The following is a 49,166-nucleotide window of genomic DNA, read 5'->3' on the forward strand; positions in this document are numbered from 1 at the left end:
CATGCCGTCTGCTTCGGTCATTTCCGGCAGCGAGTAGATGCGATCGCGCTCGGCCTTGACCTTCCACAGCTCTTCGTGACCCATGATCACGGTGTCGATCACGGTGAATTCTTCGTAGGCGAACTGGTCCTGGCGCAGTTTACCCAGGCGCACGTTCGGCTCCAGCATGACCTGGCCGCCGGACGGCTCGAGGTCGCCACCGAGGATTTTCATGAAGGTCGACTTGCCGCAACCGTTGGCGCCGATCAGACCGTAACGGTTGCCACCGTTGAACTTGACCGAAACGTTCTCGAACAGTGGCTTGGCGCCGAACTGCATGGTGATGTTAGCTGTGGAGATCAATTACTTACCTACCAATGATTTAGCGCCGGCCTGAATCCACGAAGCGCGATCTGGAGCCTTCCAGGTCGGGCCGGTCTGGGTGTGGAGCTGAGCCAGCGGGCGTACGTCGAGCGCAACATTCCGGCGACGGGGCCGGGTTGCTGAGCAAAGAGTGCGGGGTGCATGTTGGAATTTGTGCGCATTGTCGCATATGTAACCGAGCAGTTGTATGACGCTCGGGTAGGGATTTTTGCCGCAATGGTCGATGTTCAACGGCCGTCGACCGCAACTCGGATCTGTGCCAACTCGTGCATGAACCGCAGCAGGTGCTCGGCGGCCTCAGTCGGTGCGGCCTGGAGCAGGCAGTGGGGGCCGTTGATGGCCACCAGCTGGGCATCGTTGCGCAGTTGCCGGATCAGGGTGGACGCCGAGGCAGGCACCAACCGGTCGTGGCGGGCCTGGAGATACAGCAGTGGTACCTCCGTGGCCACCAGAGCCTGGCTTGCATCCACCGCCATCACTGACTGCAATCGGGTTCGCAGTACCCGGGATTGCACCTGGGCGATGGCTGCGGCCAGTGCGGCGCGTAGCGCGGGCGTGGAAAAACCACCGAGCAACAAGGCATCCATCGGCCAGAACGGCAAGTGTCGCAAGGGCAGAAGCTTGAGCAACGGAGACAGAGGGGCCAGTGCCGAACGCGGATTGCGCACAAAACTGCTGCACAGCACCAGCCCCTTCAACCCGGCTGGACGCCGAGCGGCGATGCTGACGGCCACCGGGCCGGAAAACGACTCGCCCAGCAATACGAAAGGACGGTCCAGTGGCAATTGTTGCCCTACGCGTTCCACCAGGGCGGGGTAGTCCAGCACCTGATCGGCGGGGTAGCGCAGGACCTGCACCGGTACGCTCGGGGGCAGGGCCTGAAGCAGCGGGTCGAACAGCCTGCCGGTGCCATCCATCCCGGGTAGCAGGACCAGGGTCGGAAGTAGGGTGAGGTCGATCAATTCAGCGGTCCTTGCCATGCAGAAAGGAAAAAGGCGCCCGGCAGGATACCTCGGGAACCCGGCCAGCACAGCTCGATTGTGCCGGCTAGAGGGCTGGAGGGCATTCTCTTGAGCTGAATCAAAACCTGGCGCAATACAGGCAAATTTCGACAGAAGTCGCGCAGCTTTTCACAAATTTGAGTTAACCATTGGTTACAAACTGTGGCTAAAATGCCAGCCGACGGCCGGACGCCGAGGGTCGGATCGGCGACGAAGACGTTCGCCGATTGCGCTTTTTTCAACTCAGACGCTGCCATTTGCCTTTGGCCCTTCGGGCTTTCAGGGGCGCAGCATGCTCTCTTCTGAAGTGTGACAATTTCCGTGAAACTCATCATTGCCGCTGTATACGTTTTATCCATTGCGTACGTACACCTGCGGGGGCGCGTGCGCCATAAGCTGGGTCGCCAACTGAGTGATCACTCCACCTTCCTGGCCCCCATCAACTGCTTTCTTTACCTGTTCTCCAGGTTTCCCAACCGGCCCTACCTGGACCCGGCCGACTTTCCCGAGATGAACAAGCTGCAGGAACACTGGGAAGAGATTCGCACCGAGGGCCAGAACCTGTTGCAGGCCGGTGAGATCAAACGCTCGGACCAGTACAACGATGTGGGTTTCAACTCGTTCTTCAAGACCGGCTGGAAACGCTTCTATCTGAAGTGGTACGGCGACAGCCATCCTTCGGCGATGAAGCTGTGCCCGCGCACCACCGAGCTGGTGCAGAGCATCGGCTCGATCAAGGCGGCGATGTTTGCCGAGCTGCCACCGGGCTCCAAGCTGGTGCGCCACCGTGACCCTTATGCCGGTTCCTATCGCTACCATCTGGGGCTGTCCACGCCGAACAATGAAGGTTGCTACATCGAGGTCGATGGCGAGCGCTATCACTGGCGCGACGGCGAAGCGGTGATGTTCGACGAGACCTATATCCACTACGCGGAAAACACCACCGATCAAAACCGCATCATTCTGTTCTGCGATGTCGAGCGGCCGATGAAGTATCGCTGGGCTGCAGCGCTCAATGGCTGGTTCAGCCGCACCGTGATGTCCGCTGCCGGCTCGCCCAATGATGCCGGAGACAAGACCGGTGGCCTGAACCGGGCCTTCAACAAGCTGTACAAGATCCGCCTGCGGGGCAAGGAACTGAAAAAGCGCAACCGCACCCGCTACTACCTGGAAAAGTGGGCGATCTTCGCCGCGCTGCTGTTGCTCTTCATCTATATCTGATCGGCCCATCCTGCCTTTTGGCCTGCTCCAGCGTCTGGATGCGGGCCTGCGACTTGTGTAGGGGCTGGCTTGTGTAGGAGCTGGCTTGCCAGCGAAGGCGTCGGCCCGAGCAATGCACGGCTCAGCGGACTCTTCGCCGACAAGCCGGCTCTTACGCCGCGGCGACTATGGCGCGCCGTGGATACCGGGTGTTACATGTTCTGCAGGATTATTTAATTAACAAAGCCGAACCCTGGGCGTAGCGTGGAATCGAATTCGATACCTTGTCGCTCTTCAGGAGGCTTGTCATGAACAGTCTGGCTCGCGGGTTTGCCGCATTCATCGCGCTGACTTGGGCCAGTGGCGCGATCTGGGCCGCCGTCCCTGAACCGCTCCCGTCCCCGCAGTTGCCCAGTGCTCTGTTGCTGGCGCAGACCCTGCCCAACAGCGGCAACAACGATCCCTACAGCAACCCCATTCGCCGGGCCAATCCCAACAGCATGCAGGGCACCCAGCCCAGCAGTCCGCCTGTTCGTGGCCCCAGCACAGCGCCCAGCGGACGGCCGCCGACCCTGGAGAACGGCGGTATCGGCAACGGTTACCCCCGGGGCGGTGTACAGCGAGCCAATCCCGATCCCCGAGTGCAAAGCCCCCGAGATAACGATCCGAGCAACCGGCGCTGAGGTGCCTGTGCACTGCGTTGTCGACCGTCGCCTGTGCGTGGCGCGCGAGGGATTTTCTTGATCCACAGAAGGAAGCGAGCATGTTGTGTAAAACCTTTTTCGCCACCTTGTGCGCCAGCGTCCTGCTGGGCAGCGTGTTGCCGGCCTCGGCGGCGGGCGAACAGTCGTTTCCCAGCGAGCAGGGCACTCTGAGCCTGACGCCGTTGGTGCAAGGTTTGAACCATCCCTGGGCCCTGGCCTTCCTGCCGGATCGCCAAGGGATGCTGGTCACCGAGCGTCCCGGCAACCTGCGGGTGGTGAGCCCGGATGGCAAGCTTTCGGCCCCCTTGAGCGGCGTGCCCAAGGTCTGGGCCAATGGCCAGGGTGGCTTGCTGGACGTGGTGCTGTCGCCGGACTTCAGGCAGGACCGCATGGTGTATCTGTCCTATGCCGAAGGCGGTGGCGAGAACGGCACAGCCGGCACTGCGGTCGGCCGGGGCCGATTGGCCGACGACCTGAGCGGGCTCAAGGATTTCCGGGTGATCTTCCGCCAGGAGCCGAAGCTGTCCACCGGCAACCACTTCGGCTCCCGCCTGGTGTTTGACCGCGACGGCTACTTGTTCATCACCCTGGGCGAGAACAACAACCGGGTCACCGCCCAGGACCTGGACAAGCTCCAGGGCAAGATAGTGCGCCTGTATCCGGATGGCCGGGTGCCGGACGACAACCCCTTTGTCGGTCAGTCCGGGGTGCGTCCGGAGATCTGGAGCTACGGCCACCGCAATCCACAAGGCGCGACGCTCAACCCCTGGAGCGGCACCTTGTGGGAGAACGAGCATGGACCCAAGGGCGGTGACGAGATCAACATCATCGAACGGGGCAAGAACTACGGCTGGCCCCTGGCAACCCACGGGGTCAACTATTCCGGCCAGCCGATTCCCGAGGCCGGTGGCCAGACAGCGCCAGGCACCGTGGCCCCCCATCATGTCTGGGAGAAGTCCCCCGGCATCAGCGGCATGGCGTTCTATGACGGTGATCGCTTCAAGCCCTGGCAGCACAACCTGTTCATTGGCGCCCTGGCCAGCCGCGAACTGATCCGCCTGCAATTCGACGGCGACCGTGTCACCCATGAAGAGCGCCTGCTGGGCGACCTCAATGCGCGCATCCGTGACGTGCGCCAGGGCCCGGACGGTTATCTGTACATCCTTACCGACGAGGAGCAGGGCGGCCTGTACAAGGTTGGCCTGGAATAATCCGCCCGCCGGACACCATTGCTGTAGGAGCTGGCTTGCCAGCGAAGACGTCAACGAGGACAGCACAAAATCCGAAGGCCTATTCGCCGGCAAGCCGGCTCCTACGGGTTAGCGCCGTGCTGTGTAGGAGCTGGCTTGCCAGCGAAGACGTCGGCGAGGGCAGCACAAAATCCGAAGGCCGCTTCGCCGGCAAGCCGGCTCCTACGCTTGGGCGCGCTGGGAGAGGATGACGGCGGCCCGCAGTTTGCTGCTGCCGAAGCTGCACATCTTGTCGAACTCGCTGTGGCTGACCGGTAGGTGCTGGCAGTCCATCGGCTGGCGGTGCTGGCTATGGTCGACATCCGGGTCGTGCAGGTAGACGAAGTCCTCGTCGCAATCGGTGACTATCACCCAGTGAGGCGCCTTGGAACGGGTCAGGCGATAGCTGCTGATCAGCACCAGGGGCTGGCCGCCCTCACTCAATAACCTCGGCAGGTCCAGAGGGCCGCCCAGTACTTGTTGCACATCGCTGGTATCGAGTTCCTTGCAGAACTCGTCGTGAACCAGGCGCATGACGTCCTTTTTATGCTCGTCGCGCACGCCGCTGAGAAACAGTGGCCCGGCGCTGTTGACTTGCAGGCGCACGCCAAAGCCCCGGCGCCAGGCGGACAGGGCCAGGCCCTGAGGGCTGCAGCCACCATGGCCGGCGGTCATGAATACCGTGGTGGCTTCACGCCAGATCTGCAGTTCCTCACGTCGCTCCAGGGGCCGCGACGGTTGCAGGGCCGCCATGGCCATCAGCAAACAGGCCGGACCGCAGGTGAAGTCGGTGGTCTGCTGGTAATAGGGCACGCGGATGCTGCGGGTCTCACGGTGCTGGAGAATGCGTTTCTCCAGACGCAGCGCGTCGGCGTGGTCTTCGTAGTAATCATGGATGCGGGCAAAACGCCGGTAGCCGTGGCGTTCGTACAAGGCAATCGCTGCCGGGTTGTCGGTGCGCACTTCCAGGCGTAGATAGGCGCAATCATGGGCCAGGGCACAGGCCTCGATCCGCTGCAGCAGGCGCCGACCCAGGCCAAGGCCGCGGGCGTCTTCGGCGATGGCGATGGAATACAGCCGCGCCAGGGAGGTGCCGCGATGAAACAGCACCACGGCATAGCCCAGCAACCGCGCCTGATGCTCGGCCACCAGCAGTTGCCCGTGGGCGCGGTTGATCATCCACTGGAAGCTGCGTGGAGTCAGCCGGTCGCTGGTGAAACATTGCTGTTCCAGGGCCACCAGCGCCGGCAGATCGTCGGGGGTTGCAGTGCGAAAGACAAGATCCATATAACCGCCGTAAAAGTTGCGTAACGAAACGAGACTTCAAAAAAAGTTCGTGCTTAATAGAAAGGGTCAGGTTCTTAAGCGAGAGCGAACTTTATGTCAGCGGTACAAGGTCATTGGCGAGAAGTATCCGAGCAAAGTTTGCCGGCGACAATCACTTCGGCAAGTTATTTTTCCCCTGGGGATAAAGTTTCAAGTCAGGTGATTATCATTGTCGAACGCAAGGAAGACTGGGCCTCCTACTTTCCCAGTGAAGATATTCTCACGGCCCAGGAATACCTTGAGCAGAGCCGGGAACACGCCCCGGGAAAAAGGGTTCAGGTGATCAATCTGTGCCGTAGTTACAAGTACCTGGGACACGGTTACTACTGTTCGCTGCTGGCTGAAGCTCGCGGCCACCGGGTGATTCCATCTGTACGCACCATCAGTGAGCTGACCCGCAAGGCCCTCTATGGATTGGCCCTGGACGACCTGGACAAGACCCTGGAAAAAGCCCTGAGCAATCACCTCTACAGTGATACCGAAGGTTTTACTCTGACGCTGTATTTTGGTCGGACCCATATCGAGCCGTTGCAGGAACTGGCTCGTCAATTATTCGAACTCTTTCCTTGCCCGATCCTGCTAGTTGATTTCAAGCGCGCTAACACTTGGCATATCGAAGGGGTGAAGTCCGGTGCCCTGCACAAGTTGCGAGAAGATCAGGAAGATCAATTTGCCAATTCCCTGGACAGTTTCAGCCGCAAGGTCTGGCGTATTCCACGCTCAAGGCAGTTGGCCCGTTATGACTTGGCGATACTCCACGATCCCCACGAAATCCTGCCGCCTTCCAATGCCCGGGCACTGGAAAGCTTCATTCGGGTCGGCAAGGGGCTGGGCATCGATGTGGAGTTGATCGAGAAGAAGGATTACTCCCGTCTTGCCGAATACGATGCGCTGCTGATCCGCGAAACCACCAGCGTCGACAACCACACCTATCGTTTTGCCAAGAAGGCCGAAAGTGAAGGGTTGGTGGTGATGGATGACCCCACCTCGATCCTGCGTTGTACCAACAAGGTCTATCTCACCGACCTGCTCAAGGGCCATCAGTTGGGGATGCCCGCCACCGAGATTCTCTACAAGGAGCGACCGGAAGACTTCGAACGGGTCGGCGAACGCCTGGGCTTTCCCCTGGTGCTGAAGATTCCCGATGGGTGTTTTTCCCGCGGGGTGATCAAGGTCGAAAGTCAGCAGGCGCTGCTTACGGCCACAGCCGAACTGTTCGAGCACTCGGTGCTGCTGCTGGCCCAGGAGTTCTTCTACACCGAGTACGACTGGCGCATTGGCGTGCTCAACCGCAAGCCGATCTTTGCCTGCCAGTACTTCATGTCCAAGGGCCACTGGCAGATCTACAACCACAAGGCCAAGGGCCAGGACATCAACGGTGAATGCCGCACCCTGGCGGTCCATGAGGCGCCGCGGGCCGTGGTGGAACTGGCCGTGAAGACCGCCAACCTGATCGGCGACGGTCTGTACGGGGTTGACCTCAAGCAGTCCGGCGACAAAGTGGTGGTGATTGAGGTCAACGACAACCCCAATCTCGACGCCGGCATCGAAGATGCCTACCTGCAGGACGACCTGTATTCCCTGGTACTGGAGGAGTTCGTGCGCCGCCTGGAGCTCAAGCGTCGCGGCCAGGCCTGGTGAGGCGGCGATGATCCACAGCTATCGACTGGCCCATGGCGGCCTGCAAGCCGTCCCTGAACTGGATGCCCAGGTCATGCTGTTCAGCAACCCGGACCTGGCGGAGCGCGACTTGCTGCACAGTGCCTTCAAGCTCGATGAGCACGCCCTGGCTTCGGCGCTGGACCCTGACGAGGTGTCGCGCATCGAGTTTCATCCCGATTACCTGTTCCTGATCTGGAAGCGCCCGGAAAACTATTCCGGCGGCGGCAGCCTGTCCTTCGAGGTGTCGTCCTGCGGCCTGCTGTTTTCGCCAGACCGGCTGCTGGTGATCGCCCCCGACGATACGCCGCTCCAGGGGCTGGGGGCGCGGCACAACCTGCACACGCCGCTGGATGTGCTGCTGGACCTGCTGTTCAACAACATCCATCACTATCTGGGCCATCTCAAGGTGATCAAGCTGGTGGCCCGGGAGCTGCAGCACAAGTTCAACAGCTCGATGGAAAACCGCCACCTGATGCAGATGTTCAATCTCAGCGAGAGCCTGATCTATTACCTCAATGCCTTGCACAGCAACGGCGCGCTGCTGACCCGCCTGCGCAACCACGCCGAGAAGGAGCAGTTCGGCAGCCAGGCCATCGGCCTGATCGACGACCTGATCATCGAGAACAACCAGTGCTACAAGCAGGCGGAGATCTACTCCACGGTGTTCGCCGGGCTGATGGATGCCCGGGGCAACCTGATGAACAACAGCACCAACCAGTTGCTGCGCAAGCTGACCCTGATCAACGTGGTGTTCTTGCCGCTGAACCTGATCGCCAGCATCGGTGGCATGTCCGAGTTCAGCATGATGACTGCGGGCACGCCGTGGTGGATCGCCTACGCGCTGTTGCTGCTGGCCATGTTGCTGGCCGCCGGGGCCATGTCCCTGGGGCTGCGAAGGCTCACCGGCCATGGCGACAAGGTCATATGAGCCTTATTGCGCTTGCAGGGTCAGCACTTCGAAGCCGTCACGAGTCACCGCCACCGTGTGTTCCCACTGGGCGGAAAGGCCATTGTCGCGGGTGACCACGGTCCAGCCGTCCTTGAGCCCGCGGACCCGGGCACTGCCCTGGTTGAGCATGGGTTCGATGGTGAAGACCATGCCTTCGCGCAGTTCCAGGCCGGTGCCTGGGCGGCCGAAGTGCAGGACCTGCGGTTCTTCGTGCATCTGCCGGCCAATGCCGTGGCCGCAGTATTCGCGGACCACGCTGTAGCCCCTGGCTTCGGCGTGAGACTGGATGGCATGGCCGATATCGCCGAGGCGCGCCCCCGGGCGCACCACTTCGATTGCCGCCCACATGGCCTCGAAGGTGGTGTTCACCAGGCGCTGAGCCTTGGGACCGACCTGGCCGATCAGGTACATCTTGCTGGCGTCGGCGATGTAGCCGTTCTTCTCCAGGGTGATGTCGATGTTGACGATGTCCCCGTCCTTGAGCACCGCCTTGGGGTGAGGCATGCCGTGGCACACCACCTCGTTGATCGAGGTGTTGATGCAGTAGGGGTAGTTGTACTGGCCCTTGCTCGCCGGGCGCGCCTTGAGCTCATGGCGGATGAAGTGTTCCACCGCGCTGTCCAGCTCCAGGGTGGACAGGCCCGAGGCGACAAAACCGTCGAGAAAGGTGAACACCTGGGCCAGCAGGCGCCCGGATTCGCGCATCAGCGCCAGTTGTTCCGGGGTCTTGATCAGGGCTTGGGTCATGGGCGCCCCCTGAGCAGGTCGGGTTTGTTCAGCAGCAGTTTGTTGATCAGGTCGTTGTAGGCCAGGTGTGGATTGAGCTCGGCCAAGAGGCCGATCTTGATCCAGAATTCAGCCTGGGCATTGATCGAGCGGTCCATGGCGGCACTGGCGACGCGGATCTGCTCGTGCAGCTCATCGGAGATTTTGACGATACCCATGTTGATAGGGTCTCTCTTGAGGGAATATACGAATCATATATGTTTCGTATAAAGCGACTCAAGCGGCACGCCCTGGGGACAAGGGAGAAATTCACTGCTGGTGGCTTGCGGCTTGCCGGCGAATTCGCTAGTTTCCGTCCATGACTTTGCAAACCCTTCGCTCCCAGCCAAGCATTATTACCGCCATTCCTTATTGGCGGGCTTGCTGACGACTGCACCCAACCCGCCCTCGAGGCGGGTTTTTTCTTTCCGTCTCCCGGGCTCCGAACATAGCCAGGAGATCCATCATGCATTGCCCCAGCCGTCTTGCCAGCACGCCCCAGCCCAGCGCCGACATGGCCCTGCTGGAACGCTATGTGAAGATGATTCTTGCGGCGCCGGTCTACGACCTGGCGATCTGCACGCCGCTGCAGGCGGCACCGGCGCTGTCGCAACGGCTGGGCAACCAGATCCTGCTCAAGCGCGAAGACCTGCAGCCGACCTTTTCCTTCAAGATCCGCGGCGCCTACAACCGTCTGGCCCAGCTCAGCGCTGAGCAACGGCAGCGAGGGGTGGTCACCGCGTCCGCCGGCAATCACGCCCAGGGCGTGGCCCTGGCGGCGCGGGAGCTGGGGATCAAGGCCCGTATCGTCATGCCCGCCAGTACTCCAGAACTCAAGGTGCTGGGCGTACGCAGCCGTGGCGCCGAGGCGATTCTCCATGGCGAGAGTTTTCCCTTTGCCCTGGCCCATGCCCTGGACCTGGCGCAGCGCACTGGGGGCACCTTTGTTTCACCTTTCGATGATCCCCACGTGATTGCCGGCCAAGGCACCGTGGCCATGGAGATCCTGCGTCAGCAACAGGGCGCGCTGGATGCCATCTTCGTCCCCGTGGGCGGGGGCGGACTGATCGCCGGGATTGCTGCCTACGTCAAATACCTGCGGCCGGAGATCCGCATCGTTGGCGTCGAATCCGAGCACTCCAATTGTCTGCAACAGGCGCTCGCGGCGGGGGAGCGGGTGGTCTTGCCCCAAGTCGGGACCTTTGCCGACGGTGTTGCGGTGGCGCAGATTGGCGAGCATGGCTTCCAGATCTGCCGGCATCACGTGGATCAGGTGATCAGCGTCAGCAATGACCAACTGTGCGCCGCGATCAAGGACATCTACGACGACACCCGTTCCATCACCGAACCTTCTGGCGCCCTGGCGGTGGCTGGGATCAAGGAGTATGTGGCCCGGAGCGGAGCCAGGGGCCAAACCCTGGTGGCCATCGACTCGGGCGCCAACATCAACTTCGACAGCCTGCGGCACGTAGCCGAACGCGCAGCCGTGCACAGCGCCCCCTTGTAGCAAGCGTCGACCGGGGCGATGCATGTCTTGCGCGCCTCTTCGCCGGCAAGCCGGCTCCTACGGGGAACTGCGCGGTGTATCCGGCTGCTGTAGGAGCTGGCTTGCCAGCGAAAGCGTCGGCTGAGGCGATGCAAGGCTTGAGGGTTTGCTCGTCGGCAAGCCGGCTCCTACGACGGATTGAGGATCAGGACAGGAGAGGGCGCAGGAAACTGCGTTCGTAACTGAGGATGAATTTCTTCTCCATCACCGATGCCACCAGGGCCACGCTCTCGGCGTCGCTCAGGGCGCTCTGGCGATAGGCTTCGTAATCGGCCAGGGACGGGAAGCTGAACAGGCAATAGGCAATGTTGCTGGCGCCTTCGGACGGCAGGAAGTAACCGTGGTGGGTGCCGCCCAAACGCCTGACCACGGCAATCCAGGCCTTGGAATAAGTTTCAAACTCAGGCAACTGGTAGGGATCGATGACATATCTGACGTGACAGGTAATCAAGGCGGTACTCCGGTGAGAGGGGCAGGTCATGCCTCGCGGGCTGGCTCTAGATTGCAGGTCTTGCCCCAGGAGCAGAACCGCCATCCGTCTGGATGCAAGCAAAGGAAAAGCCTCGCCGAGGCATTTCGAAGGGCGTCAAAGCACCCATGCAATCCGGTTGCATGACAGGGCATTTTGCAAGGCGAATCAGTGCCTCTATTGCACTTTGCATGGCTGCGGCCATCACGGCACCGAGCAAGTGGCTGATTTGACGACCCTGTCACGGAGTGCGGCGTGGGCACGTTTCCTGCTCCTTCCAACTGCGCCCGCGAAATCGGCCGAGCCTTGAGACGGGAGGCCTGCGTTCCAAAGGCTGGATCGACCGATTGCTCTGAGAGCTTTGCGCCCTTCAGGCGAAAAAGCCCGGAGCTCAGAGCGAAATCGAATTTAGCGGCGCCCGAAAAGCGGCTTAGTCTGTAACTTGGCCCCGTCTGCAAGGACAACCAAGACTGAGCCGGGAGCGTAGACGAACACGGAAGTCAAAGCTGTGTGCCCATTGATTGGCCGTCTCGAATAAAAGGAGAGAGTCGCCATGTTTTTATCTGCCCTGGAACTGCGCAACATCATTGAAAGCAGTTTTCTGCCCAAACGCTGCCAATGCACCTTGAGTCCCGATCTGTCGATGACGGTCAAGGTGTTCGGTGACCATCAAACCGACCGCGTCGATCTGGTGGTCAGCGGCATTGATGCTTCCCTGCTCAATGGCTGCCGTGAAATCAACGAGCTGATCGCCGAGTTGCGCTACGACCTGGCCCATTCCCCAAGTCAACTGTCCGAGCTCAAACGCAAAGCGCATTAAGCCGGGAACGTTGGCAATACCGATCCTGTCTGGCACAGCCCTGACCCAGCGTGCTGCTTCAGTTCTCGTACATGCAGGCATGGGCATGTTTCTGGTAGGAAATTTCCGCCAACTCCCCGGACTTGTCGATGTAACGCATGTGCGCGGTCACTACCTGGCATTGAGTGGTGTGGGGCTCAGTCATCGACACGACCTTGGCGATGTCCAGGCGCATGCCGTACTGGTAGGGCACGGTTTCGACGTTCGGGGCGTCCGATGCCTGGGCCAGGCCGGCAAAACCCCATACAGCCAGAGTGCCCAGGACCCACTTGATACGGTTATTCATGGTGGTATCTCCGCTACAGATAAAGACGGTTCAGCGTGGTCGCCGAACCTGCTGCACGAAGCGCCAGAAGCATTCCGGGCCAGTGCTGTCCGGAACAGAGTCGATATTGAGGATTAATCTATCGTTAAGAGCTGATCGATAGATTTTGTAAAAAAATCTTTCGAATTTGCCCAAAGAACAGGGCCCGCCTAATCGGTTAACGAGTAGCGGGCCTGGACTGCAGGTGGATTCAGTTCTGGTTGCTGCAGGCATCCGACAGCTTGCTGTAGGTGATTTCCTCGGGCTTGCCGGCCTGGTCGATGTACTTCATATCCGCCGTGATCACCTTGCAATCCTGGGTATCAGGCTCGCTCATGGAAATCACCTTGGCCACGTGCAGCGGCATTCCATAGTGGTAGGGCACGGCGCTGCTGCTGTCCGCCTGGGCCAGGCCGCTGAGGGCACTGAGCAATAGGGCGGCGGTCAATCCGGTACGCAGGTTCATGAGGGTTCTCCAAAACAGACTGAACGTCAGTTCTGTACCTGATCGAGTACAGAACTTACCGCGCAGCGCTTCAGAAAGCTCTGATCCGGCGCGGTCAAGAACACTGTTGAGCCACAGGATTAACGGCTGATTAAATTAAGTAGGGAGCTAATCAATTTTCTGAACAACCCCCTCCTGCCGATAGCGGATTTCACAGCTCGCTGTAGGCAATCCGCTGATGGCTGGGCAAGGTGCGGTTCAACAGTTGCTCCAGGGATTGTCCCGGGGGCAGGTAATCGTCGCCAAAATCTCCGTCGTCCAGCTGCGTCGGGTGAGCCACCACTTCGACCACCCCCGTGGGGAGAAAGCCGTCCAGCAGATCCTTGGGCGTGCACACCGCGTTCACCCGGCGTCCGGTGAGCCAGCCAATGCGTCGGTTCAATGCACTTTTGAACAGGCGCTTGAGGGGGCCGATATTGCCGCCGACATTGCGCGCCAGGCGCACAGGCACTCCTTGGCGGGCGGCGAAGCGGGCAACGATGGCCGCCACCGGCCACAGATTGTGCACGTGCTGGTGGGAGTCGATGTGACTGGGCCGCAGGCCCTGGTCGACACAGCGCTGCCATTGCGCCGCCAGCTCTTGCCAGACGGCATCGGCGGCTGCCGACGGCAGGTGCAGGACGGAGCGCGGCAGGTTCAGGTCGAACTGCCCCTGGGCATTGCAGAACAGCGCTTCGCTGCGGATGCCCTGACTCAGGGGCGCACCGTAGGTGAGGTTGAAATGCAGGCCTATGCGTCCCAGCAGCGCGTGCTCGTGGGTGAGGCGGCAGGCATCCTCAAAGGCCGGCATGTTGGCCATCAGGGTGGCGGAACTGATCACCCCGCGCTTGAAGGCACGCAGGGTCAGTTGGTTGTAGTCCAGGTCGAGGCCGAAGTCGTCGGCGTTGACGATGACCCGGTGCGGTCGGGTGACAGCCAGGGTTTGTTTCATGGGCGAGCCCCTTGTGCGGTGGTGGCCTGGCGGCGTTCGCGCCAGGCCTTGAGACGAGGTTTGAGCTGCTGCCAGAGGCGCTCGGCCATACCGGCCAGCAGGCCCCGAGGGCGCCAGGAGTAGAAGCTCCAGCGCTGGTGCTCCACCACGCCGCTCATGCGTTCATGCAACTGATGGCTGGAGCGGCTGAGGCTGACCCGGGAGGCATCCACCCACTGCCAGCCTTCCTCCAGGCCCCAGCGAATCCATTCGTCCAGCAGCAGGCGGCCACTGCCCAGGTTGGCGTAGTCGGTGAGGAAGGCGATGTTGTAGTCATACAGGCGACCCCGTTCCAGCAGGCCCAGGCGATAGCTGATGCAGCGGCCCTGGTGTTCCAGCATCACCACCCGCACACAACCCTCGGCAGCCAGGCCGTGCAACGCCGTGTGCATCCATTGTTGGCGTTGTGCTCCCGAGAAGATCCCCAGGCCGTCGGCGCCTTTCCAACTGGCCTGTTCCACCTCGCGGAGCATGTCCAATACCGCATCGATACCGTCGGCCTGGGGCGTCACACGGATCACCCGGGCGTCAATCTCCGCACAGCGCTTTTTGGCCCGGCGCAGCTCGTAACGCAGGGTGCCGCTGGCTTCCTCCTGGTCGCTGGGGACGATCAGGTGTTCTGGCGCGCGGCAGCTCAGGGACTGATCGCTGTACCCGCTTGCCCGGCGCCAGGACGCCAGCAGGGGGGCGGCATCCACCAGTTCATGGAGTTGCAGCAGGTCATGGGGCAGTTGTCTGCGGATTTCCCGCAGGACTTCGGGCATGGCGCCTTGTGCTTGTGCGTCCACCAGCAGCGCCAGGCGGTCGCTCAAGGGATGGCCCAGGTGGCGCACCACCTGCAGGTTCAGCCCGGCCCTGGGCTCGCGGCCGCGGATCAGTGGCAGGCACAGCAGCAGGCGCTGTTCCTGCCAGCCCAGCAGAATCTGCAACTGCTGATTCTGCAGTGCCTGTTCGGCGCCCCGCAGCCAGCTCAAACGATTGAACGGCGTGGCCTGTTCGACTGTTTGTCGCAGCTGTTCATAAGCCTCCACGGGGAAGTCCTGGGCACTCAGGCTGGTGCACCATTGCCAACGCAGCTTCACATCCGCTCCTTGTCTGTTTGAGTGGCCGGGACCGCTGATTCGGCCAGGCGGCCCCGGCGCAGGTGATGCAGGCGCGTCTGGTGATAGGGGCGACGTCGGTGGAAATGCAGGCAGCGCAACAGGCAATAGACGTGCAGGGATTCGCCGACTTCCTGGAAACCCAGGCGCATGTGCATCTTCAGCGCCGGCTCGTTGCGCACATTGACCAGGGCCCGGGTGGCTTTGAAGCCCCGCTCGCGGTACTCGTCCCAGAGCATCTTCTGCGCCAGGATCACCACCCCCGAGCCGCGAAACGGCGGCGCGCATTCACCGGCAAACTGGTACAGGCAGCCCGGCGGCATGCGCATCCAGCAGCGGTACAGCTGATCGTCGTAGTAATCGCGCTCACTGACCCAGACCATCATCATCACGTTGCCGTCCGGGTCCAGGTGCGCGCTGCCGCGGTTGCCCTTGTCCAGCAGGCCGCGAATGGCCGGCAGCTGGGCCTTGAAGTACTTGTCGAAGGCCGGCAGCAGCTCCCGGGTGATGCGCACCTGGGGCCAGCGGCCGGGGTTGATGGGGCAGGGCACCGGCAAGCTCAGTGAGCGTTCCAGGGTCAGCAGCTCCCAGTGGTAATAGAAGAAGCGTTCAGAAAAGACCCGCAGGCTGCCCCGCAGGCCCTTGCGGCGGATTTTGGCCAACAGGCCGGTCAAGCGACTCATAGGGTTTTCCAGGTCAAGGCAAACAAGGTTTCACCGGGCAGTTGGAAGCTGGCCCGGCCATCGCTGCAGTGCAGCGTGGTGTGACGGCTGCGGCCTTCGGGGCCCAGCAGTTCGAGGGTGGGGTTCGATTGGCAGAGGGCGCTGGCGTCGCCCAGCTCGACGTCTTGAGTACGGGGCGTCTTGGCCACCCCCAGCAGGCTGTGGCGCTGACCGTCCCGCAGGGCCAGGGCATCCACTTCAAAGGAGGAGTTGTCCAGGGCCTGGACCTCACCCAGCCAATGCTGCTGGATGAACTGCTGAGCCACGGCCACCGGCTTCAGGCTGAAGCGCTGGGCATCCTGCTGGGACAGCATGCCCTTGGGGTATTCGGGTTCGTCGGCGGCCTGGAACCAGTTGAGCATGTCCAGCAGACCATCCTGGGAGGCGTTGATCACCACCGAGGCCCACCACAGGGCGGCGTAGTGCGTGTCCTGCTGATAGGGGCTCAGGTCCGGGCCGCTGGAGATGTTGGTCTGGCTCAGCAACAGCGCCTTGCGTGGCCGGCCCTGCTCATCGAGCCCCACCAGATCGGCGGCGGCACGCACGCTGGTGCGATAGCGACGGGTGGCCAGCAGGTCGCGGACCATCCATTCGTGCCAGGCCAGCGCATCGATGTCGGCACCGTGTTCGGCCAGCAATTGCCGCGCCCAGTCGATGCCCCGACGTTGTCCGGCGCCGATGCGGAAGGGGCCGTCCAGCAGCCGCGAACTCACCGGCATGGCGATGCGCACCCCGGCTGCGCGGGCATCGGGGTTGGCCTTGGTGTGCTCCAGCATCCGCGCAAAATAGTCGGCAAACACCGCGTAGCTGGGGTAGTTGAGGTTGGGTTCGTCGGCAAAGGCCAGGTAATGCAGACCCTGGCTGCCCAACTGCACGCTGTCCGCCAGCCAGGCGTCGAGTCCGGCGAAGCTGGTGCTGTCGGCGTCCAGCACTGCCCGGCGCCCGGTGCCGGCCAGCAAGGTGATGTCGCGGTCGATCTTGAAGTGTTCGCGGTACAGCCGGCGAAAGGTGATTTCCCGCTGGGGTTCTTGCTTGATCACATCGACGAAGCTGTAGAAGTTGGCGGCCCGTGGGCCCAGGGCTCGTAGCAGTTCGAAGGTTGACGACGGTGGCTCGGCATAGGGCAGGGCGATCCCCAGGTGCGGGCTGGGGCCTCGCACTTCAGGCTTGAGGCGCATCTCGACCCGGGCCGGGGTCCATTGCAGCGGGTGCAGCTGGCGCAGGTCCTGGGCGAACAGGTTGGCGGTGCCATCGAGCCAGAACGCCACCTTGCCGGAGCCGCCCAGGGACAGGCGCCAGACTTCGTCCTGCTGGGCCACCGGCAGGGCGGCCTGGTCGAACTGCCCGTATTGCGCGTGCTCCACCAGCTTCAGGCGCACCTGCTGGCCGTCGCCCAGGCGCGTGGCTTGCAGCACGCTGACGCCGCCGTAGTATTTGCCCGCCAGCAGCGCCTGCTCGCCAGCGGCCACGTGAAAGTACAGCTCGACGCCGCTGGGCACATCGGCACTGAAATGCACCTTGGCCGGCTCGAACTGGGCCAGGGTCGAGCTGTCATGGCCGACCTTGAAGTTGCGAAAGCTGTAGCCCGGCACCTGCAGGCGATAGTCGCCGCGGGCGGCGGGCAGTTGGATCTCCCGCTGGCCGTAAGGCTGGTCGGCGCGGATCTCCAGCTGTTGCAGCAACTGCCCGTTCGGTTGCAGCAGGTACAACTGCTCCTGGTTGGCGTCGCTTTGCCAGGCCGGGCTCCAGCGCAGTTGCAGGGTGTCGGCGCTATCGGCTTGCAGATACAGGCTGCCGTCGCGGATATCCCCCCATTGCATGGGGGCTGCGTGCAGGGATGAGGCCGCCGCGATCAGCATCAGGGCGAGCAGGGAACAGGGTTTCATCAGGCCGTTTCCTTAGGGCGCAGCAAATGGCGCACGTAGACAATGTCTCCAGGCAGCAGGATCAGGGTGCGATACCAGGCCACGCCGCTGAGGTGGCAGTACAGGCCGAGCATCACCAGGCTCACCGCCAGGTAGGCAATCGACGAGGCCAGGCCTGCACCGACTATGCCCAGTGGCCCAATCAATACGGCATTGAGGATCAGGTTCAGCAGTGCGCCCCCAGCCAGCAGCAGTGACAGGCTGCCGGGGCGCTGTTTACCCAGCAGGTCCAGGCGCAGGATGCTGGCGTAGCACAGGCCGAACAGGCCCGGCAGCAGGGCCAGCAGAGCGCCGTAGGCCGGGGCGTAGGCGGCGCCGAACAGGGTGACGATCAGCCATTGGCCGATCAGCGCCATGCCCAGGCAGGCCCCCAGCATCACCGTGGCGGTCAGGCGCAGGGCCAGGGCGGTCAGTTGCTCGATGCCGGAGCCCTGTTGCAGCAGGCGTTTCATCAAGGGGGTGGTCACCGCTTCCGGGATGATCAGCAGCAGTTCGGCGGCGGCGCTGGCCATGGCGTACCAGCCCAGGGCGGCCGGGTCCAGCAGGGCGCCGATGAACAGGTAGTCCGAGCGCAGCATCAATTGCTGGGACAGCACCCCGGGATGGCTCTGGGCGCTATAACGCAGCAGTTGGCGTTGCTCCCCGGCCTGCCAGCGCAGGCGCAGGTCATGCCAGCGCCGCATCCAGCACCAGCCCACTATCACCACCAGCAGGGTGCCCCCCAGCCAACTGACCAGCGCCGCCGACAGCGGCTGGTCGCGCCAGATCCACCACAGGCCGACGAACAGCAGCAGCGGCACCAGGGATTCCAGCAGGCGCAAGGCATTGAAGGCCTCGACCCGGCCGTCGGCGTTGTGCAGGGTCAACAGGCCGCTCTTGAGTACGGTGATCGGCACCGCCAGCAGTAACAGCCAGGCCAGGTCCCCCAGTTGCAGACTCAGGTCCCACTGGCTGCCCAGGGTGTTCATCAGGGTCAGGCCCGCCAGGGTCAGCAGGCTTGCCAGCAGGCAGCCATAGACCAGCACTTGGGTCAGCAGCAGGCCCATGGGCCGCTGGCGCGCGGCCTCATAGCCGACGGCGGTGTTGAGGCCGCCGCTGGTCAGGGCCGCAATCAGGTCCGGCAGGGTGCTGAGCAGGGCGAACAGGCCGCGATCGGCCGGGCCCAGGAGACGCGCCAGCAAGACGTTGCGCAGCAGGCGCAGGCCGATCATCGCCAGTCGGGTGCCCATGCTCAGGGCCAAGTGCCAGAGGTAGCTGCCGCGCTTCATGCCCGGGCTCCCTGGAGCAGGCGCCAGGCCAGCAGCCCGGGGCGGCCGGCGCTGGCGTGGCTGACATCGATGCGCGGCAGGGCCAGGTGCGGATTGCCATCGGCCTCGATCAGGCCCGGACGGGTACCCAGGGCATAGCGATAACCCAGTTCGGCCACCGCGGCGCGGACCTCGGGATTGTGATCGCCGTTGGGGTAGCAATAGACCCCCAGCGGCGCCTCACAGTGTTCCTGCAACGCGTGGTGAGAGCGTTGCAGATCGGCCCGCAACGCGGCGCCGTCGAGCCGGGTGAGAATGCCGTGGCTGGCGCCATGGGGTCCAAAGCGCACCAGTGCCGAGCGCTCCAGGCGCTGGACCTGGGCCCAGTCCAGGCTGTGGGGCGCGGTGTCGTCGGGGCAACTGTCGGCCAGGGCTTGCAGGGTCTGGGGCGACAGGCCTTTGAGGTGTTGCAGATAGCCCCCGAGGGCGCGGCTGCGAGCGTGACCGGTCCCGGGCTGCAACAGCTCCGGTGGCGGTGCCAGCGCCAAGGCCCGCAACTGTGCCAATAGCGGTTGGGCTGCGGCGCTGTCGACCTGTTGCCACAGGGTTTCGCCGATGGACTCCCACCAGAAGCCCTGGCGACTGCCGATGAAGTCCGTGGACAGGAAGATGCTCGCCGGCATCTCGTAGCGCTCCAGCAGGGGATAGGCGACTTCGGCGTTGTCGCGCCAGCCATCGTCGAAGGTCAGGGCCACCCGGGGCCGGTCGCCACCGGGGAACTCCAGCAGGTGCTGCAAGGGCACGCAGTCGAAGTGCCGGCGCAGCCAGCGCAGCAGGTGTTGGAAATGCTCCTGGCCGATACACAGCGGCGCTCGATGGGGCAGGCTGGCGGCCGCGGAATCCGCCAGCACCCGGTGCAGCATCAGCACCACTCCGGCTTCGCTCAGGCGGACACGGCCGAGGCTGTGCAGATAGGCGCTGCCCAGCAGGCGCTTGAAGGATTGTTTGATGGCCATGTCAGCGGTTCTGTTGTGGGTTCCACAGGGCGTAGCGCTGCCCGCGGAGAAATTGCCAGAGGCCCATGCTCATGCCGGCCAGGGTCACCAGCACGAAGCCGGCGAGACGAAATACCTTGGGCAGGCGCCCGCGACTGTCCAGCAGCCCCAGCACGCCGGCACCGTACCCCAGCAGTTGGGCAACCAGGCCGAGACTGTAGAAGGCGCCGGCGTTCCACAGCCACAGATTGCACAGCAGCAACGGCAGCAACAGCACCGGGGCCAGGCGGCGGATCAGCTTGTGGCTGATCAGGGCAATGGCGTAGGCACCGTGGCGCAAGGGGTTCATCAGCTCGCGGCGCTGAGCCAGACTCTGCAGGCCGCCGACCGTGACCCGCAGGCGCCGCCGATACTGCTTGCCGGCTTCGTCCACGCCCTGATCCAGGACCTGGGCCTCCTCCACATAGACGATGCGTTTGCCCGCCACCGGGGCGCAGGTGCTGATGAAAAAGTCATCGTTGACCTCGGCAGGAATCCGCTGGAACAGCTCCCGGCGCAGGGCCAGCAGCGCGCCGTCGGCGGAGACCATGCAGCCGGTGCGGTTCTCGGCCTGGCGCAACCAGGCTTCGTAGTGCCGGTACAGGCTGTCGCCCAGGCTCAGGTTGTGCCCCGGGTTGGGGATGATCATGTGCCCGCCGCAGGCGCCGACCTGTGGATCGGCCAGGGGCGCCAGGAGCTTGCCCAGGGTGTCGCCGGACCATTGGTTGTCGGCGTCGGTGAACACCAGGATGTCGTTGCGTGCCAGTTCCACCGCGGCGTTCAGGGCTCCGGCCTTGCCCACCCGCGGCAGGTCCAGGACCAGCACCCGCGAGTCACGCACCGCCAGGGCGGTGGCCACGGTGTCGTCGCTGGAGCCGTCGCTGGCGAGGATGATCTGCAGGTCCGTGGCCGGGTAGTCCTGTTGCAGCAAGGTGCGCAGCTTGTGCTCGATGTGCGGGCCTTCGTTGTGGGCGGCGATGATCACGCTGACCGACAGCGGCTCGCCCGCTTGCAGCGGACGCGGCCGCACGAACAGGCTGAGCAGGGCCAGCAGTACGGGATAACCGATCCAGGCATAGAAGGGCAGTAACAGGCACAGCCAGAAAATTGTTTTAGCCACGGTCAGGTCTCACGACAGAACGGTTGAACAGACCCTGAACCAGGGCCACGGCGCCCAGGTGCAGGCGCACCCAGTGCAGCAGCCAGAGTTGCAGGACAAACAGCGGATCGCGCTGGCGCAAGCCCTGGCGCAAGGCCAGGACCAGAGGCGCTAGGGAACCCAGCAGCAGGCACAGCGCGGCGCCGCCCGGCTGGCCCAGCAGCAGGCCGAACAACGCCAGCAGGCTCAGCAAGGCGCAGGCCAGGCACAGCAGGGGAAAGCGCAACAGACGCAGGTTGAGGCCACCCCGCTGGAGCAACTGCAGATGGCTGCCCTGGCGCCAGCGCTCCTTGCCGGCCCATTCGCCCCAACTGCCTTCGAAGCCCCAATGCAGCACCTGGGGCTCAGACAGGCTCAACTGGCGGGCGCCGGCAGCGTGCAGACGCAGACCGAAGTCCTTGTCTTCGCCGGTGCGCAGGTGCTCGTCGAAGCCGCCGACCCGCTCGAACCAGACCCGTTTCAGGCACAGGTTGGGGGTCGGCATCCAGTGCAGCAGGCGCGCCTGCCGACTGCCGGCGAGGCTGCGGCGCTGCCAGGCCCGGGCGTACCAGGGCGCGCAGTCCGGGGCGGCACAGTCCAGGGCAAAGACCTCGGCGCGGTTATCCGCCAGGGTCTGTTGCCAGAGTTGCAACCAGTTGCCGGGCACCTCGATGTCGGCGTCGAGAAACGCCAGGCAATCGCCGGTGGCCACGCCAGCGCCGCGATTGCGCAAGGCCCCGATGCCCAGGCCCGGGCACAGCAACACCCGCGCCCCCAGCTCTCGGGCCCGTTGCGGCCCCTGGTCGGTGGAACCGTTGTCCACCACGATCAATTCGTAGTCGATGGCCGCAACCCGGGCCGCGAGGATCACGCTGTCCAGGGTCCGGGTGATGTGACGCGCCTCGTTGTACATGGGCACGATCACGCTGATCCTTTGCATCTTTGCCTCCCTTGGCCAGATTTGCATTTATGGGGCGGGCGCTGGCGCGGCTTCGGCCTCGAGCCGCAGCACGCTGGACAGGGCCAGGAAGATCCACAGGTACTTGTGGTTCGGCGCGCTGAGAAACAGCAGGAACACCGCCATGGCCAACAGGCTCAGGCCCAGGTGGGTGGCGATATCCGCCTGCTCTCGGGCGCCCCGGGCGAGGAACGCCTGGCGTGCCCGCTCGAAGTTGCGCAGGCCCATGAGCATCAGCACCACGAAGCTCAGGCCGCCGGGAATGCCCAGTTCGCTGAACAGCTCCAGGTAGGTGTTGTGGGCCCGGCGGAACAGGTCGGGCTCGTTCATGTTTTCCGAGAAGCTGCTGGCGAAGCCGGTCTGCGCGTAGTGGATCGGGAAGGTGCCCAGGCCCGAGCCCAGCAGTGGGTTCTCGCGGATCATCTGGCCGCCCACCACCAGGTAGGAGGTACGTCGGCCCAGGGAGGTGTCCGCCGAATGCGCGCCGGACTTGAGCATGCTCAGGGACTGAATCCGCGCCACGTAGTCCGCCGGCAGCACGGCGATGCCCAGGGGCACGACGATCGCCACGGCGAACATGGCGAACCCCAGGTGCTTGGGCCGCAGGCCCTTGAGCCGGTCGCGGTAGTGCCAGGCGCCGATGACCAGGGTGAACAGCACCACCAACAGGCCGGAGCGCGAGTCGGTCTTGGTCATCCCGGCCATCAGGGTCAGACTGATGCCGACCCAGAACAGCCGCACTGGCCAGTAGGGCGAGCGCAGGGCGAGGAGGATCGCCGGCGGTACCGCCATGGCGATCAGCAGGGCGAAGTAGTTGGCGTCCTGCAGCAGGCCGATGGCCCGGCCACCTACCTGGTACTTGGCGGAGATCAGCGCGATCACACAGGTGATGGCCACGCTGACCGCCAACAGGCGGCAGAGCATCAGCAGGTTGGTTTCCCGGGCGATCAGCAAGGTGACGAAGAACAGCACCAGGCCCACCGCCAGTTCCCGCAGGCTGTCTAGGGACACCATCAGGTTCTCGCTGTACATCAGGCTTAGGAGCAGGCACAGCAGGAATGGTCCCAGGGCCCGCCACAGGTTGCTGCGCAGGCGGGTGTCGGGGATCTGCCGCAACAGCAGCTTGAACAGCATGATCAGGATCAGCGAGGCCCCCAGCAGCTTGGCCCCGGAGAACGCGCTGTCCTTGAACAGGCCCTCGAAAGGCACCAGGGCGCAGATGCCCAGCAGGCCCCAGCCCGGGCGGCGATAGAGCAGGGCCAGGCCCACCAGCCCGACCACCACCAGCGGCGCCAGAAACGGCCAGGGGCTGGCAAGCAGCAGCAGGCTGGCAAGACCCAGGAAGAGGCCGAGAAAAGGGGCGGCGATCATACCGGGATGCTCTCCCTGGCCAGGCGATACAGCTCATCCCAGCTTCGTGCCAGGGTGGGCAGGTGATAGTGCTTGCGCTGGGTGACGCGGGCGGCCTGGGCCAACTCCTCGGCCAGGGCCGGGTCATCCAGCAATTGGCCGATGCGCCGTTCCAGGTCGGCGCTGTCCAGGGGCTTGGCCAGCAAGCCGTTCTGCCGGTGTTGCAGGACATCGGGAATGCCTCCCACGGCAAAGGCCACCACCGGAGTGCCGGCCTGCATGGCTTCCAGCAGGATCATCGGCGTGCCTTCGGTGCGCGAACTGAGCACCAGTACATTGAGGCGCTTGAGCCAGGGCTGCATGTCTTGCTGGTAACCGGGCAACAGAATGCGCAGCGACAGCCCGGCGGCGTCGATGCGTTGGCGCAGGGCCTGGTTCTGTTCGCCGTCACCGAGCAACACCGCCTTGAGCGCAGGGCGCTGCCGGCACAGGCTGATCAGTGCGTCGAGAAACAGGTCCGGGCCCTTTTCCGCACTCAGGCGTCCGACGAAGCCCACCAGTGGCGCCATTTCGTCGCGGCGAACTTCGGCCTCCCGCAGCGGAGGCCCATCCTGATTGACCGGCAGCACCAGCCTGGGCTCCGGCAGGCCGTTGGGAATGACCCGCAGCTTGTCTTCGGCCACGCCGGCCTGCAGGTGCAACTGGGCAATGCTCTGGGCCACACAGGCCACCCGGCGCACCTGAGGGCTGCGGCAAAGGCGCAGGCTGATCCAGGTGTAGAGCTTCTGTTTCAGGCTGCGCGGCGTGAAGCCGTGCTGGGTCACCACCAGGGGCAGTTGCAGACGCCGGGCACAGACCCAGGCAAACACCTGGGCCTTGAAGTTGTGAGCGTTGAGTAGGCCGGGCTGCTGCCGCAGATGGGCCAGCAGCGCCTTCAGGCAGTGGCAGTTGTGGCTCGGCACGCCGGCCTCGATGAACCGCTGCAGCAAGGCTTGCGGGGCATTGATGAACACCACCCGGTGCTGCCCCGGGGTGATCCGGCAATGATCCAGCAGCATGCGTTCGGCGCCATAGAAGCCGCCGCTGTGGATCAGGTGCACGATAGGCTGTGCAGCCAGGCTCAGGTCGTTCACTGTTTGGCCCAATACCAGGCCCAGCGCCAGGTCCAGCGTGGATAGGGGTTGACCTGCTGCTCTTCAACCGCGTTGAGCACCATCAGCACCGGCAGGCCGAGGTGATCGCTGACCTGGGCCGGGTGCTTGAAGCGGTGATCGAAGAACTCGTAGACATACCCCAGGGCAATTGCCAGCAGCAGGCCGGTGAGCAGGCCCAGGGGAATGATCAGCATCGGCTTGGGAAAGGCCGCTTCGCTGGGTTCGTAAGGCTGGCTGAGCACCCGGGCGTTGGACAGCTCGCCACTGATCAGGCGCTCGCCGCGGCTCTCTTCGTAACGCTGGGTGTAGGTGAAGAAGGCTTTGTGCAAGGCATCGATCTCGGTGTCCAGCTGGCGCAGCTTGCTCAGCACTTCCTGCAGGTCGCGAACCCGGGCCTTGTAGTCGTTGATCCGCGCGGTTTTCTGCGCGATCACCGACTGGGTGATCTGCAGGTCACTGCTGCGCTCGCGAACACGGTTTTCCACCACCTTGAGGAACTGCGCCCGGGCCCGCACGATCTGCTCGCGCTGCTGCTGCATGGGCACGCTGTCGGAGCGATAGGTGTCGGCGGTGGTGCCGTACTGGCTGACCAGATTGGTCAGTTGCTCGCCCAGTTGCTTGATCTCGCGGTCTTCGTAAGCAACGTTGTCCACGGTGTTGGCGAAGGCGAAGGGGAAGGTGTAGTCGGTGATGCCGGCCTTGCGTGCGGCGCTCAGGTTCTTCTGCAGGTAATCCAGGCGACGCTGGTTCTCCAGGGCCTGGTCGCGGTAGCCGTTGAGGGACTGTTCCTCGGTGTTGATGGCATTGAGACGGAAGGTGATCTCTTCCTTGGGGTCGGAGGCATGAGCGGCTTCCAGCAGGGCCTGACGCTTGCCTTCCAGGTCATCCAGGCGCGACTGGTACTGGGCCTTCTTCTGTTCGTAGAAGGCTTCGGGCAGTTCGTTGGATTGCAGGTCCTGGCGGCTCTTCAGGTAGTTGGCCAGCAGGCGCTCGACGAAGCGCGTGCCTTCGGCGGCATTGGGGCTGGCGTAGACGATGGAGATCACGTTGGAGCCGGGCAGGGTGCCGATCTTCAGGTCCTTGACCGCCTGGTCGGTGAAGGCATCCAGGCTGGTGTCGCGCACCGGGTCCACGGCCAGGCCGAAGAAGCCGCGCACCGGGTTGATCACATGGTTGCGCAGCGGATCGATCAGGCCGTTGCGGATCGGCTTGACGATCAGCCTGGTCAGCAGGCCTTCGCTGCCACCGAACTGGCCTTCGCGGCGCAGCTGGTCGATGGTGTCGCGGATCAGAGTCGGCGAGCGCAGGATATTGCTCTCGGTCTCCATGTCCGCCAGGGATGGCGGGATGAACTTGTCGCTGTCCGGGGTGAGCACGGTATTGGCGTCGGTCTGGGACAGTTTCTTGGACTGCACAATGACTTCGGCGGTGATCTCGAAGCTCTGCTTGAGCACCAGCGGCAGCAACAGCGCAATCAGGGCGAAACCCAGGAACACCCGCTTGATCAGGCGTCGATTGACAAAGAACACGAGCAGGAACTCGTGCAGGTAGTTTTCGATCTTGGTCATCAAGAGGGAACTCAGTTGTTGTTCGTTTCTTTGTTGTCGACGCGGTAGCCGAAGCTGAACCCGACACCCTGGAACATGATCACGTCCGCCAGCTGCTTGCTCAGGGCGCCGGCCTTGGCCAGGCGGGTCTTGGGCACGTAGAGCATGTCGTCCGGTTGCAGGTAGGCGAACTGCAGGGCCTTGCCATCCAGCGCTGCATCGGCGTCATAGACCCGGGCTTCGACCTGATTGCCCTTGCGCCGCATGATCACCACCGAGTCCAGGCGCGCGGTGGGGCCGGCGCCCTTGGCCAGGGTCAGGGCTTCGAGCACCGAGATCGGCCGGCGGATCGGGTAGGCCCCGGGCTGGCCCACTTCGCCCATGACGAACACTTCGTTGGCGGCGGTGGTCTTGAGCAGCACATCGACGCTCACCTGTCCCACTTCCTTGGCATAGCGCTGGTTGATCAGGGTCTGCAGCTCGCTCAGGCTCTTGCCCTGCAAGGACAGGCTGCCCAACAGCGGGAAGCTGGCGCGGCCATCGGAACCCACCACGATCTCCCGGCTCAGGCCGGTGGCCGGGTTGGTCAGGCTGGTGCGCAGGTTGTCCAGCTGGGCCATGGCATGGGAGATCGAGAAGGTGATCTGCGGCTTCTTCAGGACCTTGGCGTACTGGGTTTCCAGGGCCTGGCGCGCCTGTTCGGCGGACAGCCCGGCGACCTGGATGTTGCCCACGTAGGGCATGTCGATGCTGCCGTCGGGCAGGACCAGCTTGCTGCCCCCCAGTTCCGGGGCGGTGAGGAAGCTCACGTCCACCTGATCGCCGGGCTGTACGAGGTAGCGTTGCTGGCTGGTGGTGCCGATATGGAAGATCACGTCCAGCACGTCCTGCGGGCGCAGCACCTGTTCGATGGGCATGACTTCGGTGAGCTGGGCCTGATCGGCCGGGGCGCTGAGAATTTGCACCGGCATCTGCTGCGGCTCGCGGTTGACGCAGCCGCCGAGGGCCGCCAGCAACGACAGGCCCAGCAGGGAAAGTCTTGGCTTGTTCATGGTTACACGGTCCTTGTGCCGGTCAGAGACGGTCATAAACCCACTTGGGCATGTAGTACTTGCGGGCGTTGAACACGCTGCCGATCAGCTTCGCCTCGGCCTGGATCAAGCGCTGCGCCGCAGCCTGGGCCACTTCCCAGCGGGTTTCCTCGCTGCGCACCACCAGCACCACACCGTCCACCTGGGTGCTCAGGGTGAGGATGTCGCCGCTGCTGTACACCGGGTCGCCGTCGATGATCACGAAGCGATAGTCCGAGGCCAGTTCCTGCAACAGTTCCTGCAGCAGTTCCGGGGTCAGGCGCTCGGCGTATTGCTGGCGACGGCCCAGGGGCAGCAAATCGAAGCCCAGTTCATCGCTGCTTTCGATGCACGCCGCCAGGAGCGGCGGGGTTTCGGCCAGGGCCAGATCGAGAAAGCCCGGACGCTCGCCAAGGTTCAGGCGCCGGGTCAGGCTGTTGTCCGAAAGGCTGGTGTCCACCAGCAGTACCCGGCCGCGGCTGGTTCGGGCCAGTTCACTGGCCATGCTCAAGCTGCTGCTGGTGATGCCGCTGTTGCGGTTGGCCGCCGTCAGCAGGATCACCCGCAGTTCTTTGTCGAGCACGGTCACCGCCAGGTTGCTTTCGCTGGGACGCTGGATCTTCAGACTGGCAAAGGTTGCTGACGCCATTTCAACTTGCTCCATGGCCATTGAGGACCTTGAAAGGGGTTTTGATCAGGATCTTCAGGTCGAGCCAGGGGCTCTGCTGGAAGATGTAGGTCATGTCGAGGGTGACCCGACCGTCGAAGTCCACGTCGCTGCGTCCGGACACTTGCCACAGGCCGGTGATCCCGGGGTAGATGCTCAGGCGGCCGAGGTGGTGTTCCTTGTAGGTCTGGGCGTGAAACGAGGTGGGGCGCGGGCCGACGATGCGCATCTGGCCGAGCACCACGTTGATCAGGTTCGGCAACTCGTCGAGGCTGGTGCGCCGCAGGAAGCCACCGATGCCGGTGATCCGCGGGTCGCGATCGATCTTGAAATCCACCGAATCCGGGCCGTGCTTGTTCAGGTGGCGCACCGAGTCCTTCAAGGCTTCGGCGTTGACCACCATGGTGCGGAACTTGTACATGCCGAAGCGCCGACCACGAAAACCGGTGCGCAGCTGCACGAAGAACACCGGCCCGGGGCTGGTGAGCTTGATCAACAATGCGATCGTCAACAGCACCGGCGACAGCAGCACCAGCAGCGTGGCCGCCAGCAGCGCCGAGGTCAGGCGCTTGCTGCGCGACAGGGTCCAGGGCCGCCCGCCGTCGCGGCCACTGATCCAGCCGTGCTGTTGCAGCTCGATGGCGGCCTGGACCTTGCGCCGGAACGGATCGTTGCGCCGGTCGATGCGAGCAGGCGCCGGCACCTCGATTGCAGGCGATGAGAAGGGTCTTTCCATATCCACCGGGAATACTTCCATTGCAAATGGTTGGGTAAAAACGCCCAGGGGCGTGGGCTCAGGGCGCGCCGCCCGGGTAGTAGCTCAGGTACCACTGGACGAAATGCTTCAGGCCTTCCTCCAGGGTCACCTGGGGGCCGAAACCGGTGAGGTTTTCCAGGGCGCTGACGTCGGCGCAGGTGTTGAGCACGTCACCGGGCTGCAGAGGCAGGTACTCCACCTGGGCCTGGCGCCCGAGGAGTTTTTCCAGGGTCGCCACGTACTCCTTGAGTTCCACCGGGCGCTGGCCGCCGATATTGAACAGACGCCAGGGCGCCATGCTGGTGGACGGGTCCGGTTGCTCGCGGTCCCACAGCGGGTCGCGTACCGGCGGCTTGCCCAGCAGGCGCACCAGCGACTCGACGATGTCGTCGACATAGGTGAAGTCGCGCTGGTGCAGGCCGTAGTTGAACAGCTTCAACGGCCGGCCCTGGCTGATGGCATCGGCGAACAGGATCGGCGACATGTCCGGCCGGCCCCAGGGACCGTAGACGGTGAAGAAGCGCAGGCCGGTGGCCGGCACCCCGAACAGGTGGCTGTAACTGTGGGCCATCAGTTCGTTGGCTTTCTTGCTCGCCGCATACAGCGACAGCGGGTGGTCGACGTTGTCGCTGACCTTGTACGGCGTTTGCTGGTTGGCCCCGTACACCGAGCTGGAAGAGGCGTAGATCAGGTGCTCCACCGGGTAGCGTCGGCACATTTCCAGCAGGTTGAGGAAGCCTGAGAGGTTGCTGTCCAGGTAGGCCTTGGGATTTTCCAGGGAGTAGCGCACCCCGGCCTGGGCGGCGAGGTTGATCACCACCTGGGGCCGGATCTCGGCGAACAGCCGCTCCAGGCCCTCGCTGTCCGCCAGGTCCAGGCGTTGCAGGGGGAAGTGCCCCGCTTGCTGTTCGACCCAGCGCACCCGGTCGCGTTTGAGCTGGGGGTCGTAGTAGTCGTTGAAATTATCCAGTCCGGTGACCTGATGCCCATCCTTGAGCAAACGCAGTGCGGTATGGGCGCCGATGAAGCCGGCGGCCCCGGTGATCAGGATATTCATGCGCGCAACGCCTCCGGGACGCGGTAGGGCAGGCCGATGCTCAGGTAATGCAGGCCGGCGTCCGCTGCCTGTTGCGGGTTGTACAGGTTGCGGCCGTCGACGATCAGGCGATCGCTGAGGGTGTCGTGCAGCAGCTTGAAGTCCACCACGCGAAAGGCTTTCCACTCGGTGCAGATCACCAGGGCGTCAGCGCCTTGCAGGGTGTCGTCGCGGGTCGCGCACAGCTGCAGGTCGTCGCGGTAGCCGTACAGCCGTCGGCATTCGGTCATGGCTTCCGGGTCGTAGGCATGGACCTTGGCTCCGGCCTGCCACAGCGCTTCCATCAGGTAGCGGCTGGTGGCTTCGCGCATGTCATCGGTGTTGGGTTTGAAGGCCAGCCCCCACAACGCAATGACCTTGCCCTTGAGGTTGTCCCCCAAGTGCGCCTTGAGCTTGCGAAACAGCACATGGCGCTGCTGTTCGTTGACGTCGCGCACGGTCTTGAGCATATGCGGCTCCAGCCCGTGGCTTTCTGCGGTGTGGATCAGCGCCCGCAGGTCCTTGGGGAAGCACGAGCCGCCGAAACCGGCCCCGGGGTAGATGAAGTGGTAGCCGATGCGCGGATCGGCGCCGATGCCCTTGCGCACCGCGTTGATGTCCACCCCCAGGCGTTCCGCCAGGTTGGCCATCTCGTTCATGAAGCTGATACGGGTGGCGAGCATCGCGTTGGCGGCGTACTTGACCAGCTCGGCGCTGCGGTTATCCATGAACATCAGGCGGTCATGGTTGTGGTTGAACGGTGCATACAGCTCGCTCAACTGCTGGCGCGGCCGCTCGTGGGAGCAGCCGACGACGATCCGGTCCGGACGCATGCAGTCGGCCACCGCCGAGCCCTCCTTGAGGAACTCCGGGTTGGAGGCCACGTGCACTCGCAGCTGGGATTTGCCCAGGTCCGCCAGTTGTTCGGCGACAGTCTCGATCACCAGGTCGGCCGTACCCACCGGCACGGTGGACTTGATCACCAGGGTCTTGTCGCTGTGCATCAGACAGGCAATGTTGCGGGCCACCGCCAGGACATGGTCCAGGTCCGCCGAGCCGTCTTCGTTGGAGGGAGTGCCGACCGCGATGAAAATCACCTGGCCGTGGCCCACTGCATCGCTGGCCTGGGTGGTGAAATGCAGTCGGCCGGCCTTTTGATTCTCTTCGATCAGGGTCGCCAGACCCGGCTCGTGAATCGGAGGAATGGAACGTTGCAGCTGGGCAATCTTATGGCTGTCGATATCGACACAGACCACGTTATGCCCGACATCGGCGAGGGCAACTGCTTGCACCAGACCGACATAGCCAGTACCAAAAACGCTGACTTCCAAGGGAACGACCTCGTCCATGATGAGTGTTGGGTGAGAGAGTTACTCACCTTCTTTAAAAGGCGTATGGCACATGGCCGCTATCACGCTCTTTTTTTGACACTACCATAGGTTCGAGACGTTTAATTGACGTTTTGCGGTGTTACATAAATGACACAGGTGCTTTCATTGATTTTTATATTGCTAAAAACATCAATAAAAACAATACATTAGGATTGCTCATGATGGTCATCATGGAAAGCGTCAAATACTTGATCAGGTGTTCAGAAAAAATAATAAAACCGACGAACGGTAGATAAAAATCACAAAAAGATGATGCTTTTTCGCCACTATCGACTACTGCACTGTCCTCGTCAGGTGGCTTTCTGATCATGGCGTCAGGTTTTTTGACAGGTTTTTTCGTGGCAAAAATTGGCGAAATTGATAGGTTTTTTCCTGGTTATGCCTGCTTTATGGCGTAGAGGAATGGCTGCCGGCGCTGCGGCCGAGGAGTCAGACTAAAGTCGAGTTGGGGTGGGTGGGGCCATCTGCCATCATCGGCGGTCTTCATTGATTCAATCAATTCAACTTGTGATCGCTGATTCGCAGGATGGATTTCACCTGGGTCTTTCTTTACCTCGCGTCACTGATTTTCTGCTGGAGCCCGTTCATGCGTCCCCCTTTTCCTTTACTCAATCCGTGCCCACTCCTGGGCCTCGGAGCGGTCGTCCTGTGCGCAGGATTTGCCCCGCTGGCCCAGGCCGACGGCTTTTTCGAGGACAGCAGCGCCAAGCTGGAGTCACGTACGGTCTACTTCAATCGGGATTTTCGCGACGGTCACACCAGCACTGACCAGGGCGCTTCCAAGCGTGAAGAGTCGGCCCAGGGTTTCATCCTCAACCTGCAATCGGGGTACACCGAAGGCACCGTGGGTTTTGGCCTGGATGCCTTGGGCATGCTGGGCATCAAGCTGGATTCCAGCCCGGACCGCAGCAACAGTGGTCTCTTGCCTTCCAGCGGACATGACCCACGGGGTTCTGCGGATCAGTACGCCAAGCTGGGCTTGACCGCCAAGGTGCGGATGTCCCAGACCGTGTTCAAATACGGGGCGCAACTGCCGGACCTGCCGTTGCTCAAGTACAACGACGGGCGCCTGCTGCCGACGATGTTCAACGGTGCCGTGCTCACCTCCAAGGAGGTCAAGGGCCTGACCCTGACGGCCGCGCGCCTGAACCAGTACACCGCCCGGGATTCCACCGATGCCCAGGACATTCGCGTGCATTGCAAGAACAAGCGCTATGCCTGCAACACCACGGCGGACCACTTCGACACCTATGGCGTGGACTACAAGTTCAATGAGCGCCTGACCGGCCAGTACCACTACGCCGAACTGGAAGACATCTACCGCCAGCATTTTGTCGGCCTGTTGGCCAACCAGCCGCTGGGCCCCGGCGTATTGAAGGGCGACCTGCGCCTGCTCAAGAGTGCCGACAGTGGCGCCGAGCGCGCCGGCAGCATCGACAACCGTGCCTTGAGCACCCTGCTTGGCTACAGCCTGGGCGGCCATGTGTTCAGTGCCGGCTGGCAGCGTATGTATGGCGACAACTCGATGCCTTACCTCGATGGCAGCAACCCGTACCTGGTGAACTACGTCCAGGTCAACGACTTCGCCGCGATCCAGGAACGTTCCTGGCAACTGCGCTACGACTACGACTTCAAGGCGCTCGGCCTCAATGGCTTGAGCTTCCTGACCCGTTACGTCAGCGGTGACCACATCAAGGTGCCGGGCAGCCTGCGTGAAGGTCGTGAGTGGGAGCGCGACAGCGAGCTCAAGTACGTGGTGCAGAGCGGCACCTTCAAGGACGTGAGCCTGCGCCTGCGCAACGCCACTTACCGCAGCAACTACCAGAAGATTGCCCGTGACATGGACGAGACCCGCCTGATCGTCAGCTACAACTTCTCGCTGCTCTGACCAAGGCCCAGGAAAAGCACCACGGTGGCACTGAGTGTTGCAGGCGCTGGCTTGCCAGCGAAGGCGTCGCCCGAATTGGCGCAAGGCTGACGGGCGTCTTCGCCGGCAAGCCGGCTCCTACGGATTGTGGTGAGCTGTAGGAGCTGGCTTGCCAGCGAAGGCGGCGCCTAGAGTTGATGGCGGTAGGGCAGGTCGGGACCGGTCTTGCTGCAGGTGAGGGCCGCGGCGCGCACGGCAAAGCGCAATTGGGCGTCGATCTGTTCGCGGCTCAGCCGTTCCAGGCCTTGCGGTGAATCCAGCCCGTGCTCGGTGAGCCAGGCGATCAACGCCGCCTGGAAGGTGTCACCGGCGCCCACGGTGTCGGCTACCTGCACCTGGGGCGAGGCCACCGACCAGCTGCCATGCCGCGCACTGAATACTGTGGCGCCCTGGCTGCCACGGGTCAGGAACACCAACTGCGCATGCTCTTGCAGCCAGCCCTGGATCAGTTCCTCGGGCGCCTGCCCGGGATACAACTGGGCCAGGTCTTCGTCGCTGACCTTGATCAGGTCGGCATGCTGCACCAGTTCACCGATACGTTGACGCCACAGCTGGATATCCGGCTGCGGGTTGAGGCGCACATTGGGATCGAGACTGATCAGGCGCCGCCCCCGCTCGCGGCGCACCAGGGTCAGCAGGGTGTCGGCAATCGGTTGCACCACCAGGGAAAACGAGCCGATATGCAAGCCGCGCACGCTCGGGTCCAGCTCCGGCAAGTGCTCCTGCAGAAGCTGGCGATCGGCACAGCCTTCGCCACGGAAGCTGTAGTGGGGCGAGCCGTCGGCGCCGACCGCCACCATGGCCAGGGTGGTGGGGGCGTCGAACTCGTGCAGGTATCGGGTGTTCACCCCTTCGTCCTGCAGCACCCGTCGCAGGCGCTGGCCCAGGTAATCCCGGGACAGCCCGGCCAGCAGCGCCACGTCAATGCCCAGGCGGCGCAGGCCCAGCGCTACGTTGAAGGGTGAGCCCCCGGCAATGGCCTGGAACTGCACTTTATTGGCTTGGGTACTTGCGTCATCGACGCTGAAAAAATCGAACAGTGCTTCGCCACACACCAGATACATAGTCATTCGCTCTTCAAAGGGTTGCCAGATGCTGTTGATAGCGTTCATACGCGGTCTCGTAGGCCTTCACCTGTTCGGCCCGGGGCCAGGTCTGGCTGTCGAGGTCGAGGCTCACGCAGCGTTCACAGAGTTGCGCCAGGCTAAAGGCCGGGTCCGTTTGCCGTCCATGGCACCAGGCGGCCTGGATCGCCGCACCCAGGGCGGCGGCTTCGGCTTCGCGGGTGCAGATCACCGGGGTGTGCATGATATCGGCGACCATCTGCCGCCACAGCGGACTTTTTGAGCCGCCGCCGATCAGGCGGATGCTCTGGCTTTGCAAACCATTGGCCCGCAGCAGGTCGAGGCCGTAGCGCAGGCCGAAGGTGGTGCCCTCCAGCACCGCGCGGCACAGGTTGGCCTGGGTCAGGTTGTCCAGGGTCATGCCCTGCAGGCTGCCGCGGGCGTGGGGCAGGGCGGGGACCCGCTCGCCATTGAAGAACGGCAGCAGGCACAAGCCCTCGGCGCCGATCGGAGCCTGGCCCGCCAAGCGGTTGAAGCTGTCCAGGTCCAGGTCCAGCAGTTGCCGCACCAGGGTGGTGGCGTTGGTCAGGTTCATGGTGCAGACCAGCGGCAGCCAGCCACCGCTGGAAGAGCAGAAGGACGCCACCGACCCATGGCTGACCAGTGGCTGCTCGGCATAGGCATACAGGGTGCCGGAAGAACCCAGGCTCATGGTGATGATGCCGGGCTCGATAGTGCCGGTGCCGATGGCCCCGAGCATGTTGTCGCCACCGCCGCTGGCCACCAGGGCCTGGGGGTTGATGCCCAGGAGCCCGGCTATCTGCGGCAGTATCCGACCCACCGGCTGCTGGGCCTGGATCAGTTCCGGCAAGGCACGTTCCAGGCGTCCGTCGGGGTCGATATGGGCCAGCAGGGCCCGGTCCCAGTCACGGCTGCGGACATTGAAGTAACCGGTGCCGGAGGCGTCGCCGTATTCGCTGCAGCAGCGCCCGGTCAGCCAGAAGTTGAGGTAATCGTGGGGCAGCAGGATATGGGCGATGCGCTGGAACACGGCGGGGTGCTGCTCCCGGGTCCACAACAGCTTCGACAGGGTGTAACCCGGCGCCAGGGCGATACCCAGGCGCTCCAGGGAGCCTTGCTCGCCCCCCAGGTGATCCAGCAGGCGCTGGTTCTCGGCCACGGTTTCGGTGTCGCACCAGAGCTTTGCCGGGCGCAGCACCTGGCCCTGATCATCCAGCAGCACCAGGCCGTGCTGCTGGCCGGAGACCGCGAGGCCAAGAATGTCCCGGCCATCGACTCCGGCCGCTTGCAACGCCTGGTGGGTGGCACTGATGCAGGCTTGCAGCCATTGTCCGGTGTCCTGCTCGCGACGGCCGTTGGCGCCGCTGATCAGGCTGTGGGGCGCGGCGCCCAGGCCCAGGACGGCGCCGCTCTGGCTGTCGAGGATCAGGGCCTTGGTGCCTTGGGTGCCACAATCGATACCCAGGTACAGCGCGGCGGTGCTCATCATGCGCTCCGTGATGGACGCGCCGGCTTCGCCAGCAGGCGTTCCAGGGTCTGGCTGACGCCGTACTCGCGCAGGCTGTTGAAGCAGCGCTCAAAGGCTTCGACGAACTCGGCGGACCTGGGAATTGCTGGGCCGAAGATTTCCTCCACCCCCAGCAGGCGCTGGGTCAGCAGGGTATCGTCCGCCACCAGGGCCTGGCAGAACTCGGCCCGTGGATCGGGAATCCTGTAGCTCACGCCGTTTTCGTCCACGCCCCGCAGGTACAGGGCCCAGGCGGCGACCACCAGGGCCGCGCGTTCGGTATCGCGGCCATCGGCGATCAGGCGGTTGAGGGTCGGCACGGTGAACTTGGGAAACTTCGACGACCCGTCGCTGCACACCCGCTCCAACTGGTCGGCGATGGCCTGATTGGAAAAGCGCTGGACCAGCGTGTCCTTGTAGGCCGCCAGGTCAATGCCCGGCACCGGCGCCAGTTGCGGGGTCACGTCCAGGTCCATGTAAGCGCGCATGTAGGCGACGAACAGCGGATCGTTCATGGTTTCGTGGACGAAGCGGTAACCCTTGAGAAAGCCCAGGTAGGTCAGGGCCAGGTGGCTGCCGTTGAGCAGCTTGATCTTCATCTCTTCGTAGGGCGTGACGTCGTCGGTGAACTGCACGCCCACTTGTTCCCAAGCCGGGCGGCCGTTGACGAACTTGTCTTCCAGGACCCACTGCACAAAGGGCTCGCACACCACCGGCCAGGCGTCGTCGATGCCGTGCTGGTCGTGCAGTTGCAGACGGTGAGCGGTGCTGGTCATGGGGGTGATGCGGTCGACCATGGCATTGGGAAAGCTCACCTGGGTGGCGATCCAGTCGTGCAGGTCGGCGTCGCGCCGGGCGGCAAAGGCCAGCAGCGCCTTGCGGGTCACGGCGCCGTTGTGGGGCAGGTTATCGCAGGACATCAGGGTGAAGGCCGCAATGCCCGCGGCGCGACGCTTGGCCAGGGCTGCACAGAGGAAGCCGAACACGGTGCGTGGCTGCTGGGGATAGGCCAGGTCGTGCTGGATCTGCGGCAGGTGGATCATGAATTCGCCGCTGCTGTCATCGATGCAGTAACCACCCTCGGTGATGGTCAGGGAGACGATGCGGATTTGTGGGCTGGCCAGCTTGTCGATCAGCGCTTGGGGGCCGTCTTCGGCCAGTAGCATCTGGCTGATGGAACCGATCACCCGCACTTCATGGTCGTCACCGTCCCCCAGTTCGAACAGGGTGTAGAGGCAGTCCTGGCCCGCCAGGTCGTCCCGGGCGCGGCGGTCTTCGGGGCGCAGGCCGACCCCGCAGATGCTCCAGTCCAGGCCCCAGCCCTGGTTCATCAGGGCGTCGGTGTAGTAGGCCTGGTGCGCCCGGTGAAAACCGCCGACGCCGATGTGCACGATGCCCTGGCGGGTGTCGGCGGCACTGTAGGCAGGCACCTGCACCTGGGGCGGGAGCTGGTTGAGGTTGAAGCGATTGAGTTTCATGCATGGGCTCTCGGTAATCAGGCGGCGGCGCGCAGGGAACGGGGAACAGCGACGCCTTGGGCATCGAACAGGTGGCAGTGCTCCGGGTCCAGGCGCAGGTGCAACTGCTCGCCGTAGCGGCTGGCCAGATCGCCGCGGATGCGCAGGGTCAGTGCCTCGCCGGAGGCGCTGAGCACATGGCAGAAAGTGTCGCTACCCAGGCGCTCGGCAACATCGGCGGTGACGTTCAGGCTGCCGGGGCCGGGCTCGCCCAGTTCCAGGTGTTCGGGACGGATGCCCAGGGTCACCGGGCTGCCGACCTGGAGCTGCGGATGGCTTTGGCTCAGGCGCAGGCGTGCCCCGGCCTGCAGTTGCACCTCGCAACCCTGACCGTCCACCTGGCTGACGCTGCCCTTGAGAAAGCCCATCTTCGGCGTGCCGAGAAAGCCTGCGACAAACAGGTTGGCGGGGTGGTGATAGAGCTCCAGGGGCGAACCCACCTGTTCCACCCGACCGCCGTTGAGCACCACCACCTTGTCCGCCAGGGTCATGGCTTCGACCTGATCGTGGGTCACGTAGATCATGGTGGCCTTCAGCTCCTTGTGCAGGCGTGCCAGCTCCAGGCGCATCTGCACCCGCAGTGCGGCGTCGAGATTGGACAGGGGTTCGTCGAACAGGAAAATCTTCGGGTTGCGCACAATGGCCCGGCCGATGGCCACGCGCTGGCGCTGGCCGCCGGAGAGTTGCTTGGGCTTGCGTTCGAGCATCGGACCCAGTTCGAGAATGCGCGCCGCTTCATCGACCTTCTTCTGCACCTGGGCCTTGTCGACCCCGGCCAGGTCCAGGGCGAAGGACATGTTCTTGCGCACGCTCATGTGCGGGTACAGGGCGTAGGTCTGGAACACCATGGCCAGGTCGCGCTTGGCCGGGCTGACTTCGGTGATGTCGCGCCCGTCCAGTTCGATGCTGCCGCTGCTGACTTCCTCCAGGCCGGCAATCAGCCGCAACAGGGTGGACTTGCCGCAGCCCGAGGGGCCGACGAACACCACGAATTCCTTGTCGTTCACCTCAAGGTCGATGCCCTTGATGATGGAAAAGCCTTCAAAGCCTTTTTGCAGATTGTTGATTTTCAGATGGGCCATGACGGGCCTCCACTTTGAATGGGTTATTTCACTGCGCCGAAGGACAGGCCGCGCACCAGTTGCTTCTGGCTGATCCAGCCGAAGATCAGGATCGGCGCGCAGGCCAGGGTCGAAACCGCCGAGAGCTTGGCCCAGAACAGCCCTTCGGGACTGGAGTAGGACGCGATCAGCGCGGTCAGCGGGGCGGCATTGGAGGAGGTCAGGTTGAGCGACCAGAAGGCTTCGTTCCAGCACAGGATCAGTGACAGCAGCGCGGTGGAGGCCAGGCCGCCCTTGGCAATGGGCATAAGCACCCGCAGCATCTCCTGGGCCAGGGTGGCGCCGTCCAGGCGAGCGGCTTCGAGGATGTCCCGGGGGATGTCCTTGAAGTAGGTGTAAACCATCCACACCACGATCGGCAGGTTGATCAGGGTGTAGATCAGGATCAGCGCGATGCGGGTATCCAGCAGGCCGAAACTCTTGGCCAGGAGGTAGATGGGCATGAGCACCCCCACCGGTGGCAGCATCTTGGTGGAGAGCATCCACAGCAGGGTGCGCTTGGTGTTGCGGGTCTCGTAGAAGGCCATGGAGTAGGCCGCCGGCACCGCGATCAGCAGGCACAGAGCCGTGGCGCTGAAGGAGATCACCACCGAATTCCAGGCGAAGGACAGGTAATTGCTGCGTTCGTTGATGTGCAGGTAGTTCTCAAGCGTTGGCGTGAAGATGAACTGCGGCGGTGTGGCGAAGGCATCGATCTCGCTCTTGAAGCTGGTCAGCACCATCCAGAAGATCGGGAAGAAGATCAGGATCGCGATGGCCCAGGCCAGGGTGCCCAGTAGCAGGCTTTGCAGGCGTCGGGATTGTTGCAGGGTCATGGCGGGCACCTCAGCTCTGGTCAGTCAGGTTCTTGCCGATCATCCGTACCAGGATGATCGCGGCGATATTGGCGATGACCACGGCGATCAGGCCGCCGGCGGAAGCCATGCCCACGTCGAACTGCACCAGCGCCTGGTTGTAGATCAGGTACGCCAGGTTGGTCGAGGCGTAGCCCGGGCCGCCGTTGGTGGTGGTGAAGATTTCGGCGAAGACCGAGAGCAGGAAGATGGTTTCGATCATCACCACTACGGCGATGGGGCGCGCCAGGTGCGGCAGGGTCAGGTGCCAGAAGATTGCGATGGGGCCGGCACCGTCCAGGCGCGCGGCCTCTTTCTGTTCCTGGTCCAGAGACTGCATGGCGGTCATCAGAATCAGGATGGCGAACGGCAGCCACTGCCAGGAAACGATGATGATGATCGACAGCAGCGGGTAGTGGGCCAGCCAGTCCACCGGCTGGGCGCCGAACAGTTTCCACAGCGCTGCCAGAATCCCCGAGACCGGGTGCAAGATCAGGTTCTTCCAGATCAGTGCGCCCACCGTGGGCATGATGAAGAACGGCGAGATCAGCAGTACCCGGACAATGCCCCGGCCGAGGAACTCGCTGGCCTCCAGCAGGGCGCTGATCAGCACCCCGAGTACAACGCTGATCAGCAGCACGCTGCCCACCAGCAACAGGGTGTTGGTGGCTCCGGGCACAAAGCCCGAATCGCTGAGGAAGTAGCTGAAGTTCTCCAGGCCCACGAACGGGTTTTCGCCGGGGTACAGCAGGTTGTAGCGGATCAGCGAAAAGTACAGGGTCATGCCCAGGGGCACGACCATCCACAGCAGCAACAGCGCCACCGAGGGGCTGACCAGGAACCAGCCGGGGTTGGCCAGGCGACGCTTGCGGGGGGCCGCCTGCGCTTGCAGATGGAGCTTGGCAGTCGAGGTATTCATGGTGATCACAACCCGTTGGGTACAAGAGTGCGCGACAGCGCGCTGGCATTGCCGGCGGACGGTAGGAGCTGGCTTGCCAGCGAAGGCGTGCTCAAGGGCCACGCAAGGTTCACAGGCCCCTTCGCCGGCAAGCCGGCTCCTACAGGAAGCGCCGGGTTATTTGGGGTAGCCGGCGCGCTTCATTTCCCGCTCGGTGGTCTGCTGCGCCGCTGCCAGGGCCTGGTCCACCGTGGTCTGGCCGATCAGCGCCGCGGAAAACAGCTTGCCGACCTGGGTGCCAATGGCCTGGAACTCGGGAATGGTCACCAACTGGATGCCGATGTAGGGCACCGGCTTGAGGGTCGGCTTGCTCGGGTCCACCGCCTTCAGCGATTCCAGGGTGATTCGGGCGAACGGCGCGGCGCTCATGTAGGCCTGGCTGTAGGTGGAGGCGCGGGTGCCCGGTGGCACGTTGGCGATGCCGTCCTTCTCGGCCACCAGGGCTGCGTATTCCTTGGAGGTGGCCCAGGTGGTGAAGGTCTTCGCGGCGTCCTTGGCCTTGGAACTGGCGGGGATCGCCAGGGACCAGGAATACAGCCAGGCGCTGCCCTTGTCGGTGACCTGATGCGGCGCGTAGGTAAAGCCCACGTGCTCGGCGACCTTGCTCTGGCTCTTGTCGGTGACAAAGGAGCCGGCCACGCTGGCGTCGACCCAGATCGCGCACTTGCCGCTATTGAACAGCGCCAGGTTTTCATTGAAACCGTTGCTCGAGGCCCCGGGCGGGCCGGACTTCTTCATGTTGTCGACATAGAAGCTCAGGGCGTTCTTCCATTCAGGCCCGGCGAACTGGGGCTGCCATTGTTCATCGAACCAGCGTGCGCCGTAGCTGTTGGCCAGGGTGGTGATCAGGGCCATGTTCTCGCCCCAGCCGGCCTTGCCCCGCAGGCACAGGCCGTACTGTTCCTGTTCGGGCTTGTTGAGCTTGGCGGCGAATTCGCCGATCTGCTCCCAGGTCGGCCGCTCCGGCATGCTCAGGCCGGCCTCCTTGAACAGGTCGGTACGGTAGTAGGTCATGGAACTTTCGGCATAGAACGGCAGGGCGTAGAGGGTGCCCTTGACCGACAGCCCTTCACGGACCGAAGGGAAGACATCGTCCAGGTCATAGGCCGCGGGCAGGTCCTGCATCGGTTGCAGCCAGCCCTTGGCGCCCCAGAGCGCGGCTTCGTACATGCCGATGGTGAGTACGTCGAACTGACCGCCCTGGGTGGCGATGTCGGTGGTCAGGCGCTGGCGCAGGACGTTTTCTTCCAGCACCACCCAGTTCAGCTTGATCTCCGGGTGCTGGCTCTCGAAGGTTTTCGACAGCCGTTGCATGCGGATCATGTCACTGTTGTTGACGGTGGCGATGGTCAGGGTCTGGGCGCCGAAGGTGATGCTGCTGAGGGTCATGCAGGTGCTGAGGAGCAGGGCTTGGGTGCAAGTTTTCATCGGTCACTCCACTTCTGCGCCAGTGCTGGCGACAGAAGGACGGTTATTGTTGTTATGTCTTCCGCCAGAGAGGAAGAATGTGGGCTGATTACAGCCCTCAAACGCGGCGCTGACAAATCGTCCATGACACTTGAATTGATACTATTTTGCACTGACGTGAGGCGGCGCTCAGGCATCGGATGCTGGTTTGCGGGGCCTGTCTCGGGTTGAACCCGCTATGGAGTCCGTGAATCCGTATCGGTTTCAAGCTGATCCGGAAGGCGACACTTAGCCCAAAGCCCACTGGCTTTTTCCCGATCACTGCCTAAGATGGCCGTCCTAACCCCAGATCCAGGAAAGCCTTGGTCCCGATGTCCGAAAAAGACACCATCTCCATGCAATTGGTGCGTGAGGCGCTGCTGCAAAGCTGCGCTCCAGGCGCGGCCACCGATGAAGTGCTGCTCAAGGTCGGCATCGACCCGGCGGGCTTGCAGCAGGGCAGGGCACGGGTCCCGGCCAGTGCCTATGCGCGGCTCTGGCGCCTGCTGGCCCGGCGTCTGGACGATGAGTTCTTCGGTATGGACCCGCGCAAGCTGAAATCCGGCAGCCTGGCCTTCCTCTGTCGCTCGGCCATGGCCCAGCCGACCCTGGCCACGGGGCTGGACTCGGTGCTGGGCTTTCTGTCGCTGATGTTCGAGCGCCTGCCGGCGCAACTGGTGCACCAGCAGAGCCTGGCGGAAATCGTCCTGCTGGAGGATGAACACGAGCCGCAGCGGGCCTTTACCTACTTCACTTACTGGATGATCGTCCACGGTGTGGCCTGTTGGCTGGCGGGCCGGCGGATTCCGATCCTGGCCATCGAACTGCGTTGCCCCCAGCCGGATTTCTGCGACGACTACCGGGTGATGTTCTCCGACAACCTGCGCTTTGACCGGCCACGCACGCGGATGATCATCGCCGCCGACTGCCTGGACCTGCCCATCAAGCGCAGCGAGGCGGAGCTCAAGCGCTTTCTGGCCCATGCCCCGGCCAATATCCTGGTGAAATACCGCGATCCCGAAAGCCTGGCCAGCCGCATCAAGCAGCAACTGCGGCAACTGCCGGGGGAACAGTGGCCGGAAAGTGAAAGCCTGGCCCAGAGTCTGTGCATGTCCGCCTCGACCCTGCGCCGGCGCCTGGCGGAAGAGGGCCAGAGCTACCAGGCCCTCAAGGACAGCGTGCGCAAGGAACTGGCGATTGTCTGGCTGGCGGAGCCGCAACTGAGTTTCGCCGAAATAGCCGGGCGCCTGGGGTTTGCCGATACCAGCTCGTTCTACAAGGCGTTTCGCAAATGGTCCGGTTCCAACCCCGGACACTACCGTAGCCTGATCCTCAACGACCCGGACCTCTCGTAGGAACCGGCCTGCCGGCGAAAGGGCCCTTGCGCCTTGCGCCGCCCCGGCCGACGCCTTCGCTGGCAAGCCAGCTCCTACAGCAGTCAGATACACCGTGCAGCTCCCCGTAGGAGCCGGCTTGCCGGCGAAAGGGCCCTTGAGCCCTGCGCCGCCCCGGCCGACGCCTTCGCTGGCAAGCCAGCTCCTACAGCAGTCAGATACACCGTGCAGTTCCCTGTAGGAGCCGGCTTGCCGGCGAAGAGGCCCGCAAGCCTCGCACCACCCCGCGCTGCCCCAGCAATCTCGCCGGGGCAGCGCGGGCGCTTGGCCAAACCGGTCACGCAACTTGATAGCTTTGACCATTGTTCCGCGAGGGCTCTGGCGCCAGTATTTCCCTGATTTTCATGAGGTTCCCATCCTAATAAGAACAGTGAGGGATTCTGGCAATGCGCAACTACCTGTCCGCTATCAAAGAGTTCAACTATCAGCACACCGTCGAGGCCGCCCTGGCGGGCTCGCTGTCGGCACTCAATGCCTGTGTCGAATGTTGTGACCGGCATGCATTGCCCGGTCGTATTGCGCTGTTCTGGGAAGGCCGGGACGGCAGCAGCGCTACCTACACCTTCACTGAACTGCAGGACCAGGCCGCACGCCTGGCCAACTTCCTCCTGGCCCAGGGGGTCGGCAAGGGCGACAAGGTCGCCGGACTGTTGCCGCGCAATGTCGAACTCTTGATCACGGTGCTTGCCACCTGGCGTATTGGCGCAGTGTACCAGCCGCTGTTCACCGCCTTTGGCCCCAAGGCCATCGAGCATCGCTTGAACAGTTCGGGGGCCAAGGTGGTGGTCACTGACGGGGTCAACCGAGCCAAGCTCTTGGAAGTCGCCGATTGCCCCACCGTCGTCACCGTGGGAGGCGCCAAGGGCCAGGGCATCGTGCGCGGCGACTTCAGTTTCTGGGCCGAGCTGGAGCAATACCCGGCCCAGTGCGAGCCGCTGCTGCTGAGCGGCGAAGACCCGTTCCTGCTGATGTTCACCTCGGGCACCACCGGCCCGTCGAAAGCCCTGGAAGTGCCGCTCAAGGCCATCGTCGCGTTCCAGAACTACACCCGCGACGCGGTGGACCTGCGACCTGAGGATGCGTTCTGGAACGTCGCCGACCCGGGCTGGGCCTACGGCATCTATTTTGGCGTCACCGGGCCCCTGGGCCTGGGCCATCCGATCACCTTCTATGACGGCCCCTTCACCCTGGAAAGTACCTGCCGGGTGATCAACAAGTACGGCATCACCAACCTCACTGGTTCACCTACGGCCTATCGCCTGTTGATTGCCGGTGGCGACCGGTTCGCCGCTTCGATCAAGGGGCGTCTGCGCATCGTCAGCAGCGCCGGCGAGCCGCTCAACCCGGAAGTGATTCGCTGGTTCGCCGAGCAACTGGACGTGGTGATCCATGACCACTACGGCCAGACCGAGCTGGGCATGGTGCTGTGCAACCACCATGGCCTGGAGCATCCGGTGCATGTGGGCGCCGCCGGTTTCGCCTCGCCGGGCCACCGCATCGTGGTGCTGGACGAAGAGTATCGGGAGCTGGGCGTGGGCCAGCCGGGGATTCTCGCCATCGACCGCAGCCAGTCGCCGATGTGCTGGTTCGCCGGTTACGCCGGGGTGCCAACCAAGGCCTTTGTCGGCGATTACTACCTCAGCGGCGACACCGTGGAGTTGAACCAGGACGGCAGCATCAGCTTTGTCGGCCGCAGCGACGATGTGATCACCACTTCCGGCTACCGGGTCGGCCCTTTCGATGTGGAAAGTGCCCTGATCGAGCACCCAGCGGTGGTAGAAGCGGCGGTGGTGGGCAAGCCCGACCCCGAGCGTACCGAGTTGGTGAAAGCCTTCGTGGTGCTCAGCGAGCAGTACCGCGCCACCCCGGAGTTGGCCGAGGAGTTGCGTCAGCACGTGCGTAAGCGCCTGGCGGCCCATTCCTACCCCCGTGAAATCGAATTTGTCAGCGACTTGCCGAAAACCCCCAGCGGCAAATTGCAGCGCTTTATCTTGCGCAACCAGGAAATCGCCAAGGCTCAAGAGGCCGCGGCGTCAACAGCTACCGCATGAACAGGATTTGAATGATGGACATTGCAAACCAGGTGTTTCTCGTCAGTGGCGGTGCGTCCGGCCTCGGTGCCGCCAGCGCCGAAATGCTCGTCGCCGCCGGCGCCAAAGTGATGCTGGTGGACCTCAACGCCGAGGCCGTGGCGGCCAAGGCCCAGCAACTGGGCTGCCAGAGCGTGGTGGCGGACATCAGCCAGGAAACGGCGGCCGACGCGGCGGTGCAGGCCACGGTCAAGGCCTTTGGCGGCCTCAACGGGCTGATCAACTGCGCCGGCATCGTGCGTGGCGAGAAGGTCCTCGGCAAGAACGGCCCCCACGCCCTGGCCAGCTTCAGCCAGGTGATCAACGTCAACCTGATCGGCAGTTTCAACCTGTTGCGTCTGGCGGCGGCCGCCATCGCCGAAAGCACCGCCAATGCCGAAGGCGAGCGCGGGGTGATCATCAACACGGCCTCCATCGCGGCCTTCGACGGGCAGATCGGCCAGGCCGCCTATGCCGCCTCCAAGGGCGCCATCGCCAGCCTGACCTTGCCGGTGGCCCGTGAACTGGCACGTTTCGGCATCCGGGTGATGACCATTGCCCCGGGGATCTTCGAAACCCCGATGATGGCCGGCATGAGCGATGAAGTACGGGCCGGTCTGGCCGCAGGCGTGCCGTTTCCGCCACGCCTGGGCAAACCCGCCGAGTACGCCGCGCTGGTGCGGCATATCATTGAAAACAGCATGCTCAACGGCGAGGTGATCCGTCTCGACGGCGCCTTGCGCATGGCCGCCAAGTAAGGAGGATTCATCATGTCCATTGCCCACGATCCGATTGTCATTGTCAGCGCCGTCCGCACCCCCATGGGCGGTTTCCAGGGTGAACTCAAAGGCCTGAGCGCTCCGCAACTGGGGAGCGAGGCCATCCGCGCCGCTGTACAGCGGGCCGGCATTGCGGCTGACGCAGTAGAAGAAGTGCTGTTCGGCTGCGTGCTGTCTGCCGGCCTCGGCCAGGCCCCGGCGCGCCAGGCCGCCCTGGGCGCCGGCCTGGACAAGGGCACCCGTTGCACCACCCTGAACAAGATGTGTGGTTCCGGCATGGAGGCCACCATCCTCGCCCACGACATGCTGCTGGCCGGCAGTGCCGAGGTGGTGATCGCCGGCGGCATGGAAAGCATGTCCAACGCCCCATACCTGCTGGACCGTGCCCGCAGCGGCTACCGCATGGGCCACGGCAGGGTCCTCGACCACATGTTCCTCGATGGCCTGGAAGACGCCTACGACAAGGGCCGCCTGATGGGCACCTTTGCCGAGGACTGCGCCGAGGCCAACGGTTTCACCCGTCAGGCTCAGGATGAGTTTGCCGTGGCCTCCCTGACCCGCGCCCAGCAGGCGATCAAGGACGGTCTGTTCAAGGACGAGATCGTTCCCCTGCAAGTGATGATCGGCAAGGAATCGAAGCTGATCAGCGATGACGAGCAGCCGCCCAAGGCCAAGCTGGACAAGATCGCCACCCTGAAGCCGGCGTTCCGTGACGGTGGCACGGTCACTGCCGCCAACTCCAGTTCGATCTCCGACGGTGCTGCGGCCCTGGTGCTGATGCGTCGCTCCGAAGCCGAGAAACGCGGCCTCAAGCCCTTGGCGGTCATCCATGGTCACGCGGCCTTCGCCGACACTCCTGGGCTGTTCCCTGTGGCTCCAGTGGGCGCCATCGAGCGATTGATGAAAAAGACCGGCTGGTCCTTGCAGGACGTGGACCTGTTCGAGATCAACGAAGCCTTCGCCGTGGTCAGTCTGGTGACCATGAGCAAGCTGGAAATCCCCCACGCCAAGGTCAACGTGCATGGCGGCGCCTGCGCCCTGGGCCACCCGATCGGTGCTTCCGGTGCGCGGATCCTGGTGACCCTGCTGTCGGCCCTGCGCCAGAAAGGCCTCAAGCGTGGCGTGGCCGCGATCTGCATCGGCGGTGGTGAAGCCACGGCCATGGCCGTTGAATGCCTGTAACGAGGAATCCCGATGTTGCCCAATGACGAACAACTGCAGATCAGCGACGCGGCCCGGCAATTTGCCCAGGAACGCCTCAAGCCTTTCGCCGCCGAGTGGGATCGCGAGCACCGCTTTCCCAAGGAAGCCATCGCCGAGATGGCCGAGCTGGGATTCTTCGGCATGCTGGTGCCTGAACAGTGGGGCGGTTGCGACACCGGCTACCTGGCCTATGTCATGGCCCTGGAAGAAATCGCCGCCGGTGACGGCGCCTGCTCCACCATCATGAGCGTGCACAACTCGGTGGGCTGTGTGCCGATCCTCAAGTTCGGCAATGACGAGCAGAAAGAGCGTTTCCTCAAGCCCCTGGCCAGCGGCGCCATGCTCGGGGCCTTTGCCCTGACCGAGCCCCAGGCCGGCTCCGATGCCAGCAGCTTGAAGACCCGGGCCCGCCGCGACGGCGATCACTATGTCCTTAACGGCTGCAAGCAATTCATCACCTCCGGGCAGAACGCCGGGGTGGTGATCGTGTTCGCGGTCACCGATCCGGCGGCGGGCAAACGCGGTATCAGCGCCTTTATCGTGCCCACCGATTCGCCGGGCTATAAGGTCGCGCGCATCGAGGACAAGCTCGGTCAGCACGCCAGCGACACCTGCCAGATCCTTTTCGAGGACGTCAAGGTGCCAGTGGCCAACCGCCTGGGGGAGGAGGGCGAAGGCTACAAGATTGCCCTGGCCAACCTTGAAGGCGGGCGCGTGGGCATTGCCTCGCAGTCGGTGGGCATGGCCCGGGCGGCGTTCGAAGCGGCTCGCGATTACGCCCGTGAGCGCGAGACCTTCGGCAAGCCGATCATCGAGCACCAGGCAGTGGCGTTCCGTCTGGCGGACATGGCCACCCAAATCGCCGTGGCGCGGCAGATGGTGCATTACGCTGCGGCCCTGCGTGACAGTGGCAAGCCGGCCCTGGTGGAAGCCTCGATGGCCAAACTGTTCGCCTCGGAAATGGCCGAGAAGGTCTGTTCCGCGGCATTGCAAACCCTGGGCGGCTATGGCTATTTGAGCGACTTCCCGCTGGAGCGCATCTACCGCGACGTGCGCATCTGCCAGATCTACGAAGGCACCAGCGACATCCAGCGCATGGTCATTTCGCGCAATCTCTGACTTTTAGCAGGAGCTGATTCATGAGCTACGAAACCATTTTGTTGGACATCAAGGACCGCGTCGGTCTGATCACCCTCAACCGTCCCCAGGCGCTGAACGCCCTCAACGCGCAGATCGTCGGTGAGGTGAACCAGGCCCTGGATCGCCTGGAAGCCGACCCGCAGATCGGCTGCATCGTCATCACCGGTTCGAAGAAGGCCTTCGCTGCCGGTGCCGACATCAAGGAAATGGCCGAACTCACCTACCCGCAGATCTACCTCGACGACCTGTTCAGCGACAGCGACCGCGTGGCCAACCGGCGCAAGCCGATCATCGCCGCGGTCAACGGTTTCGCCCTTGGTGGTGGCTGCGAACTGGCCTTGATGTGTGACTTCATCCTGGCCGGCGACAACGCCAAGTTCGGCCAGCCGGAAATCAACCTCGGCGTATTGCCGGGCATGGGCGGCACCCAGCGTCTGACCCGCGCCGTGGGCAAGGCCAAGGCCATGGAAATGTGCCTGACCGGACGCTTTATCGACGCCGTGGAAGCCGAGCGTTGCGGCATCGTCGCGCGCATCGTGCCGGCGGATGAACTGGTGGATGAAGCGCTGAAAGTCGCTGCGCTGATCGCCGGCAAATCGATCCCGGTGAGCATGATGATCAAGGAAAGCGTGAACCGCGCCTTCGAAGTCAGCCTGTCCGAAGGCGTGCGCTTCGAACGTCGAGTATTCCACGCCGCATTCGCCACCCAGGACCAGAAAGAAGGCATGGCCGCCTTCATCGCCAAGCGCGACCCGCAGTTCAAGGACCAATAGCCGCACAGCCCCTCGTAGGAGCTGGCTTGCCAGCGAAGGCGTCCCCAAGGGCAGTGCATGGCTCTAGGGCCTCTTCGCCAGCAAGCCGGCTCCTACGGGGGAGCCGCTATACAAAATCGCAGCCTGAGCTGCGATTTTTTTTGCCTCGGCGGCACCTGTGATCATCAGGCGACCCTAGTCCGAGCGCCTTTCAGAGAACTCCTACATTTATCGTCCGGGTCCTTTGTTATGGTGCGGCGCCCGCTTTTTTTGCGCAGCATCAGTGCCACCAAGGAGGACACGCACGATGAATGACGCCGTTCGGATGAGGACCATTTGCACAGGTGAAGCGATCACCCTGCCGGGCGGTGGCGACGTACACCTGATCGCGCCACCGCCCAAGCCCTGCGTGACCATCGTGGTGCATGGCGTCAACGACCTTGCTGGC

46 protein-coding genes and 1 pseudogene (1 of these 47 cut by a window edge) are annotated in these 49,166 nt (G+C 63.5%); 15 read left to right on the forward strand and 32 right to left on the reverse strand.

The genetic code is table 11. The features are described from left to right. The 3 genes from FW796_RS29350 to FW796_RS29360 form a co-directional block, all read right to left on the reverse strand. Positions 1-342 carry the start of an ABC-F family ATPase gene (locus tag FW796_RS29350; protein ID WP_159890447.1) on the reverse strand. Its footprint begins 1,245 nt before the window's first position, so the window shows 342 of its 1,587 coding nt (coding positions 1-342); it begins with the start codon at positions 340-342; its stop codon lies off the left edge, out of view. A 248-nt stretch (positions 343-590) separates the two neighbouring features. After that, complete coding sequence (locus FW796_RS29355) at positions 591-1,325, reverse strand: alpha/beta fold hydrolase (protein WP_446440516.1); 735 nt, start codon at positions 1,323-1,325, stop codon at positions 591-593. After that, the gene (locus FW796_RS29360) at positions 1,322-1,723 is read right to left on the reverse strand and encodes a hypothetical protein (protein ID WP_446440532.1); all 402 of its coding nucleotides are present in this window, start codon (positions 1,721-1,723) and stop codon (positions 1,322-1,324) included. Before FW796_RS29360 ends, FW796_RS29355 begins: the two co-directional genes overlap by 4 nt. Here FW796_RS29360 and lpxO point away from each other — a divergent pair. The 3 genes from lpxO (at position 1,686) to FW796_RS29375 (ending at position 4,479) form a co-directional block, all read left to right on the forward strand. After that, complete coding sequence (lpxO, locus tag FW796_RS29365) at positions 1,686-2,585, forward strand: lipid A hydroxylase LpxO (RefSeq protein WP_123725241.1); 900 nt, start codon at positions 1,686-1,688, stop codon at positions 2,583-2,585. The genes FW796_RS29360 and lpxO overlap by 38 nt on opposite strands. Positions 2,586-2,872: 287 nt before the next feature. After that, entirely contained in the window at positions 2,873-3,247 is a 375-nt protein-coding gene (locus FW796_RS29370) for a hypothetical protein (protein WP_446440517.1), read from the forward strand. A gap of 80 nt (positions 3,248-3,327) precedes the next feature. Continuing rightward, the gene (locus tag FW796_RS29375) at positions 3,328-4,479 is read left to right on the forward strand and encodes a PQQ-dependent sugar dehydrogenase (RefSeq protein ID WP_446440518.1); all 1,152 of its coding nucleotides are present in this window, start codon (positions 3,328-3,330) and stop codon (positions 4,477-4,479) included. Positions 4,480-4,680: 201 nt separating this feature from the next. Here the strand turns inward: FW796_RS29375 and rimI are convergent, their stop codons facing one another. Next, entirely contained in the window at positions 4,681-5,784 is a 1,104-nt protein-coding gene (rimI, locus tag FW796_RS29380) for a ribosomal protein S18-alanine N-acetyltransferase (protein WP_404936902.1), read from the reverse strand. Between the two features lie 93 nt (positions 5,785-5,877). Between rimI and FW796_RS29385 the strand changes: the two genes are divergently transcribed. Beyond that, on the forward strand, positions 5,878-7,464 hold the full coding sequence (locus FW796_RS29385; RefSeq protein WP_446440519.1) for a RimK family protein: 1,587 nt from the start codon (positions 5,878-5,880) through the stop codon (positions 7,462-7,464). Between the two features lie 7 nt (positions 7,465-7,471). Next, positions 7,472-8,413 (forward strand): magnesium transporter CorA family protein, encoded by a 942-nt coding sequence (locus FW796_RS29390; RefSeq protein WP_346634392.1) that lies wholly within the window; start codon positions 7,472-7,474, stop codon positions 8,411-8,413. A 3-nt stretch (positions 8,414-8,416) separates the two neighbouring features. On the opposite strand, the gene map is transcribed toward FW796_RS29390, so the two are convergent. Together map and FW796_RS29400 are read right to left on the reverse strand one after the other, a co-directional pair. Beyond that, positions 8,417-9,181 carry a type I methionyl aminopeptidase gene (gene map / locus FW796_RS29395; protein ID WP_346634393.1) on the reverse strand — a complete coding sequence of 255 codons (765 nt, stop codon included), beginning with the start codon at positions 9,179-9,181 and terminating at the stop codon, positions 8,417-8,419. Then, entirely contained in the window at positions 9,178-9,378 is a 201-nt protein-coding gene (locus FW796_RS29400) for a ParD-like family protein (protein ID WP_123725234.1), read from the reverse strand. The genes map and FW796_RS29400 overlap by 4 nt, the downstream gene beginning before the upstream one ends. Before the next feature lie 287 nt (positions 9,379-9,665). Here FW796_RS29400 and ilvA point away from each other — a divergent pair. Further along, positions 9,666-10,682: pseudogene (gene ilvA / locus FW796_RS29405) on the forward strand (threonine ammonia-lyase, biosynthetic); the annotation flags it as partial. Positions 10,683-10,890: 208 nt separating this feature from the next. On the opposite strand, the gene FW796_RS29410 reads toward ilvA, so the two are convergent. Further along, positions 10,891-11,196: an NIPSNAP family protein gene (locus tag FW796_RS29410; protein ID WP_346634394.1), complete on the reverse strand. Its 306-nt coding sequence runs from the start codon at positions 11,194-11,196 to the stop codon at positions 10,891-10,893. Positions 11,197-11,767: 571 nt separating this feature from the next. Between FW796_RS29410 and FW796_RS29415 the strand changes: the two genes are divergently transcribed. After that, entirely contained in the window at positions 11,768-12,034 is a 267-nt protein-coding gene (locus FW796_RS29415; protein WP_346634395.1) for a DUF1652 domain-containing protein, read from the forward strand. 58 nt (positions 12,035-12,092) lie between these two features. Here the strand turns inward: FW796_RS29415 and FW796_RS29420 are convergent, their stop codons facing one another. From FW796_RS29420 to FW796_RS29505, 18 genes are all read right to left on the reverse strand, one after another. Beyond that, positions 12,093-12,359, reverse strand: coding sequence for a DUF2790 domain-containing protein (locus FW796_RS29420; RefSeq protein WP_404936900.1), 267 nt, complete (start codon positions 12,357-12,359; stop codon positions 12,093-12,095). A 229-nt stretch (positions 12,360-12,588) separates the two neighbouring features. Next, positions 12,589-12,843 (reverse strand): DUF2790 domain-containing protein, encoded by a 255-nt coding sequence (locus FW796_RS29425; RefSeq protein ID WP_123725230.1) that lies wholly within the window; start codon positions 12,841-12,843, stop codon positions 12,589-12,591. 190 nt (positions 12,844-13,033) lie between these two features. Next, on the reverse strand, positions 13,034-13,813 hold the full coding sequence (locus FW796_RS29430; RefSeq protein WP_346634398.1) for a ChbG/HpnK family deacetylase: 780 nt from the start codon (positions 13,811-13,813) through the stop codon (positions 13,034-13,036). Next, a complete protein-coding gene (locus tag FW796_RS29435) occupies positions 13,810-14,934 on the reverse strand; it encodes a GNAT family N-acetyltransferase (RefSeq protein WP_446440520.1) in 1,125 nt (374 codons plus the stop codon). The genes FW796_RS29430 and FW796_RS29435 overlap by 4 nt, the downstream gene beginning before the upstream one ends. Next, entirely contained in the window at positions 14,931-15,635 is a 705-nt protein-coding gene (locus tag FW796_RS29440) for an N-acetyltransferase (RefSeq protein ID WP_346634400.1), read from the reverse strand. The genes FW796_RS29435 and FW796_RS29440 overlap by 4 nt, the downstream gene beginning before the upstream one ends. After that, complete coding sequence (locus FW796_RS29445) at positions 15,632-17,560, reverse strand: hypothetical protein (protein ID WP_404936897.1); 1,929 nt, start codon at positions 17,558-17,560, stop codon at positions 15,632-15,634. The genes FW796_RS29440 and FW796_RS29445 overlap by 4 nt, the downstream gene beginning before the upstream one ends. Beyond that, a complete protein-coding gene (locus FW796_RS29450; RefSeq protein WP_346634402.1) occupies positions 17,560-18,867 on the reverse strand; it encodes an oligosaccharide flippase family protein in 1,308 nt (435 codons plus the stop codon). Before FW796_RS29450 ends, FW796_RS29445 begins: the two co-directional genes overlap by 1 nt. Beyond that, positions 18,864-19,862, reverse strand: coding sequence for a polysaccharide deacetylase family protein (locus FW796_RS29455; protein WP_346634403.1), 999 nt, complete (start codon positions 19,860-19,862; stop codon positions 18,864-18,866). The genes FW796_RS29450 and FW796_RS29455 overlap by 4 nt, the downstream gene beginning before the upstream one ends. Position 19,863: 1 nt before the next feature. Beyond that, positions 19,864-21,000, reverse strand: a complete 1,137-nt coding sequence (locus tag FW796_RS29460; RefSeq protein ID WP_446440521.1) for a glycosyltransferase — start codon at positions 20,998-21,000, stop codon at positions 19,864-19,866. Continuing rightward, positions 20,993-21,958, reverse strand: a complete 966-nt coding sequence (locus FW796_RS29465; protein ID WP_346634405.1) for a glycosyltransferase — start codon at positions 21,956-21,958, stop codon at positions 20,993-20,995. Before FW796_RS29465 ends, FW796_RS29460 begins: the two co-directional genes overlap by 8 nt. Positions 21,959-21,985: 27 nt before the next feature. Next, a complete protein-coding gene (locus FW796_RS29470; protein WP_346634406.1) occupies positions 21,986-23,347 on the reverse strand; it encodes an O-antigen ligase family protein in 1,362 nt (453 codons plus the stop codon). Further along, the gene (locus FW796_RS29475) at positions 23,344-24,471 is read right to left on the reverse strand and encodes a glycosyltransferase family 4 protein (protein ID WP_346634407.1); all 1,128 of its coding nucleotides are present in this window, start codon (positions 24,469-24,471) and stop codon (positions 23,344-23,346) included. Before FW796_RS29475 ends, FW796_RS29470 begins: the two co-directional genes overlap by 4 nt. Further along, positions 24,456-26,048 carry a GumC family protein gene (locus FW796_RS29480; protein ID WP_346634408.1) on the reverse strand — a complete coding sequence of 531 codons (1,593 nt, stop codon included), beginning with the start codon at positions 26,046-26,048 and terminating at the stop codon, positions 24,456-24,458. The genes FW796_RS29475 and FW796_RS29480 overlap by 16 nt, the downstream gene beginning before the upstream one ends. Positions 26,049-26,059: 11 nt before the next feature. Beyond that, on the reverse strand, positions 26,060-27,079 hold the full coding sequence (locus tag FW796_RS29485) for a polysaccharide biosynthesis/export family protein (RefSeq protein ID WP_346634409.1): 1,020 nt from the start codon (positions 27,077-27,079) through the stop codon (positions 26,060-26,062). Positions 27,080-27,101: 22 nt separating this feature from the next. After that, positions 27,102-27,746: a CpsD/CapB family tyrosine-protein kinase gene (locus FW796_RS29490; RefSeq protein WP_446440522.1), complete on the reverse strand. Its 645-nt coding sequence runs from the start codon at positions 27,744-27,746 to the stop codon at positions 27,102-27,104. 1 nt (position 27,747) lies between these two features. Continuing rightward, positions 27,748-28,500: a sugar transferase gene (locus tag FW796_RS29495; protein WP_404940022.1), complete on the reverse strand. Its 753-nt coding sequence runs from the start codon at positions 28,498-28,500 to the stop codon at positions 27,748-27,750. Between the two features lie 58 nt (positions 28,501-28,558). Then, positions 28,559-29,578 carry an NAD-dependent epimerase gene (locus FW796_RS29500; protein WP_404936893.1) on the reverse strand — a complete coding sequence of 340 codons (1,020 nt, stop codon included), beginning with the start codon at positions 29,576-29,578 and terminating at the stop codon, positions 28,559-28,561. Beyond that, positions 29,575-30,927, reverse strand: coding sequence for a UDP-glucose dehydrogenase family protein (locus FW796_RS29505; RefSeq protein ID WP_346634412.1), 1,353 nt, complete (start codon positions 30,925-30,927; stop codon positions 29,575-29,577). The genes FW796_RS29500 and FW796_RS29505 overlap by 4 nt, the downstream gene beginning before the upstream one ends. 646 nt (positions 30,928-31,573) lie before the next feature. Between FW796_RS29505 and FW796_RS29510 the strand changes: the two genes are divergently transcribed. Beyond that, complete coding sequence (locus FW796_RS29510) at positions 31,574-32,875, forward strand: OprD family porin (protein ID WP_346634413.1); 1,302 nt, start codon at positions 31,574-31,576, stop codon at positions 32,873-32,875. A 167-nt stretch (positions 32,876-33,042) separates the two neighbouring features. On the opposite strand, the gene FW796_RS29515 is transcribed toward FW796_RS29510, so the two are convergent. The 7 genes from FW796_RS29515 to FW796_RS29545 form a co-directional block, all read right to left on the reverse strand. Further along, positions 33,043-33,978: a carbohydrate kinase family protein gene (locus tag FW796_RS29515; RefSeq protein ID WP_404940020.1), complete on the reverse strand. Its 936-nt coding sequence runs from the start codon at positions 33,976-33,978 to the stop codon at positions 33,043-33,045. A gap of 13 nt (positions 33,979-33,991) precedes the next feature. Beyond that, positions 33,992-35,485 (reverse strand): xylulokinase, encoded by a 1,494-nt coding sequence (gene xylB, locus FW796_RS29520; protein ID WP_404936891.1) that lies wholly within the window; start codon positions 35,483-35,485, stop codon positions 33,992-33,994. Further along, the gene (locus tag FW796_RS29525; RefSeq protein WP_446440523.1) at positions 35,485-36,984 is read right to left on the reverse strand and encodes a mannitol dehydrogenase family protein; all 1,500 of its coding nucleotides are present in this window, start codon (positions 36,982-36,984) and stop codon (positions 35,485-35,487) included. The genes xylB and FW796_RS29525 overlap by 1 nt, the downstream gene beginning before the upstream one ends. A 17-nt stretch (positions 36,985-37,001) precedes the next feature. Continuing rightward, the gene (locus FW796_RS29530; protein ID WP_446440524.1) at positions 37,002-38,105 is read right to left on the reverse strand and encodes an ABC transporter ATP-binding protein; all 1,104 of its coding nucleotides are present in this window, start codon (positions 38,103-38,105) and stop codon (positions 37,002-37,004) included. A gap of 23 nt (positions 38,106-38,128) precedes the next feature. Continuing rightward, complete coding sequence (locus tag FW796_RS29535) at positions 38,129-38,959, reverse strand: carbohydrate ABC transporter permease (protein WP_346634417.1); 831 nt, start codon at positions 38,957-38,959, stop codon at positions 38,129-38,131. Between the two features lie 10 nt (positions 38,960-38,969). Next, positions 38,970-39,896 carry a carbohydrate ABC transporter permease gene (locus tag FW796_RS29540; protein ID WP_446440525.1) on the reverse strand — a complete coding sequence of 309 codons (927 nt, stop codon included), beginning with the start codon at positions 39,894-39,896 and terminating at the stop codon, positions 38,970-38,972. A gap of 156 nt (positions 39,897-40,052) precedes the next feature. Then, positions 40,053-41,324 carry an ABC transporter substrate-binding protein gene (locus FW796_RS29545; RefSeq protein WP_446440530.1) on the reverse strand — a complete coding sequence of 424 codons (1,272 nt, stop codon included), beginning with the start codon at positions 41,322-41,324 and terminating at the stop codon, positions 40,053-40,055. 389 nt (positions 41,325-41,713) lie between these two features. Here FW796_RS29545 and FW796_RS29550 point away from each other — a divergent pair, with 389 nt between their 5' ends. The 7 genes from FW796_RS29550 to FW796_RS29580 form a co-directional block, all read left to right on the forward strand. Continuing rightward, positions 41,714-42,736, forward strand: a complete 1,023-nt coding sequence (locus tag FW796_RS29550; protein ID WP_346634419.1) for an AraC family transcriptional regulator — start codon at positions 41,714-41,716, stop codon at positions 42,734-42,736. A gap of 425 nt (positions 42,737-43,161) precedes the next feature. After that, positions 43,162-44,826, forward strand: coding sequence for an AMP-binding protein (locus tag FW796_RS29555; RefSeq protein WP_404936887.1), 1,665 nt, complete (start codon positions 43,162-43,164; stop codon positions 44,824-44,826). Positions 44,827-44,840: 14 nt separating this feature from the next. Continuing rightward, complete coding sequence (locus FW796_RS29560; protein ID WP_446440526.1) at positions 44,841-45,602, forward strand: SDR family NAD(P)-dependent oxidoreductase; 762 nt, start codon at positions 44,841-44,843, stop codon at positions 45,600-45,602. 12 nt (positions 45,603-45,614) lie between these two features. Next, on the forward strand, positions 45,615-46,805 hold the full coding sequence (locus FW796_RS29565) for an acetyl-CoA C-acyltransferase (RefSeq protein ID WP_404936886.1): 1,191 nt from the start codon (positions 45,615-45,617) through the stop codon (positions 46,803-46,805). Between the two features lie 12 nt (positions 46,806-46,817). Then, positions 46,818-47,945, forward strand: coding sequence for an acyl-CoA dehydrogenase (locus FW796_RS29570; RefSeq protein ID WP_346634423.1), 1,128 nt, complete (start codon positions 46,818-46,820; stop codon positions 47,943-47,945). A 20-nt stretch (positions 47,946-47,965) separates the two neighbouring features. Further along, the gene (locus FW796_RS29575) at positions 47,966-48,739 is read left to right on the forward strand and encodes an enoyl-CoA hydratase (protein ID WP_346634424.1); all 774 of its coding nucleotides are present in this window, start codon (positions 47,966-47,968) and stop codon (positions 48,737-48,739) included. A gap of 286 nt (positions 48,740-49,025) precedes the next feature. Further along, the coding region (locus FW796_RS29580) for a hypothetical protein (protein ID WP_446440531.1) at positions 49,026-49,166 on the forward strand (141 nt) is incomplete at its 3' end.

The sequence above is a fragment of the Pseudomonas sp. 910_21 genome (assembly GCF_052850735.1).

Bases quoted from the DNA above. Each gene is read 5' to 3' on its own strand.
- FW796_RS29510 (WP_346634413.1), top strand. From the start codon at position 31,574: ATGCGTCCCCCTTTTCCTTTACTCAATCCGTGCCCACTCCTGGGCCTC.
- FW796_RS29535 (WP_346634417.1), bottom strand. From the start codon at position 38,959: ATGACCCTGCAACAATCCCGACGCCTGCAAAGCCTGCTACTGGGCACC.
- FW796_RS29480 (WP_346634408.1), bottom strand. From the start codon at position 26,048: ATGACCAAGATCGAAAACTACCTGCACGAGTTCCTGCTCGTGTTCTTT.
- FW796_RS29560 (WP_446440526.1), top strand. From the start codon at position 44,841: ATGGACATTGCAAACCAGGTGTTTCTCGTCAGTGGCGGTGCGTCCGGC.
- FW796_RS29455 (WP_346634403.1), bottom strand. From the start codon at position 19,862: ATGGCCATCAAACAATCCTTCAAGCGCCTGCTGGGCAGCGCCTATCTG.
- FW796_RS29450 (WP_346634402.1), bottom strand. From the start codon at position 18,867: ATGAAGCGCGGCAGCTACCTCTGGCACTTGGCCCTGAGCATGGGCACC.
- FW796_RS29565 (WP_404936886.1), top strand. From the start codon at position 45,615: ATGTCCATTGCCCACGATCCGATTGTCATTGTCAGCGCCGTCCGCACC.
- FW796_RS29545 (WP_446440530.1), bottom strand. From the start codon at position 41,324: ATGACCCTCAGCAGCATCACCTTCGGCGCCCAGACCCTGACCATCGCC.
- FW796_RS29555 (WP_404936887.1), top strand. From the start codon at position 43,162: ATGCGCAACTACCTGTCCGCTATCAAAGAGTTCAACTATCAGCACACC.
- FW796_RS29440 (WP_346634400.1), bottom strand. From the start codon at position 15,635: ATGAGTCGCTTGACCGGCCTGTTGGCCAAAATCCGCCGCAAGGGCCTG.
- FW796_RS29570 (WP_346634423.1), top strand. From the start codon at position 46,818: ATGTTGCCCAATGACGAACAACTGCAGATCAGCGACGCGGCCCGGCAA.
- FW796_RS29495 (WP_404940022.1), bottom strand. From the start codon at position 28,500: ATGGAAAGACCCTTCTCATCGCCTGCAATCGAGGTGCCGGCGCCTGCT.
- FW796_RS29550 (WP_346634419.1), top strand. From the start codon at position 41,714: ATGTCCGAAAAAGACACCATCTCCATGCAATTGGTGCGTGAGGCGCTG.
- FW796_RS29400 (WP_123725234.1), bottom strand. From the start codon at position 9,378: ATGGGTATCGTCAAAATCTCCGATGAGCTGCACGAGCAGATCCGCGTC.
- FW796_RS29515 (WP_404940020.1), bottom strand. From the start codon at position 33,978: ATGTATCTGGTGTGTGGCGAAGCACTGTTCGATTTTTTCAGCGTCGAT.
- FW796_RS29530 (WP_446440524.1), bottom strand. From the start codon at position 38,105: ATGGCCCATCTGAAAATCAACAATCTGCAAAAAGGCTTTGAAGGCTTT.
- FW796_RS29525 (WP_446440523.1), bottom strand. From the start codon at position 36,984: ATGAAACTCAATCGCTTCAACCTCAACCAGCTCCCGCCCCAGGTGCAG.
- FW796_RS29425 (WP_123725230.1), bottom strand. From the start codon at position 12,843: ATGAACCTGCGTACCGGATTGACCGCCGCCCTATTGCTCAGTGCCCTC.
- FW796_RS29575 (WP_346634424.1), top strand. From the start codon at position 47,966: ATGAGCTACGAAACCATTTTGTTGGACATCAAGGACCGCGTCGGTCTG.
- FW796_RS29415 (WP_346634395.1), top strand. From the start codon at position 11,768: ATGTTTTTATCTGCCCTGGAACTGCGCAACATCATTGAAAGCAGTTTT.
- FW796_RS29445 (WP_404936897.1), bottom strand. From the start codon at position 17,560: ATGAAACCCTGTTCCCTGCTCGCCCTGATGCTGATCGCGGCGGCCTCA.
- FW796_RS29390 (WP_346634392.1), top strand. From the start codon at position 7,472: ATGATCCACAGCTATCGACTGGCCCATGGCGGCCTGCAAGCCGTCCCT.
- FW796_RS29370 (WP_446440517.1), top strand. From the start codon at position 2,873: ATGAACAGTCTGGCTCGCGGGTTTGCCGCATTCATCGCGCTGACTTGG.
- FW796_RS29360 (WP_446440532.1), bottom strand. From the start codon at position 1,723: ATGGATAAAACGTATACAGCGGCAATGATGAGTTTCACGGAAATTGTC.
- FW796_RS29420 (WP_404936900.1), bottom strand. From the start codon at position 12,359: ATGAATAACCGTATCAAGTGGGTCCTGGGCACTCTGGCTGTATGGGGT.
- FW796_RS29540 (WP_446440525.1), bottom strand. From the start codon at position 39,896: ATGAATACCTCGACTGCCAAGCTCCATCTGCAAGCGCAGGCGGCCCCC.
- FW796_RS29470 (WP_346634406.1), bottom strand. From the start codon at position 23,347: ATGATCGCCGCCCCTTTTCTCGGCCTCTTCCTGGGTCTTGCCAGCCTG.
- FW796_RS29385 (WP_446440519.1), top strand. From the start codon at position 5,878: ATGTCAGCGGTACAAGGTCATTGGCGAGAAGTATCCGAGCAAAGTTTG.
- xylB (WP_404936891.1), bottom strand. From the start codon at position 35,485: ATGAGCACCGCCGCGCTGTACCTGGGTATCGATTGTGGCACCCAAGGC.
- FW796_RS29465 (WP_346634405.1), bottom strand. From the start codon at position 21,958: ATGCAAAGGATCAGCGTGATCGTGCCCATGTACAACGAGGCGCGTCAC.
- map (WP_346634393.1), bottom strand. From the start codon at position 9,181: ATGACCCAAGCCCTGATCAAGACCCCGGAACAACTGGCGCTGATGCGC.
- FW796_RS29490 (WP_446440522.1), bottom strand. From the start codon at position 27,746: ATGGCGTCAGCAACCTTTGCCAGTCTGAAGATCCAGCGTCCCAGCGAA.
- FW796_RS29375 (WP_446440518.1), top strand. From the start codon at position 3,328: ATGTTGTGTAAAACCTTTTTCGCCACCTTGTGCGCCAGCGTCCTGCTG.
- FW796_RS29430 (WP_346634398.1), bottom strand. From the start codon at position 13,813: ATGAAACAAACCCTGGCTGTCACCCGACCGCACCGGGTCATCGTCAAC.
- FW796_RS29485 (WP_346634409.1), bottom strand. From the start codon at position 27,079: ATGAACAAGCCAAGACTTTCCCTGCTGGGCCTGTCGTTGCTGGCGGCC.
- rimI (WP_404936902.1), bottom strand. From the start codon at position 5,784: ATGGATCTTGTCTTTCGCACTGCAACCCCCGACGATCTGCCGGCGCTG.
- FW796_RS29500 (WP_404936893.1), bottom strand. From the start codon at position 29,578: ATGAATATCCTGATCACCGGGGCCGCCGGCTTCATCGGCGCCCATACC.